Source organism: Enterovibrio litoreus, assembly GCF_045679545.1.
Lineage (GTDB): Bacteria > Pseudomonadota > Gammaproteobacteria > Enterobacterales > Vibrionaceae > Enterovibrio.
In genome coordinates, this window is record NZ_CP166194.1 from 2,018,502 (window position 1) to 2,076,172 (window position 57,671).

Here is a 57,671-nt window from a genome sequence, read left to right on the forward strand (position 1 = left end):
AGGGCACTTAGATCAAAACTCGCATTCTCAGCAATAAGCGAGGCATCCGCAGGGAGCCTTCCGCCCGGCGAAATTTCGATGATATCCCCCGGTTGAAGCGCGGAAACAGGGACCTCTTGTCGGCCACCCTCTTTTTCAATTCTGACCACATTTTCAGGGACTAATGCCATCAGTGATTTAATGCCAGCTCGGGCTTTCGCAGATGCGTAGCCTTCTAGTCGCTCACCAATTAAAAAGAGCACTAATACCATGGCGGCTTCAACGGTTTCACCGAGATATAGCGCCCCAATCGCGGCGATAGACATCAACATCTCTATCGAAAAGGGTGACCCGCTTCTCGCCAGCGCCACGGCTTTTTTAACAATGGGGATAAGGCCAATGACGGTAGCAAGGCTAAACAAGATGCGTGACAGATCTGGCAGCCAAAGTGACAGAATTCCGGCAATGGCCATGACGCCAATCAGAGAAAGCAGCACGCCTTCTTCTTTAATGCGTTGAAGTACATTCTTAGGTGATGATTTTGTAGAAGGAAGGGAGAGGTCTACAAGAGGAAATCCGGTTTTCTGAGCACGAAGGTTGATCTGCTCCAGTTGATTCTGAGTGGGTTCTCGCTCAAAACCAACCACCAGTTTTTCTGTCGCAAACCGAACATTCACTTGTGTCACCCCTTGAAGGCCCTTAATTGCCGTTTCGAGTTTTCCGGCGCAGCTTGGGCAATCCATGTTGGTCACACGCCATGCATAGCTGTTTGCAATAGGTGCTATTTCTTGCGGCTCTTCCAAATGCGAATGAGAGTGCCCTTCGTGAGCGTGCTCATGACGTGAGTGAGAATGATTTTCTTGATGGGCATCGAGGCTGCTGTGTTCATGTTCACAACAGCCTTGCACCGCCGGGTCGTCGGCATCCTCGGGTAAAGCATCACTGATGTCGTTCAACGATGCCGGAGCACTGACACTGCAGCAACTATTTGTAGGCACTGACACACCATGAGAATGGGCATGTTGGTGGCTTTTTTGTTTACAATGACCTGATTTACATGAATGGCACATAAGGCTATCTCCCTATTTGATGTTACCTTCAGTGTAAACCTTGGAGTTAACTCCAAGGTCAAGCAAACACGAACATGATTTTTAATTTCTCTGCCGCTATGCCTACTGGAGAAACGTTACTTCAGCCGATCCAAAATCACTTGTGTATCCAATACAGGCTGATAATCACGATAATCCAAGCCTGAATCAAACACGAAATGCGTGACCAGTTTCTTTGCTGCCTCTTGAAGGGCGCTTGCCTGCCAAGGCTTTTCAAAGTATCGCTCAATACGCGCACTATTGATCGCTTCTATCGTATCGGCATGCGTCGCCTGGCCTGTGAGCAATACTTTGCGTGTCGCACGAAAACGAGGATCCAAGGAGACTTCAGTTAGCAGTTCAACACCGGTTTTTTCTGGCATCACATGGTCAGAGATAATCAGCGCGACATGCTCTCCTTCTGCATCCAAATCATCCATTAGCGCTAGCGCTTCGTCTGCAGATTCACAATCTTCAATGTGAAACGCAACCGCAAGGGGAGCAAGATCTTTGAGCACGGCGTCTAACACTTCGCGCTGATCATCAACGCAAATAATGTTCACTTTTTCCATCTATTTCCCCTTTAAATGCCTACTGTATATGCGAATTTCTCATCGCGGATTGTTATACCAATCGCAATAAGTTTTCATTACTCGATGCTATAAGAAATTGACCAATCGAAGTACCCAAACCATCACAAAACTCAGCGTCACACCCACAATACCGAGTATCACACCAACCTTTGCCATTTGATTGCTGTTCACATGCCCAGTGGCATGCGCCAGTGCATTCGGTGGCGTACTGATCGGCAACGACATACCCAAGGATGCAGCAAAGGTCACAATCAGGATTAATGTGACTTCACCACCAAGCGATGACAGAGACGTCATGGACATACCCAGCGCGGCCATAATCGGCATCAACAAGTTAGCTGTTGCGGTGTGAGACATAAAGTTTGCCATCAGCAAACAAAGTGCTGCCGCGCCTAACAAAACAATCTCAGGTGCAAAGTTCTCAAATGGAATGCTGTGAACGATCAATCTCGCTAACCCAGTTTTATCCAACGCTAAGCCCAGTGCAAAACCGCCTGAGACCAACCAAAGCACATCCCAAGAGACCTTCTTTAAATCTTCTTTATTGATGATCCCTGTCATCGAAAACACGGCCACGGGGATAAGTGCAACGGTATATGAGTTCATACCATGGCTTGAACCCATCAACCAAAGCAAAACGGTTGCAGCAAACGTCACATACACTGTGATGGCTTTGGGCGTTTTAAGAAACTTGCCTTTAATGGTCAGAGAAATTGATTGTTCGTCTGACGGAAACAAATAGCTCAACAGTGCCCACGCCAATACCAACATGACCACCACAAACGGCACACCAAATGCCATCCATTCACCAAAGGTGATCAGATTCTCGCCCGTTAAATATTGCAGTGCGATCGCATTCGGTGGTGTACCAATTGGCGTGCCAATACCACCGATGTTAGCGGCGACAGGAATGGATAACGCAAAGGCAATCTTGCCAGGGTCGTTCGGTTTAAACACCATCAGAATGGGAGTAAGAATAGCCAGCATCATCGCGGTGGTAGCGGTGTTTGACATGAACATGGAGAACACAGCAGTAATCAACATTAACCCTGCCATCACCATCTGAGGTTTATGACCAAATGGCTTTAGCAATACACGGGCAAGGTTCACGTCTAAACGGTATTTCGTCGCTGCCATTGCGAGGAAAAATCCACCAAGAAATAGCATGATAATGGGGCTGGCAAACGTCGCCATGATGTCGCTGTAATGAAGTAACCCACCAAACTCTGGTGTTCCTGCATCGGCTCTAAACCAAATGAGCCCTTTGTCTGATAGAAAAAGCAGTTCAAGCACGATCACCACCACGGATGTGGCGTAGATTGGAATGGGTTCGAGCACCCAGCACAGTGCAGCGAGTAAAAACAATGCGATAGCACGCTGCTGCATCACTGTCAGGGTTTCAAATGGAAAAGCAGTCGCAGGCAGTAGCATAACCACCAGCGGAATAAGAATAGGAAGTATGTATTTCGCCTGAATGCGCATAATCGCTTGTAGTCCCTTAAAGCTAAATACCCACATTCCGTGGGCAACACACTTATTCTGCGCTACTTACCTTTAAGGAGTACTGAATTAGATCAATAAATTGGAGCCATTTCAGGGGGAAATTCTCGAGATCAAAAAGGGATTTCTCAGTAGAGAAACCCCAATATTGAAACCGTGAACGCTTAACGCCTCAGTGCTTGTTCTCGTTGCCGTCTTTTTTGTCTGTGTCTTTTGTGTCACTTTCAATCGCGCCTTCACTTTCTTCTGCCATGACAGTGCGATAGCTGCTAAACGCGGTAACAGGGACTGCAGGTTCAATTGCAACCACATCGTCTTCTTTCTGTTCGTGGTCACGGGCCAGTTGCACGATAAGCTTTTTAACCAAGATGTATCCTGCTATGCCAAAGAGCACAGAACCCACAGCTTGACCAATCAGCACCCCTTCCGCACCACCCAAATGGCCACCAACATACACAAAAGGCATCGTACCTAATGTCGCCTTTCCGACATTCAACAGGGTTGACCACGTTGGCCTATTCAGGTTGTTGAACGCTGCATTGGAGACAAACAAAGTGCCATTGAAAATGAACGTAATGGCAATGTAGGTGCAAAACAGTGTCACCATGGATGCGGCATCACCATCGAGGCTAAAGGCATCTATGATGAATCCTTGTGCGAGGAACAAAATCAGTGCCACAACCACACAATACGCTGTCACAAATTTCACCGAGTCACTCAAAGTCTGCTGAACCCTATCGAACTTTTGCGCCCCATAGTTCTGACCAAGAATCGGCCCTACTGCGCCTGACAGTGAAAAAATAAGAGCAAATGATACAGGTAACAGTCGCCCCATCACGGCATATCCTGCCACGTAGTCTGAGCCGAATTTTGCTATTTGAGCAGTCACGATAGCATTGCCTATCGGCGTAGCGGTATTGGTGACAATCGCAGGACCCGCGATATGGATGATGGCACTAAAATGATGAGAGAGGTCTGCGAAAGTTGGACGCGCCACCAAGTCATGCTTTCGATGCACAGCATGGAAAGCAACACCAAACAGCACAAAACGCGAGATCAAAGAAGCCGTCGCTGCCCCTTCTATCCCCATAGAAAGTCCAAAGATGAAAATAGGGTCAAGAATGGCATTCACTGCACCGCTAATCAGGGTTGCCGCCATTGATAGCTTGGCATCGCCCACGCCTCTTAGTGCCGCACCGGCTGACATGCCCATTGCCATTAAAGGCGCTCCGGGAAGGAGAATGACAAGGAAATCTTTTGCTTTTTGTGCTGCTTCACCTTGAGCGCCAATTGACGTTAGGATCGGATCGATAAAAAGCAAGATGACGCCCACGGTCAACACACTAACAATGGCGGCGAAAACCATAATGCTGCCTGTTAGCTTTCGGGCTTCTTCTCGCTTTCCAGAGCCCAAAGCACGACTGACTAAGGCCCCCATTGCGATTGACGTGCCGATAGACACGGATGTTGAGAAAAAAACGATGGTGCCAGCAAAGCCAATTGCTGCTGCTAATTCAACTTGACCAAGTAAGCTGATAAAAAACATATCGGCCAAGTCGACCAAAAACAAAGCCATCAGCCCTACCGCACCCGACGTCGACATGACGGTGATGTGACGCATGATAGAACCATTTACAAATTTGGCTTGTTGCTGATTGGGCATACTTATATCCGTATTGAAGAAGAGGTTGTCGGCCATCCTAGCGACATATCGAGAAAAAGAACTGAATCAAGATGGGCAGTGACGTTATTTAGCCGAGTAGTGGCATTATTTTGCTGGGTGGTATTGTGCCATTAAAAAAAGGTGCCTCAAGCACCTCTTTTGATACGACACATTCGAAAAAATTGAACAGCTATACGGGATGGTGGAAACAATCATCAATTTGCGTAGCAATGGCTTTCAAAATATCGCGTCTCGTGATGATGCCGACTAAGCGATCATCCTCGTCCACAACAGGGTAAAGCTTAGGTTTACCCGGCAGCATTTCTTCCGCCAACTTGATGATGCTTTCATCTGGCAACACAGAAGCGATCTCTTTATGCATACAATCATCGACTGTATTTGTGTCATGGCAGTAGTAGCCCATTTTCAGTAGCTTGTGGATCATGTCTTGCTCAGACAAAAAACCGACAACGCGATTATTGTCATCCAAAACTGGACCGCCAGACTGGTTAGCATTTAGCATTTTTTCTAGCGCGACAGACAGAGACATGGATGCCTTGAAGGTCACGGGTCGCTTGTTCATGTAATCTTTTACTTTAATCGATTCCATGCATCCCCCATTTATATTTAGCAAATATCAACACAGCGAAAACTCTCTGTTTATCTCACTATTAGTGTCGACCAAGCTGACAAAAATACTAGTCCTCTTCGCAGTATTTTTATGCTTTGTCACAAATGAAAGAGTGCTTTTTTATCAAAAATGCTGATTTACCCTTGTAAAAAGAAAAAACCAGCACTCATAAAGTGCTGGCATACTTGATTAAAACAATGCTTGGATACGGATGCATATCCCGCATGTATTGACGTTGTGGTTACATCAACATCATCATTAGCAAACCTAACGGTATTTTTTCGCCACTCGGGGAAACCGCTTGATCGCCTTCAATTTTCGCTGTCAGGGTTACGCCATTTTCAGCCTGAGAAATAAAGCCGTAAGGTTCTAGGTTCGACAATGAGGCCTCCACTTCAGGCACACCTTGCACGTATGCAGTAGGTACGTTGATGAAAAGGTTGCCCTTTAGCTTGGTCAGTAGTGCGCCAACGTTTTGCGTCACACTGCCAAGACCAGGCTCGACAGTTAAATCAAACTTCGCGTCGATGTGCCCTTCAGGGGTATCAAGTTCCAACGGAATGATTTCAAACGTCAGGCCTTTCTCGACCAAACCATCCAACGCCGTCACCATCTTCATCATTTCTTCATCAGTTGGCTCGGCACTCATCGAATCTGCCGTTGTCGCCAAAGCAATCATGGAGTTGTAATCCAACGCGTTGAAATTCACTCCCATCTTAAAGTTTTCTAACGCCAGCGTATCTGGCATATCAAACTTTTGGAATGAAATGACATTGGTGTTATCAAAACGCAAATCAGCGGGCGCAGCAGTTTTCACATCACCACCGATAGCAGTTAGTGCGTTCTTCACATCCACAGCAAGATTATCAATCGTCACCGTTGAACCTGAAACGTCGCTAAATGTACTGGTCGCAACATTCACTTTTTGCGAACCGACCCAGACCTCATCCACTAACTCGCCATTACCGCTGCCCGTGATATCTCTAAAGGCAAACTTCTCGCCATCTGGGCTTGATAACTCAATAAATGGCATTTCTAGCTGAAACACCATCACGCCACTCTTGTCAGCAGTTCCTGACACATTGGCCGGTGAACTTATGATTTTGACGTCTTCATTTCCGCCATTCATAGCACGAACGGTTACATCATACTGAGTGTCACCAAATAAAGAGGTCTCAGTGACGATCGTGACAGGCGATTCAACAGATTGCCAAAGTAGATCAGTGACCACTTTTATCTCAGGTGTCATCTCCAATGTAGATGTGGTGCTAACACCGAGGAATCCATGATTGACGTGACTCAATATTGAGTATGACGTTGGAAGCCCCTCATCTTCATACACTTCCTTCATCGACCCGATGACAGAAACTCGTGTGACAACCTCAGAGGAGAGATAACCTCGTTGGTAGGATGTATTTTCGACGGCGAGATAAGGCGACTGGATTTGCTTAATCTCATCATCATATAAAGACTGACCAATTTGACCTGTTGCAAATGGCCACAACACACCTACCGCGACGGCTCCAGCAATTGCCGTGTATTTTCCAAAAATCATTTTTGCTCCATTGGGTCCGGCATTAATTTTCAAAGAGTTTAAACCATCCCTATCTATAACCCCATGGTCACAAGAGGTTTTCTTTCAATATGTGCCAGTTTGCAGCGCTCTTCTCAGCTTAAAGACGTTGAAACCGATACACTCATAGAAAATAGTGACAATAGATAAATGTATGAATTCACAAGTCATCTTGTGTCTTGATGACGACCCCGGCATCTTGACAAAAATTGAATCCGAATTGTCAGCGTTTAGTGGGCTATTCGATATTATTTGTGCCGACAATGCGCACACTTTCGGACAAATCCTTGAGCAATTACAGGGTAATGAACAACGTGTCGCGTTATTCATTTGCGACCATACGCTGGGTGAAGATCAAGGCGTGAACCTTCTGATCAACATTGACAATCATCCGGCTTCTCATGGTGCGCGCACCATACTGCTAAACGATCAGCCAAATTTAGAAATCATCATGCAGGCAGTTAATGAAGGACGACTCAATTACTGTATGACAAAGCCTTGGGCGCCTCAGGTCATGGCTGACACGGTAAAGAGAGAGCTCACTCAGTACGTACTTCAGCACAACAGCGAGGAGCTGTTGAAGTATTGCAGTGTACTTGACCAAAAACGCCTGCTAGAAGCTCACATTGATAACAAACTCGCCTCCTACCGCAACGGGTTCATAGAATCGGCTCTGGGCATTAGTGACGAAGCATTGGCACAGGAGCTTATTCAAGGCTTACATGAGTACTTCGCTCAGAACAGCCAGCACAATGTCACTCGCTTCTATAGTGAAGATCATCTATTGACACACGAAGGCAAGCCCAACTCCTTTCTTTGGTTTGTTGAAGAAGGTGAAGTGGCCCTTTTAAAGCGTGACGAGACTGGTGCCTCTCATGAAGTGGCAAGGCTTGGGCAAGGCAGTTTGATTGGCGGGATGTCCTTTGTGACTGGCGATGTGTCATTTTCAACGGGCATTACCTTAGCGCCAACCAAAGTCATCAAGCTCAACCGCACGTTGTTCTCTCAAGTCATGCAAGCCAGGAACGAATTACTCCCTCTCTTTTCGAGCTACCTGCTTCGTCACTTCAATCGACGACTCAAACGCAGTATTTCTACCGAAGTAAAACTGCAGCAAACACTTCAATCTCTCGAATTGGCGCATAAGCAACTCATCGAAAAAGAGAAAATGGCCATGCTTGGGCAGCTCGTTGCAGGTGTAGCGCATGAATTGAATAATCCCGTATCAGCGATCCTCAGAAACAGTGACACGCTGAGAGACAATATTGGCCAACTAATCAATGTCAAACTGAGCGATGTTGCACGAGAAAAAGCAAACCAAATCATGGCAGATGCCTTGCTCTCCCGACCCATGTCGACAGCCGACGCGCGACAAAAAGCCAAAGCAATAGAATCTCTTGTGGGAAACCGTAATCTTGCGCGTAAGGCCGTTAACATGGGCCTAGATAAGCCTGAGCACATTCAAGATTGGCAGAAAAAGCTGGCAGCCGATTTCACGAATACGCTCTCGCAATGGGACATGTTCTATCAGGCAGGTAGTCTACTTCGCTCTACCAATGTCTGTGCCCAACGTATCGCTGACATGGTGAAGAGCTTGAAGACCTATGCGCGCCAAGATGACGAAACCATGCATGAAGTTGACATTCATGAAGGCATCGAAGACACATTGGTGATGTTTGAAAACCAACTAAAGCGTATCAAACTCGTGCGCGATTACGGCGAGCTGAGACCTATTCGCTGCATGCCCATTGCTCTGCAACAAGTATGGACCAACCTCATTTCCAATGCGCTTGATGCGGTAGGGAATGACGGTGAAATTCATGTCACAACACGAGAGACGGTATATCGAAGCCGCAAAGCCGTTAAAGTGACCATTCGTGACAATGGCATGGGTATTCCAGCGTCAATTAAGCATAAGATATTTGAGCTTAACTACACCACTAAGCGTGAAGGTCACTTCGGCTTAGGTATTGGTTTGTCGGTATGCCGTCAAATTGTTGAACACCATGGTGGGTTGATTGATGTTAGCTCGGCTGCTGGTGAGTTTACTGCCATGATCGTGACCCTGCCCTATTCACCTTTGCTCGCACCATCCAAGGAGGATTAAATGAGCCAATACCTTATATTGTGCGTTGATGATGAACGTGACGTACTCGACAGTGTGACCAATGACCTTGCTTCACTCGAAGAACACTTTGTTATCGAGGCGGCTGAATCGGTCGCTGAGGCCAAGGAAATTCTGGCTGATGCTGCGGCAGACAATCTTCAGCTAGCACTGATCCTCTGCGACCACATTATGCCAAAGGATCTTGGGGTCGACTTTCTCATCGAACTTAATCGTTTCGCATCCACCACAAAATCGAGAAAGCTACTGCTCACAGGGCAAGCTGGATTAGACGAGACCGTGCAAGCCGTCAATCATGGCAGTCTTGATTATTTCATTGCAAAGCCTTGGCAAGGTGAGACCCTTAAGCACATTGTCATCGATCAACTGACGACATTTATGATCGCTCATGACGAAAACCTCTTATCTTGGGTTAGGGTTTTGGATGCTGAAAGAATCATGGAAGCAATCTCTAACAATCGACTCAATTACTCTGACAACTAGCTAAGCGTCGTCAAAGATTTGTTTGAAACGAGGGACAATGCAGTGATGTCGTGCCTCTCTCGTTCCTTTTTTGCATTTTTTTGCTCAAAATTGACTCAGTAACGCTTTAAATACTCTCTATGCTGTTGTTTCGCAAAAGCGACTTCTATTAAACTACAACATAACTCCATTTTTCATCACGAGACCTTTCATGCGCAAAACCAAGATTGCTGCCATTTTAATCACTGCCGCTTCTTCTGCAGTATTTTCTTCCGCAAGTGCTGCAAACGATGGCACCATGAGCAACTTTAGCTACGACTACTTTGAAGCTCGTGTTGGTATTAGCCCAGTCACCTACGGCGTTGGTTTTAGCACATCCATTCACCCTAATGCCCACGTGCGCGCAGAAATTGATAGCGAGTTCGAATCTGATTTCGATGCGACTGCTGCCATTGGTTTCCATGCGCCAGTGAACAACTGGGCAGACGTTTACGGCGAATTGGGTCTTCGTTCTATGAAGCAACGTGGTCGCTTCAACCACGATACAGAGCTTGGCGTTGAAGTGAACTTAGGCGTTCGCCAATGGCTGGGTCCGCAATTGGAAGTGGGTGGTGAGATCGGCCACTTGTCTATTGACAGCGATGAAGATATTTTTGGTTCAGTATACGGCCGCTTCCATGCGACAGAGTTGTTTTCTCTTGGTGCTCAACTCCGCCTGAACGAAGCATATGGTGATCAGTTCATGTTCACCACTCGTTTCAAGTACTAAATCTTCACTATTGAAAAAGGCCTCTAAGAGGCCTTTTTTATTTGCATAGCATGTTTTTATCGGCATGGCATGATGGCAAATTTCGTTTCTTTTCTTCTATTGCTTGCCGGGATCTTCATTCCAGTCAACACTCACCTCGAGCAAATGCGCAATCGACATCCCAAGCAGCTCTATGACAATGGCCTGACCATATCTATCAAACAGCTTTTGCAATCCCGCAGCCGATTTTTCCCTTCCGCCAAAATCATCATTCACTGAGCTAAGTAGGTATTTCACACAGTGTACAAACGGAGAATGCTCTAGTGCTGCACGCCAACTTGTCTTAATCGTTTGGCGAGACGTCGCATCAATCAACCCAGTGATATATTGTAAAACTTGCCCTTGAAAAGCATCGGTCATGGACTCTTTGGTTGGCACGACACGTTGGATTCCACTACGGCTTAATCCGGTACGCTTAGCGATACTGCCATAAGTTACTGCATCCCAGCCTTGCGCCATGAAAATATCAATAATAGTTTGATATATCAGCGCCTCAGTTTGCTGGGCACCTTCCTTAGTGTTTTTTGCCATCAGTCTATCAAGTCCGCTTTAACATACTTCGTATCTTATATATTAATGAACAAAATATACAGAAAAGTCACAAAATCGCTAACTGTCAGGTTGAGACGCTTTCGATTTTCCGAGTTGATTCAGCAGCCACTGCTTAAACGCAATAATTTTTGCATTGTTTTGGTGCTCTTCACGATATACCAAATAAAAGCTATAGGGAGACATAACAGATTGAGTAATGGGCGTGACAAGACGGCCTGTGTTTAAATAGTCCTGAATGTACACCGTTCGGCCGATGGCAACGCCCATCCCATAGGTTGCTGCTTCTAATGCGAGATCAGCGCGGTCAAAACTGTGATTCGTCCCCGTCAGCTCAATACCATTGGTGTTGGCCCAGTAAAGCCATTCATCACTCAAACTGGCACTCGCCCAAGGAGCAGCATCATGAAGGAGCTGGCATTGTGCAAGTTTCTGAGGATTGTCAAAGAGGTTGTGAAGCTTTGCATAGTCCGGGCTGCATACAGGCACGATGAAGTCATCAAGCAAATGGTGACTCACTAACCCGCTATACCGCCCATGACCGAAATAAATCGCGCAATCAAAAGCTTCCGCTTTGAAATCCACCAAATCATTGCGCGTTCGTAGATGTAAAGTGACATCCGGAAACTCATCCGCGAATTGAGAAAGCCTAGGTACCAACCATTTTTGAGCAAACGTCGGCGGAGCAGAAATAATAAAGTCACCAAATGGTCTTGCTCGATTAAGCTCTAGCAGCTTCATACTAATTGCCGAAAATTGCTCAGTCACAACCAATTTCAACTGCTCCCCCTCATTGGTGAGCGAGAGCTGCCGAGGTCGTCGAAGGAAAAGTGAAACCTCCAAGCGCTGCTCGAGTTTTTTTATCCGGTGGCTAACCGCACTTTGCGTTAAATGGAGTTGCTCTGCCGCTCGAGTAAAACTCATTGTTTCGGCGACGATTGAAAAGCAATGGAGCCCGGCCAGCAATGAGGAAGATAGCTCAGGTAGTTTCATGACAAAGCCACTGTTTTTGATACTGATTGTGGTGACTGTAGCAACATTGTCTAAGTGCGTATAGAAGATGTCGTTCTGCGACGAAAAGACAAAAAGCTGCACAATGCAGCTTTTTTGGGGTGAGGATGGTGTGGGATCACACTGCGCGAAGAAGGTTTTGTTTTGTCTCTTCACTTAGCAAGGTGTAATGAACGCCCGTTTGAGCACCGGCAAACATCCACAGCAGCTTGATATCAACATCGTATCCGTGTGCTTCCTGCACTTTTCGGAACAATTCTTCAGGGCTCATTGAGAAGAAAGTATCAACATCTTCTATCCCTGCTTTTTTTAGCATTCTTTCAATGGTTAAACGCAGATTCGGTAAATCACGAAGTCGCTTGTTGAGCTTGGAATCGCGGTATTCTTTCTCTGCGACAGAGTTCACTACGGACTTTTTTACCATCTCGTCTAAACCTGTATCTTCCGCGTCATAGAGATCCGTGATGTCGTAGTAATTAACAATCGCGGTTGAGCTCTTTTTCACATGGACAAACTTTTTACACTCTTTCGCCAACAACGCATCTGTTAAATCTGCGCCGCCACGTAAGTAAATTCGCGCTTCCTTCACCAATGCAAACATTGCACCGCTCACAAAAAAACCGGTTCCGCCAAACATTGAACGTTTCTCTGTTTCGCCGAACTGAGATAAGTACTCTACAAAGCCACTTTTAACTTCAAGCACAGGTGCCTCCTTTCTCCCCAACAGCCAATTCCTCGGCCAACAATCTGTAATTTCTCAACGCGAAATAATGATGCCGCATAAAGGCATAGAAAACCATGCACCAGATCACTCACAAGCCCAAACTGTAGCAAAAATACAACACTGGTCACGGTTATGAGGTGTAATAATTATGTATACACAATGTTAAATGAGCCATAGAACTCGCAATTCAATGCAATTGATTGCATCCACCTTGGCTCACAAACGTTAATTCACTTCAAATTTTGTATTCGAGAAGTCCAGAAACTTGCGTTTTCGCCACTAATAATATTGTCAATTACCCCTTTGACAGTTTTTTTAGGCAGAGACCGCTCTTTTGGTGCCCTTGGTTCAATTTTGCGGACATATGTATTCCAATTAAAACATAAGGGAATTACTATTTACTTAGCGTTTTTTCGAGTCTAAAAAGATGGATCACCTATCGTTATTTTGGGTTACGCCCAACCGTGAAAAATACCTTAAAGCTATAGAAACTGATTTTTTCCAACGTGTTTACCGGTCATTAAAGGACGGAACACTTGAACTTCCTCCTATTCCCGATGTGGTTGTAAAGCTCCAACAGGTATGTAACTCATCCAATACCACAGTTAGAGATGTCTCTACCCTTCTCCTCGATGATGCCACGCTGACAGCCGCAGTGATCCGCTCAGCGAATTCAGCCGTGTTTAGCCCTAGAACCAATCGCCCTTGCCATGACATCAACATGGCAGTGTCTCGATTAGGCATTCAACGGGTTCTTGGTATCGCAACAGCACATGCCATTCAATCATTGAAAAATAACGCGCATTTCAGCGTTGAATGTAATGGACTGCTAAAGAAAAGTGCATTAGCGTCGCGAGAATTCGCCTCCACCATGGCGCTGCTATGCCAGAAAGTGAAAAGTTACGATGATGATGTCATTGCGCTTGAGGTTGAAAAGTCTCTGCTCATCGGGCTTCTCGCGGACATTGGCATCTATAGCGCCGTCAAGGCTTATGAGCAGTATTCCAATGAAGGCAATTACCTCGATTTTGATATTGCCAGCCATGTTTTCTATTCGGTGAGCAAAGAGGCAAGCCGCTTCATTCTTAAAAGCTGGGGCTTTGATTTAGATTTCATTGAAGTATCGCTAAATCGCAGAATTCGTCGTGCTAGTGACGACGTCACTTATTTGGATATCGCGAAAATGGCCAACCACTTACTTCTCTTCCGCGCGAACGATGAAGATATTGAAGATCATGATGTTGAAATAACCCTTTCTGGTGCTGAAGCCCTTTACGAACTATCCAACCTTAACGAAGCAGATTTTCGCAACCAACTGAACGGCATCATTAACAACTGCGGTTTTTAATCCACGCTTTGCCGGGACAAAGATTGACCTAATTAGAAAACCACTGATACTCTCATCGCGGTTTTCTTTTTTATCAATAAGGTCTTAACTCAATGCTGCCCGGCATGCTCTATATATTTCTTCCGCTCGTTGTTGGTTATTTAATCCCCATTAAAAGCGCCTCACTGCTTGATACCATCAATCGCTCAACGTCGCGATTGGTGTTTGTCATCCTCGGCCTGATGGGCCTTAGCCTTGCGGGTTTGGACAACCTCAGCAGCAATTTAAATCAAATCCTATTGCTGAGCGTCACCTTCTTTTTCTGTATTGGCATCGCTAATTTACTTGCCTTGCCCATTTTAGACCTCATCCTGAAAACAAAGACTGAGCAACACAAACAAACGATCCCGCTTTCACAAATGGTGATGGAATCTGTAAAGCTTGTGTTTGTTGTTGGCGGTGGATTAGTCCTTGGGCTCCTTCTCCCTATTCCCCTCGATTGGGTAGACCCTGCGAGTGAAGGAATCTTATTGATTCTGCTTTTCCTGATCGGTATTCAACTGCGTAATAGCGGTATGACACTCAAGCAAATCATTCTGAACAAAAAAGGGTTAAGTGTTGCTCTGGTTGTGATCGTCACTTCACTATTGGGTGGGCTTCTCGCCGCATGGCTGCTCGACCTTCCCTATAATCATGGGCTCGCGATGGCGTCAGGTTTTGGCTGGTATTCTTTAGCGGGTATTTTGATGGGGGATGCACTCGGCCCAGTTTACGGCGGAGCATCATTCTTACTTGAACTTACGCGGGAACTGGTTGCGATTATTCTTATTCCTATCTTTATTGGCCGATACCCATTAACTGCTATTGGCTATGGTGGCGCAACATCAATGGATTTTACACTTCCCATCATCCAAACCACGGGTGGCGTTCGCTGTGTTCCTATTGCCATCGTTAGCGGCTTTATTCTTAGCCTGCTTGTCCCAATACTCATGCTGTTCTTTGTTTCCTTGTAACAGGTATAGCGATAACGAAAGAAACAAAAAAAGAAGGAGAGCATATGCTCTCCTTCTTAACTATCAACCGTTGGGGGAGTAACGATTTGATATTAGTGGTTACGGATCCACTCATCCATGTCTGATTTCAAGTTGTCAGATTTTGTACCGAAGATAGCCTGAACACCACCACCAGCGATAACCACGCCTGCCGCACCCAATTTCTTCAATCGGTCTTGGTCAACAGCATCAACACTTGCTACAGCAACACGCAGGCGAGTAATACACGCATCTAGGTTGGTAATATTTTCTTTACCACCAAACGCCATCACCAATTCTTTTGCCATTTCAGATTCACCACCCTCAACCACTGCGGCTGCTGCTTCATCGTCTTCACGACCTGGAGTTTTCAAATCCAGCTTCACGATAGCAACACGGAATACCACGTAGTAGAACACGGCGTACATCATGCCCAGTAGCGGGAACAACCACATTTTCTGAGAGTTTGCAGATAGAACAACGAAGTCAATCAAACCGTGAGAGAAAGACGTACCGTGAACCATACCTAGCGTGTTGGTCAGTACATATGCTGTACCAGCAAGCACCGCGTGGATAACGTAAAGTACTGGTGCAACGAACAGGAATGCGAACTCGATTGGTTCAGTAATACCTGTTAGGAATGAGGTCAACGCAGCAGACACCATGATACCGCCCACTTTCGCACGATTTTCAGGCTTCGCTGTGTGCCACATTGCGATTGCAGCAGCAGGCAGACCGAACATTTTAAACATGAAGCCGCCAGCCAACTGACCAAAGCCGTTGCCTGCAGCACGTGTTGCTTCATCAGCAACCATGTAGCAAGTTAGGATACCGGTACGTGCTTCGCCTGCCGGTGTCACACATTGACCTGCTTCGTAGAAGAATGGAGCATTCCAGATGTGGTGCAAACCAAATGGGATTAGTGAACGCTCAACCAGACCGTAGATACCGAATGCCACTTGTGGATTCTGAACTGACGCCCAATCAGAGAAAGACGCAATCATCGCACCAATTGGTGGCCAGATGAAAGACAGGCCAATTGCCAAGAAGATGCTCAAAAAGCCAGTGATAATTGGCACAGAGCGCTTACCCGCAAAGAAGCCTAGGTAATCTGGAAGTTGAATACGGAAGAAGCGGTTGAAAGCCCAAGCGGCAACACCACCAGCAAGGATACCGCCCAGCACGCCAGTCTCAATCGCACCTACCCCGAACACTTCACCCATAACACCTAGCGTGTTAACCATGATGTAGTAACCAACGATAGCAGCAAGACCTGCCACACCATCGTTGTTAGTAAAACCCAGTGCAACACCTACTGCGAACAGAAGACCCATGTGACCGAAAACAGCGTCACCCGCACTCATCATGATGGTTGAAACGATACTTGGTAGCCAAGAGAAATCGGCAGCACCAACACCTAACAAAATACCGGCGACGGGCATAACTGATACTGGAAGCATCAGCGCCTTACCGACTTTTTGCATATTCGCAAAGAGGTTCTTAAACATATGTAGCTCCTGAAATATATAGGGTTGAGCTTGAACTCAGATCCGATTCTAGCTCTCGACAACCCGGAAACAATGTTATTCGCTGATTAATATAGGCCTGCTGTTACAGAGACTCTATGTAACATGACATGGGTATTCAGAAACCAAATATAGATCACATCAGACTCAGGGGTAATAGCACTTTTGATACTATTTAAACCATTGATAAATATTAAATTAAATGAGAATAGAGCACTTAACACTCAAATTATCTTATGCTGCGGAAACGAGGAAGGAACGTTATTTCATGTAACAAATTAACTGGTTATTTAGAAATGCCCGTTACAATAAGGACTTACATAAAATTCAACAGCTTACGCACTGCAACACCTTACGCCTAAACACGCCTAACCCCGCGAAAACAGCCCCATTTCATGCCCCATTTAGAAAAAGTGTCCCATTTCATGCCCCATTTATGCCCCAAAAAAAAGGCCCCAATCGGGACCTCATAGCTTACCTATCACACCTGTAAGCACTTGCGATATCCATACTCGCACATCTTCAGGAAGGTCCTCTTCCGCAGTCATTAAATCAATAACTACATCAAGTTCTAGAATTAGCGTTTCCATATCTCACCGAGACAAAAACAGATCGGGTATCTGATTGCATCAATTGCAGATTATCTTTGAAGGCGGACTATGATCTAGTTAAATCATCTGCACAATTCATAGTCAGAAAATGTGCCTATACTTAGAGAAAAGTAGCGAAAATAAGCCACTGGTGAAAAATGTATAGCGAACTAGTCATAGCACTCAAAGAACGCCGCATTCGCTCTGGGGTCACAATTAAAGCACTCTCTGCCAAGAGCGGCATTAATTACCGAGCATTACGCGATGTTGAGCAACTAAAACGGGATCTTAAGATGGGCGAGTATCGCGCCATTATTAGAGCGCTCGGAATCACTGATCTGGACGTGTCATTAGACATGATGGGTGTAAATGATATGGATGAAGGTGAAGTGGTGGCGATACTCAGGCTGCTGTCACCACAAGGTAGAAAGTTACTGATCGAGTTTATTGCCAGCGAATACAAAAAACCCGTCAACTGACGGGCTTTCTTTTTTGAAGCGCTTTTTGTGCATCCCTTGCGACTTTCGTTACCCAGACCTTCGTTCCGTCTGACAGTCTTTCGTTACTCATCAACACGCGTGCGACGGCAACCTTGTCTTTCAATTGCTGCAAGTGGAACTCCTCCGACCTCTATCCTACATGGAAATGAGCATTCAAATAACAGTCCTTATTGCCCAAGAACGAAAATAGACCACCATACGAACCAAAGTGACAAACTTGGTTCGATGAGTCCCTGCCATAACATGACAATGCCGTTTAGGATAATGGTTACCACATCAATAAATTAACGTCATGCATCCTACCGTTTCGCTGATCAGGAACACGCTGTCTTCTAGAAAGATAAGCTATAGCCAATTGGCTTGCAGTACAAACCTAGACCTGTCCATGCTTAAGCGCGTACTTTCTGGCCGTCAATCAATGACGCTCGAAGTGAGGGACACCATACTTTCCCACCTTGGCATTTCAGAACCCGAAAGAAACAGCACTGACCCGAGCGTAACGGAGATTGCTCACCTCCTAAAAGACGTACCGCGTCATATTCGGATAACAATTACCGCATTGATCTACGATATAAAAAACCACACCAAGTAGCTCAGCCCCTTCCTAACCACCACACCCTATACAACACTCACACTATCCACACCCTGCACACCATAAGGATAGTCATGAGTATCATCACCTTCTCCGGCACCAAAGGCGGAACAGGCAAAAGCAGTGGCGCGATCAATCTTGCTTACTATTGTCAGGTCATTCGTCAGTTAAAAACCGTGGTCGTCGATGCGGACGGACAAGGCAGCACAAGAAAGTTACTGCGTAACAAACGCGAAGGGCTCACCGACATTATTTGCTTTGCGGTCCAGGGCAATTGTCGATCGGATATAAAACGCCTCGCTGAAAGTCACGATGTTGTGATCGTCGATACAGGTGGCCACGCCAGTGACACACTTAACTTTGTGCTGTCCGTTGCCGATCTCTGCGCCATGCCATTCTCAATAGGCGCACTCGATACCGCAGAGGCAGAAACCATGAAAGGCGTGATTGATTTCGTCAGTGAATTTAATCCAGGCATAAAACCCATCAGCTATCTAAACCGCGTGCCGGTACTTCCTTCCATGGTGGGCTACGCCAACAACGCTGCAGATCGCTTGTCGTCTTCTTTCCCCGTCGCCCCTTGTCGTTTGGCCACAAGAGAAAAACCGTATTCTGAATTGGCAAACGGAAGAACGCTGTATGAACAAAGTGATCAGAGTGCGATAAAAGCACAAGAGGAATTCACGAATCTAGCGCAGCACTTACTTAACGAGGTAGGGTTATGAGTGAAGATAAAGACATAGCATCAGCACTGTCTCACTCCCCCATGAAAAGCAAGCGATTCAGTGACATACCTAAAGACGTCGTGAGTCGGTATCAGTTTTTGTTGTACCCCAAAGAGAACCAACTCATAGAAACCATTCGAGCCAGCGTGTCGCCTTCTGCGTCACGTTCTGAAGCAGTCAGAGCGGCAGTGAAAGCATTCAATAGGCTACCCAAAGAAGAACAACAGGCACTGATTAAACAGGAAATGAAACAGGAATAAGGGCGCAATGCGCCCTTATTCCCTAAGCCTTACCAACCAATTTGGTCATTCAGGTGTCGTAAATTCTTATTCACGTTTACCCCTTTTTGGTTCTGTTCGCTGTAGCGTCGGCGAGTCTTAATGGATTGGCGAATGTCTTTTGCATCAATCGCCACGCGAGGATTGGTGCGGTTAAATTTCCCAATTTGCTTTTGGGTTTCCAATAGTAACGCCGTGTCGCCTTGCTTCACCGCCAACCAATACGCGGTCATCAAGTCACGACGGCGATCAGTAATATGCTTTTCATACCCCTTAATGCCATTGTTGATTTCATACTGCTTCATCAACTCATGATCAGACAGGCCCATGCCCTGCGCCAGAAGTTGGTACCAAGCAAACTCATCCGCTTCCTTGTAGGCATCACCGCGATAATTTAATGCACCTTCATCGCCATAGCGCATAGCCTTGAGCGGGTCACGCGCAAACTTCGGCAAGATTTTCTCAATGCCACGTTGGTATTCACCCTGCGCAATATCTTGCGTGCCACGGATAGCGCCAACAACAACCCCGCCTAGCACTGGCCCCGCCACTTGTTGTGCGTAGTGGGTCCACAAATCTTGCCCTTCTAAGTCGCGGTTTGCGTCTCGGATCCAAAGCCCATCGAGTGAGATACGCGGCGACAGGCCAGCACCACCCGCGCCATAAAGCACCAGACTTGCCATGTCATCACCCATCGCATCTGCTAGGTAGCTCTTAAACTCCACCTCCGCATCATACGGCTCATCCTCATCACCAAAGGCAGATTGCAAGGCATTCGCGATAGCGTAAAGCGTACCAAGAGGAAGCGCACTTGCCCCGCCGAGCAACGCCGTCACGCCCATGGTACCCACGAGCTGCTTACGCGCTTCGGCTTTTTCTTCTTTCGACGCACCTTTAAACCCGATATAGAGGTTGCGCAACAAGTAATACGACATGTTCTGGGAATACTGCTTAAACTGCGTGATCACCTTCATGGTCGGGGATTGCATGTAACGAGCACGGTTCACGTTGGTGTAATCAAAGTGCGCGTCCCACGTAATATCCGCCGCCGCTTTTACTGCCGCCTCATGGCTCATGCCCTTTTCACGCGCAAGGCGATACCCCGCGATCACCGTGGTTTCACGGTTGAATACTTCGGCCTTATGGAACAAGGCGCTAACCATGTTCATGCCTTTTTCATAGGTTTCGTTGTACTGCCAGTTCTCCGCTTCTGCCATGCCCGCTAAGTCGTGCGCATTGGTAGAGTCCAACAAGCCCATATCATGCCACTGCTGATATGCATCCTTCTCGTCATAGTTGCGCAACTTAGATTGAATGCTGCCCTTACCCGCAATGAACTCCTTCATGGTACCGGTCAAGGCACTGGCCGCTTTCGTGGTACCGAACTTACTCGCCAGAATAGGCAAGGCAACCACAAAGTTTTGGGTGGTGTTGATCGCCGCCGCCGCAGGTGAAACGCCCAGCATCCACAAGAAACCAATAGAGGTAATGGTCTGTGCCGCCTTAGAGTGCGTTGGGTTCATTACCCACTCATGGCGCTTCATCAGTTCTTCCGCATAGCGGCCCGCCTGGTTATTGCCCGACACTTCCGCCGCTTTTTTCGCTTCGCTTGCCTGCTTGGTCAACTCGTCCGCATATTCCATACGCGCCAACTGATACGCGCCTTTCATCATGTTAGAGGCCATCGCTCGCAGCGCGTCATTACTCCAGCCTTTCACCTTCTTGCGGTGAATGAATTGCTTTCGCATCGAGCGAGAAGGCAGTGCTTGCAAGTACATCTGATAAATCGAGTCCTTGATCTCCTCTTTTTTCAAATCATTCAGCGTGGTGTCATCAATCTTGTGCATCAAGTCAGTGACAAAAGAAAGGCTGGCACCATTAATTGCAGGGTTACCCTCCATCTTATAACCCGTTGATACAGAAAAGCCCTGCTTACGCAAATGCTCGGCTGTCGCCTGCTGCTCTTTTTCCTTTTCGAACATCATGTATCGCTGCTCGCCGTTTTCGTCCACCGCAGACAGCCAGTAGTCACCGAAACGCGTCAACGGGAAGTAAGGCGCATTCACTTCTTGAAGTTCAAACAGGGTGCGTAATTCTGCAATACGCTTTTTCTTCACACGCCCGTCAATGTCAGCACTTTGGATCTGCTGCTCGAGTAACTGGCGATAGTCATCGTGACGACGCTTATAGTTGTCACGCATCGAACGGTAATAGACCTTCGCCTGCTCTGGCAACTTGTCATATTCCGCTTTCAGTTCAGCGTGTTTCGCTTTTCGTTGAGGCTCATTGATCAAGTCTTTGCGCAATTGGCGCATTTCATCCATCTGTGCCTTGGTTTTATGGCTCCCTTCGTTCACGTTCTCCAAGTATTCAATGCGGCGAGTAATCGCATCTTCCGCCGAGACGAACGCCTTATCAGGGTCCACGCCTTCTACCGTGGCATCGTGCGCCATCTCAAACACTTTATCGGCTGCGTCCTGATTTTTACCCGCCCACTTGCGCAGGTCTTGCGCAATCTCGGCAGACTCAAACGCCATCTGATTACGTCGCGTCAACATACGGTGCACCGTATCAACGTAGGTTTTCACCATTGGCAGAGTATCTTTCGATAAATCAGAAAGCTGGCGCAGCGATACCGCGCCCAAGCCCAACTTGCCACCTAACACCCCTTTCACCGCTAGGCTGGCCGCACTGAGCGCGGATTTAAACCGCGTTTGCGCCGTGTCTCCTTTGCCGACTTGTTGAATCGCCTGATCAAAGGTCATGTTTTGGGTTTTAGAAAACTTCGCCTTAGACAGCTTAGAGCGAGACAATTTAGAACCACCGCCAGGCGGCGTCGTTTCAGGGTCCCAATGGTTCACCGATTTCATGCGATCAACCAAGGTCTGAACAATGTTGTTCATTTCCGCACGTGTCATGTCGCTCGGTTTCATCAAGCCCACTCTACGCAGAGCATGGGCGATAGCCTCAACCACACGATCCCACCATTGTTGAATGGCATTACGCTCCATTTCCGCCGCGTGCGCCAAGACTTCTTCTACTTGCGTGACCGCATCTTGATCCGCGTAGCTCGACAACACCTGATCCCAAAGTGGTTTAAGGCTTTTCGATTGGCGCCCACTGAACACACGCTCAAGAATTTTTTGATACTCACTATCACCCACAACAGACTTCAAGCCGTGGTGAACAACCACTTCATGGCGCAGCTTCTGACGTAGCGCCTTCATGTCAGGAATATTGTCAGCCACCACAACCACTGACGCACTGCGCTCATGGTAGAACGCATGGATCGTCGCATCAGGGAAAGACTCACCCAGCATCTGCTCCGCTTCCGCTTGCGTCTTCACCACACGCACTTTCACGCCGCCGCCGCCCCGGTACTCTTTCAGCCACTGCTTAACACCAAGCTCGGCTTGTTTAAGCGGCATACCCTTCACGTTGTTTGCGCCTTGGGTGATCGCTTCGCGTGAGAACTTAATGCCCTCTTTGCTAAACCCTGCCACCGCCTTCCCCGACGAACGGGCAAAATCCTTCACCTGTTCATTGTTGCGTAGCCCGAGCGGGTTAATCGCGTCCATTGCCTTAATAAGCGTCAGGAGTTTGGATTGTGGTACCGACACATGCAAAAGTCCGCCGCCTTTCACCGCCTGCTCGCCAATCACCTTCTCTATTGCAGGGTTGCCCCAGTAGCGCTTACCTTTGGCAACAGACTTCGGCATCGAGATTTTGTAATCACCGTCGTATGAACGATAAACCTTCACGTCACCATCCGCAGTGGAAAGGCCCATGCTCGCATACGGACCATCTGTTTGTTGCAGCCAATCAACCATTTGCTTAGGCGTTGCGTCGGCTTTCTCCTTGATGTTTTCGTCCGCTTTAAAGTTCTGCGGCAACAACATGCCCTGAATCACGCGACCATCGCTGGTCGTAAACGGGACAATGCGCCCCTTCTTATCGGTACGCGTTTGCGCTTCAACCAAGTTACCCGTCATGATGTATCGCGTTTCTCGTCCTGGCTCTTTCGCCTTGCGGTCAAACAGCATCTTCATGCTGTGCGCGTTAGTCATGCTTCGCGTGAGTGCCCCTTCTTCTGCCTGCTTCAAGTTAAGAGGAATGGAGCGTGCGCGGTTAGCCACCACCACCTTGATCTTGAACTTGGAAGGGGAAAGCGGGTTGCCGTTGGAATGAGTGTGAGACACATCAGAGATCACACCACTTACCGTAGTGTCCGCATCAAGCTTCACATTTACAAACGCCCCATGCGCATACATGCCTCCGGGCTGGAATAAGGCCTTAACTTCATTCAATCGAGATTGATAACCACGAATGGCTTGATCGAGATTTCCAACCTCCTCAACCAATGCATCAACCTTCTTGCCGTCCTTGCGCTTACTTTCCAGATCGGCTTTCGTGCTGTCACGTCTCTTGGTCAGACCTTCGACATAACGCGTATCACGGCTAATTGCTGACGCCATCGCATCAAAACTCGCTTGGCTAGACGCACCAACAAGCTCTTGCGCCTCCGCCCAATCTGGCGCTTTGCCGTTCGCCTTCGCATCCACCTTGGTCAAATACACAGGCTCGCTAAACACACCGCGCTTTGGTTGCTTCTTAGAAAGCATTTTTTGCGCCAGTGGCTTCGCGTCCAGATCCAACTCCGTCATATTGAGTTCGTTTTGTCCGGTCGCATCTAGGTACTCAATCAAGTCGCGGTAGGCCGCTTCAAGGTCCTCAAGCACCGACTGCTGAATATCAACAGGCAATACCGCCAACTTGCCTAAGAAGTACGAGGCGCGATCATCAAAAGGGAGATCCGTGAGTTTCTTGCTGTAGCGGTTTAACATCTCAAAGTTAGCCGCCACATACTCGCCCACCACCTCATCACCGTACATGTTCAGCAAATCAATCGACTCAACGCTAGTTGCCGATTCCGTATTGCCTGACGTGTTTGCATTTAAGCCCGTCATCTTACGGGCCAGCACCGCCGCTGGGCGCTTTTCGCTTGGCAAGTCCAGCCACGCAATGTCATACGTCGGTTTATGAATTTGCCCGGTACGGTTAACGCGCCCCAGCATTTGCATGAAGGTGTCAATGTTTAGCGAAGGCTGCGCCACAATCATATGGCGAGGGTCCGTATTACCATAGTCAGCACGAGCGTGAAGCGACAAGCCCGTCGAACCAGCTTGGTTCAAGATCAACACATCCAACTCGCCATTGTTGAACTTGTCCACCGTGCCGCGTCGGTCGCTCACTTCTGCCGCGCTTCGGCTCACAATTCGCATTCCATCACCTTCATCAACCATCAGGCTACGTCCGGTAATTTCCGCCACGGTTTTACCCGCCTTTTCAATTTCATGGCGAATCGCATCTATTGGTGAAGCGGGAATGCCGTCTGCACCCAGCGAGTCGATAGCCTCTATCGCACGGTTGTAGTGATACTGCACCAAGGGATCAGTGATCTCATCAATCGACAAATACACTTTTTCAGATTTCTTTTCGCCAGGTTCTTTAATGCCGTAATACAACACACCATCAAGCACGTTCTTCAACAGCTCGCCATACGTTAGGCCATTCGCCTGATCGCCAACATGGAAACCGTTTCTATCCATAAAGCGTTCTAATGCCGCTTGCATGGTGTTTTCCAGCGCAATGACAGGGCGCTTACCTTCACCAATGGCTTTCAGTGCCAACGACGCGATCTCTTTCGCTTTTAAGCCCAGCGTCATCTGCGAAATATAGTTGTGCACCACAGAGCTAAACTCTGTCACTTTAGGTTTGCCGTCTGCTTTGTTACCGCGCACCACCACATCAAGGCCACGTTCTTCTTGAATTTCTTGCGCCATATCTTTTTCAATATAACGACGGAAGGCAGAAGACATATCTTGAATGGCGCGAAGCGCCTCGGCAGAGCGGTCGTAGGTTTCTTTGGTCCCGCCCGTCTTATCCGTAATGACATGGTTGTTGATCTTAATGCCATCAAAGGAGCGTTCACGGCGTAGCATCTGCCCCGCTTCCGCCAGCTTGCCCGCAATGTAAGTCTGCATCCCCAAGCCACCCTGCTCGACGGCAGAAATCAATTGGCTGCGGTTATCCGTTGCAAGGCCCAAGTCGGTACGCATATACAACGACATGTTTTCAGGGCGCTTCGCATACGTTGCAGACAAATACGCCACACCGTGTGCCACTTCTGAAATGTGTTGGAATGCTTTGCCTAACTTAGAATCAGAACCCGCCGCAGAGTGGGATTCATCCAGCACGAACACCGCATTTTTCGCCAGGTCGTCAAGCAAGCGTCGTTTATTGCCTGTGTTATCACTTGAGATTTGCGAGTAGGTCAGAAATAGTGCCGAGTGGCCATCAGGCAGTTCACCGCTGCTGAGCTCGTTAATTAAGCGACTTCGTTCTTTGTCGGAGTAGTTAAATAACTTCGCATTGCCTTTTTTCACAAACCCCTTGTCTTGGTTCATGATCAACGGCGTAAAGTCCTCAACACCAATGTCAGCCAAGTCGTCGTACATATCCGTGAACAGGTTAGGCTTTTGCGTCACAAAGACCGGGATCTTTCCTTTTTGCATGGCATAGCGGATCACGCCTGCCGCCTGACGGCCTTTACCCACACCCGTCTGATCACCAATCACAATCGCACGGCCATTTTCAATGGCATCAACAGCCAATGCTACCGCATCGGTTTGCAGGCCCATGAATGCACGGTGAAGGGATTCCGCATCCGAGTAACCTAATCGGTCCATCACGAAACTATCAACGCTACCATGGCGGCGTTGAATGTCAGCGAGTGCCGATTGGGTGTAAGACGCCATATTGGTCGGCGTGAGTACGCCTTCATTAAAGCCGTTTGAAGCGGTCTTGTAGTAAGACTGAAATTCATTTGCCCGTTCAACTTTTGCATCAATCTGAACGGGGCCAGCCTTGGTGGTGCGGGTCGGTTCGGCGCTTAACTCTCGAACAGGTTCAACGTCAGGGCGTCGGTTGCCTTTAGATTGGTCATCAGATCGTGAATTTTCAGATCCGGGTGCGTCACGGTTTCCTGTTTCGGCCAATCCAGCGTCTCTAACATCAGGCTGAGACCTGAAACCTGCGCCAGCGTCGTCGCCATTTCGTAGCTGTCTAACGTTGTCCCCAGCTGATCCGCCATCGCTGTCATTTCCTCGCCCGGCAGTTCGCTGATCTCGTCTTCCAGAAAGCTCACTAGGCTTTCCTTGGCGTGATACATCGTCGGCTTTTGGCTCTCTCTGAGCTTTAACATCAGAAACGCTTTGGCTGTATCGCTGATATTCTCGCCCTGTGGTATCCACCAAACCTTTTTCATTGAAGTCGTCATAGAGCTCATCCCAAGTTGATACACGCTTAACTTTACCTTTTACCGGGGCATGTTTGCCAGTCCCTGACGTTGCGCGACCATGCACAACAATCATTTGAATTGGCCATGCCGCACCCTGACCTTTGTATAGCTTACCGTCAATCTCAACGTGGTGAACAACATTGTGATTGCGATAGAGCCAGTTCAGGAACACTTTGTTATTGCCAGTGTAATCCCCCGCCTCTTTTGGCGCACCAAGAATCAAGGTTGCTTTACCGTCAACCTTCATCGCATCCAGCGCTTGCTTGGCGATCAGGTGATCAATTTCCCCAAACTTATAATCGTTACCGAGCGCATCCGTAAACACATGCTTAATAGGCTTGCGGTTCGCATCGCGTAACGTCCCAAAAGGCGGGTTGGTGATCACCGCGTCAACCGGCTCAGACACAATGCCTTCAAAGGCGTTGCGTGTAGCATCTTGTACCGTGGTTTCAAATCCGGTCCATGCCAATGCCTCAGCGCGTACAGGGTCCAGTTCATTTGCAAAGGTATTCGCTGGGTTGGCCAGCATCAACAATAAGCCGTTACCTGCAGTCGGCTCGTACACTATCGTGTTCTTGTCCACACCTGCCGCAAGGTTGGCAAGGTAAGACATAGGTGCAGGTGTGCTGTATGCCTGAAAGTCGCTCGATTTCGCAGTACGAACATCAAGGTTAGGCTGACGCTCGTAGTCATCCTTTAGTTGGCGGAACACCTCTTTCACCATCAACGGATTGTTTTGTTCAGCCAGTATCTTCGTAGCTTTGCTGCGTCGCTTCACCACCGCCACGGTCTCATACGCTTCTTGGACCTTCTTCAATAACAACGGGTCCACATCTTTGGCACTAGGCAGACCAAACAGGGTTTTCGCCAGATCTTTAAGCGAATTATTATTGCTAGGGTTATAGCCTGCTTTTACCCGTTTCTTGATCGCATTCAATAAACCGATTTGCGTTGTCACATCGCCGTCAGTGTCAGGCGTCGATTCATACGCCGTGGGTGCAGGCTCATTTGTTTCTACTGGTTCTGCGTTCGGCTTTTCCTCTTGCTGACCTTCCGCCTTCACCTCACGCTCAAAATCAGCAATGCCTTTATGCCCTTGCGCTTTCAGCGTCTCGTCCAGCTCCTTCGCAGTAAAGCCGCCTTGGGTTTTATAGGCAGCGCGTACCCCCGTCAGCTTTTTACCGCCGTTGGCTTTCAGTACATCGCGGATCACCGCCTTGGCCTTGTCCACCATATCTGCATCTTGTGTAGGTGCGGCATCATCCACACCCTGTGTAAGTTGTGCAGGTTCAGCATCAGCAACAGGCTCAACACCCTGCGCACCTTCCGCTTGTTGTGTGTTATCCGCTTGCTGCGCATCATCCACACCTTGCGTATCTTGCACATCTGGTGTCTTTGGCTGGAAACGTGGCGTGAAGTCTTTCAGCTTCTTGGTGCGGTTAGCCTTGGCTTCGTCCATCATCAAGCGAAGACGAGACTGTACAAAGTCTTGCGCCTTATTCAGATCAGCCCTTGCCGCCGCTTGCTCTTGCTTCGGCAAGCCAGAAATAATTTGCTCACCTCGCGCTCGCATGTCATCAACCACTTGCATGATCGCATTGCGCTCAAAGTCAGGGGCAATCGCCGCCTCATCAGTCTGCGGGGTAAACAGCGATTCCGCCTTAGCACGTCGCGCTTTGTTTTCAGGCAACGCGTCTTCATAGGCTTGGCGTCGCTGTGCTTCCGCTTCGAATGCCGCCAAACGCTCAGGGGCCGATCGCAGAGAATCAAGCAAGGCATCGGCCAATTGCGGGTTCGCTTTCACCATGCGTTGCTTCAAGCGCTTGCGCATGGTTTTGGTTTTCTTCACTGTGTCAGTAAAATCGCTGATTGGCTTGCGGCCTTGCTCGCGCATACGCATAGAGTTAGGACGGTCCGCAAACCCACCGCGAGATTGCTGGCTTTGCTCAACGTTACCTGTCACGTAATCACGCTGCGCTTCTTGCTCGGCTTTCTGCGTATCCGCCGCACGTCGTTCTTGCTCGCGCTGGTAGGTTCGGGTCACGCCGCCCGATTCGACATCAGCTTGCTTAGGCATCCCAGCTCGTTCAGAAGCTGCTTGTTGTTGCAAAGCGACTTCACGTGGGTCGGCCTCAATGCTTGTCGCTTTCTGTTCACGTGCCGCTCGCTCTGCATCAGACTCACGCTTGAGAATTTCAGCACGTGCCATGGCAGGGTCAAAAGATGGGCGAGATGGTTTCGCCGCTTCTTCCGCCTCCCACTGTGCAAGGCGTGGGTCTTTAGGCGATTGGTACGGCTTCTGCGTTAATGGTCCATTCTTCGCTTGATCAACGTTCTGGCGCCCTTGTTCCAATGCCTGAATGTAACGCTCAGTGTTTGACGCAATTTTATTCTGCTGCGCTTGTGCCCCTGCGTTACGTTTCGCAACAGCGTCATCAAAAAACTGCTGAACACCGGTATCGTCTAGCTCCATCTGGCTGGCTTGCTCGGCCAGTGCAAATACACCTTGCTCGGCACTTTCATCACCCTGCGCCATGCGATCAAGTAACGCATCCGTTTTCTCAGGGTCTAACGCATAGGCAAGTTTCAGCGTTTTAAGGTGGTGATCTTGCGGGTCACTCAGGGCCGACTTATCACGCAGTGTCTGACGTGACGCAGCAAGGCGTTGCTTGAGATCATCTTGAGGCGTAGTAGCTTGTTGAGGTGTAGTACCTTGTGATGCTTCTTCGGTCATGTCTGACACGACAGGTTCCACCGTCAAGTCTTCTGCCATGACTGCAGGTTCCGCCGTATTCGTGAGGGGGGCATCTTCTGCCGATACTGCGACGTCACCTTGCACGTCAGCTTGTGGCTCCGACTGCACACCTTCAACCGGGTCTGCTTGCGTTGCGTCATTGCTGCCACCACGTGCCCCGCCAACAGCACCCATGCCACTACCAATGGCACTGCCAAGCAAACCCTCATTCACCGCACCAAGTGCAACGCCGTCCATCGCATCCAGATCCGTGCCTGCATACTCGTTCGACACTTGGTTAGACACGTACTGCTGTGCTGCACCTTGTGCCGCTTCCGTTGGGCCTTCACGCACCGCACCAACAGCCGCACCCTTAACAATGCCCTTTCCGCTGCCTTTCACCAAGGCATTCGCCAAAGGAAGATCGCCCAACAAAGTCGCAGCAACACTTGAACCCAGCGTTAACGGGTCGGTCATCGTGGCACGTGACGCCGCATTTGCGGTACGGTTACGCGCTTCTTCAAGTTTTTCTATGTCACTTAAGTACGCGAATTCAGGGTCATCATCGAGGGCCAAGAATTCAGAACGGAACGTTTCACTGTTCATTAACTGGGCGAAGTCAGCACCCTGCACAGACTCTTTCGCTTGTTGGCCTTGCGAACCCACATCAGAACCCATCGCCACCGCTGCTGTCGGTGATTTGGCTAACGTGTTATAAGCAAGATTGCCCGCTTTCGCTGCGAAATCAGGTTTTGCGCCAGCACGCATCGCCATGTTAGTGAGTGATTGTATAGCCGACGTAGACGACATGCCGCCTGTCGCAATGGCAGAGGCAACTGTCGGGGCCATATAGCCCACACCTTGCGCTAGCTGCATACCCCACACCGCAGGATCAGTTGAAAACTTCCAATCCCCTTCTGGCGATTCAGACACTGGCATAGTGTTCATTGCCTGCTTGCCGTCATCAGTCAGCGTGTCGGTTAGCCAGTCTTTTACTTTACCGACTTGCTCACCTGCAAATGAAATATAGTTTGCCGCCAAACCTTGAGGCGTATAGTTCGCGGCTTCAATCAACGCATCAGGCACACCAAGATCACGTGCCTTATCACCAAGATAACTCTGTCCCTGTCTGATTGGTTCAGCGCCGCCCTCTACCGCGCCCATTGCGCCAATGGCAACAGACTTACCCACATCGCCTGCGGTCACCTCAAGGTCACGCGTCGGTGCATACGCATTCAGATCAAAGTCATCACCGAGTTCAAAACTCATGTCAGTTCGCGCATTTACCGTCGCGTCAGGGTTGTTACCAAGCAGTTTGTCTTGCATGTCGGCTCCGTAAAACAGGCATAAAAAAACCGCCACCCTTTCGGGTAGCGGCTTCTGGATAAGATTTTGGCACTATGGGGATAATTTACCCCGTTTCTCGGCAATTTACCAATTAACGACTCGCGTACTGCTTCGCCGCATCAACACGGATTTGCCCTGCCACTTGTTCAGCCTTGGCCGACTTCGCCTTGTTCACCTGGTCGGTATACGCACGCGCAACAGTTTGCTCATCAAACTGACTCAGATCCCCGTACTTACCTTCCAGCGCCGTAATAAATGCACGCTTATTCGCATCGTTACCCGCCCACTGGTTAAACGGTGTCGGCTTGGGTGCTGGCTCGCCGCCTTCTTGCGGGAAGTAAAGCGATTTCATCTTCGCTTGCTGCTCGTCAAACAGTGAATTGATCTCCGCTTGGCTTTCAGGTGTTGGGTTCATGAGGTTGGACAGCGCATCACTGCGTTTCTTCTCAATCTCCAGATACGCACCGCGATACTCTTTCTCTATCGCCTTGTTGTCCTTCTCACCATCTTTGGTTTGGAATACCGCTTTATAAGCAGGAGAAACCATGGCTTGTCGGCGTAACTTCAACTGACCGGTAATGTCCTGCATCGCTTGCTCAAGAGGAATGACCTTTACAGTATCATCCGCGTCCGCACTTCTGCGCGACGTAACAGGGCGAGGCACCCACTTATCGTCACCGTAATTCACCTCCGTGGTGATCACAATGCCCGGTTGGTCTCCGTCCATTTCGGGGTTAATGTCCTTGGCAAAGGTCATGCCGCCCCAGCGTGCATCTTTAATCACCTGACCTGTCTTTGGGTCCTTCTGACCAACAGAGGCATTCAGGTTGCTTTTGTAGAACGTGGTTAACGCGGTTTTCAATTCAGGGTCGTTAAAGTCCGCCTGCCCTTTAATCACCATCGGCATTTTGGCTTCAAGCACGTCTGCCGCTTTATTGAGTTCAGGGTCAAGGTAACGGCGAGGATCATACGCACTGCCCTTGATAAGCTCATTATCAAAGATCTCATCCGTCTCACCACCGTCAATAAAACGCTGCCACCCCGTTTGCAAAATGGGCGAATTCTCCGTGATAAACGCCGTCTTCTTTTGTTGCGTTAACTGGTACTCGTTTTGCTGGCGTGCCGATTCTGCTTGCGCAATTTGCGCATCACGCAACTTGCCTGAGTGTGCATACTCTTTTTCTTTCAGCGCTTGCGCCTGGCGTAATGCACCGCCCTGACCATCCTCACCATAATTAAAGGCGTGCGCATCAGTGCGTCGCTGTTCTTCCGCCATACGTAGCGACATTTCTTGTTCAGCACGCTGTTCAGACTTTGCCATTTGTTCAGCACGCAAAGCGCGATCTTCTTTGCGCTCGAAGTGACGGTCCGCAATGTCATAGGCACGCAAAGCGCCATCCATAAAGCCGCGTGTGTCTAATCCGCTCATTCTTGCTCCTTAAAACAATTCGCCCAACGCGAAGCCAGCCACCGCGCCAATTGCCGCGCCCCAAGGCCCACCCACAGAACCGTATTGAGCACCGACCATCGCACCCGTTGTTGCGCCCGCCATCGTGTTGTTCATCTTCTGCTGCTGCTCGGCTTGCTTCAATCGCTCGTTCGCCTGTTCACGTTCTTTCTCTCTTGCCGCCGCCTCGCGAAGACCATCTGTCGCCATGTCCTTTGTTTGCTGACTGGCGCTAACTAAACTGTACCCCATAACCAAGCCCTCCCTTATCGCGGCTGCGCGTAATCTTTAATGCCAAGTCCCGCACCTGACAGCACTTTCATAGAACGGTCACGCTCATGATCACGCAAGCCGTTTTTCGCCGCTGCCGTAGACAGTGCCAACTTCGCGTTCTGGTTTTCATCCGTACCAGAATCTACGCCATAACGTGCCATTTTATTCGCTTCTCCAAGGCTGGCCGCCTTCATAGAACTGGCCGCGTTTTCATCCACGCGTCCGAGCTGTTCATTCAACAACTCGCCAGATTGGGATTTTTCCATCAATTCTTTTTGCTTGGGATAAAAGCGGTTTTGCCAATCATCAAACATTTCTCGTGAGATCTGCGCGTAAGTATCTGCTGCAATGCCCATGATAATTCCTTAGCTCAAGGCGTAGCCATTCGGGTTAAAGTTCGGGTCGTAATACTTACTGCCAGACGTACTGGTACCATCGACCATTTTGGGCATTGACTGCTTGCTTGCCATTTCTGTATAGCTACGAAGGCCAACACCCGCCGCCGCGCCTGCAAACTGCATATTGCTAGAGCGTTTATTAAAATCCGTGTACGCATCTTGTTTGGCTTCATTCAGGCTCATATTTGCCACGTCACCCACTGCGCGTAACGAATCGGCTTGCTCACCCATGCCCATTGCCACCACATCAGATAAACCCGCAATGTACTTATCCTGCTCAGACGCCTGCGCTCGGTTAATGGTGTCTGATTGCGCCACACCTTGCTCGGTGGATAACTCCGACATCGCCGTTTTGAACTTCCCGCTTGTCGGGTCCACACCCGCAGAAGAAAGTCCTTGCGCTGTCGCCTCACGGCTTTCGCTAAATGCTTTGTTGTACCCCATATCTACAGACGCTTTCGCATCGTTCATGTTGGAATCAGAGTTAAAGTTATCCACGCGCTGAATAAAGGTGTCTTCAAATTGTTTGAGTTCGTCGTTGTACACGCCCCAATATTTGCCTGCCACCTCTGCCGCTGCACGTTCGTATTCCGTTTCTTGTACTTCGTTGCTGCCACCGCCGCCCATAAAGCCTCACAATACCTTTTGCCAATGTTGAATGCCGTCTTGTTCACCCGCCTTACTGTACCCCTGATCCAGCAAGATAGGGGAAAGTGCCGCCACCGCCGTAAACAACTCCACCCCACGCCCGCCAATTTGCCGCGTCATGGTTTCGATGTGCGACTGGTAACGACTAATCGCATCGCCACCCCAATTAAACGCAAACATCACCGTTACCCAGATCACCCCGTTGCGCGTCGTGGGCTTTAACACCATAAAGCCATCATCTGCGATGAACAGAAAGGCACTGCCGTTAGTCAGTGCGTCATCAACTTGCTGCGTGAAATCATGACTATTTCGTGTTGCGGTTTTCGCCATGATAGGTAATAGCTTGGATCGGCATTCACCCCACTCGACCTTCGATATTCCTTGCTTATTTGAAGTCACCCGTCACGCCTCCCAATATAAACAATACTGATGTATTTACTTCAGTCGCAGCAATGCCTGAGTTCACAGAATAGCCCGCTGCTAAAATTTGGACATGCCCACTTCCGGTTCCTACATCAACGCTTATTCCGCCAGCAGTCTGACCTTTTTCATGTCCACCCGTTACCGCTTGAACAACCCCTCCGTTCACCTTAATCTGAACCGAACCATTAACCGGAAAGTTGGGAATATTAATGCTTCTCCTCATACCTACAGCATTGGCGTTCCAATAAGTGGTGTGATAAACGCGGTAGGTGTAATCATTGGGGGTTTTTATATTCAAAGTCACTCCCTTCGCGCTAACCAGGTTCCCAATGATTTTGTTTGCTTTAACTGTCCCAGAAAAGTCACCATCAGCCCCAGAAAGCGTACCCTTAACAACGCAGTTTTTTTCAATCGTAACGTTATTAAATGAACCACCTGACGCAACAATATGGTCGGTATATATCACGCCTTTGTCAGTGATTCGCGTGTGATAGCTACTATAGGGCCCACCCGCACCAATGTTGATCTCCGCACCATTGATCACTGCCGAGGTCAGTGTCGGCGTACTGATCGAGATCCCCGCCTTCACCTCATCCGCCACAATGGTTTGTGCGTTTAAAATTTGGATAGTCGCGCTTTCAATCAGCGCTTTCGGGATGATCACATTGCCTTTATCAATCGCGAACAAAGGCTGAATGTCAGGGCTTTCCGTGTTCGGATCAAACACAAAGAATTGAGACGCAGAAACAGCCACTTGGCTTGTGCCGTCAGATTTGGCGAGAATACCAATACCCGCTTTAATGTCACCTGCTTGGGCTTTCTGGTTCCACATGGCTTGGTGCGCCACCGATCCATCTTCTTGAATTTCAGCAATGGTCTGGCTGTGACCTTGCACGGTAGAGCTCACGCCGTTCAGTGTTGACTGCGTGGTGTCGATGCGGTCAGACAGGGCTTGATTTGCGCTACTGGTCGATTGTTGTAACGATGACACACGACCTGACAACGCGTTGTCAGCGCTATTCATTGTTGACTCTACAGAAGTGATTTTTTGTGCCAGCGCCTTGTCTGCATCAACCAGCACGTTATTCGATTCCGAAATCTGCGTGGCCAGCACCCGGTCGCCTTCGGCTATGTCATCCTTTAGCCCTTGGATGAGCACCGACGATTCCATTTGATCGCCAATATCGTCAATAATATCGCTAATGTTCGGGCTCGTTACCACCTTCACGCCTGCCGCATCGTGGTATGGCCCCGCAATGTTATTCACGTTAACGTGACGCGCCCAGTAATAGAAAGCCGAACCGGGATTCACCACATCACCAAACACCGTCGCGGGCGTAGTCGCAATCATCACTGCCTTTGACAGCACATCCGTTGTACTTCTCCACACTTCGGTATAGGCGTGACCAGCGTATGTCGGGTTTTTCCATTCCAGAAGAATCGAACCAAACCCACCAAACCCTGAAAAGCCTTCCGGTGCGTGAGGCCGCTCTACTGGCTTATCATCTGGCAGCAATGGCGGAACAGGGCGAGGCACATACTGCCCATTCTGAGCGCGATGAACATTCACCATCCCCAAACTTTGCAGGTCACGAAGCGTTAGCGCTTTGTCTAGCCCGTTACCACGCTGCCCCGTTAGCTTTTCTACGTTCTCTTGAAGCGAGTCCTTACCGCGACCGCCAAACCCTGCACTCATTACGCCAGCTCCTGCATTGAACTCGCTACCATAATACGTTCAATCTCAGCGCTCCCTGCTACCTCCACCTGCCACTTGCTCGCACGCACAGGCGGCAACCGAAATGCGCGATCAGTCATCTCGCCTTCATTCAATGCCAGTACCGTTTCGCCATCCGCGATCACTTTCATCGACACTAATTCAGGGTGCGGTGATTGCAATCGAGCACAACTGAGCAAGCACCCTATCGGCATGGTGAACACCTTAGATCGCCAAACAAACGGCTTACTTTGCGCTGCTTGCTGCCATTCACTTGACTGCCTGCCTGATACTGTCACCATCACATCACGCTCAAGGTCCACATACGCCGTGTCCCATCTATCCGTAATGCGTGTAAACGCCTGCGAAAGCGGATCGTAAATAAAGCCACCCGCCTCACCTTGCGCCACGTACTGACCTTCTACGGCTACCGCATTTAGGGTGTACGGCTTAAATGCCTGCCAGTTATCACGGTCAATGATTGGGTCCGTGACCACATTCGCCCCATCAGCACTTACCACCACCAAGCCATCAGGCGAGGCATACATCGCCATGCCATTAAGCACCACCAGTGACGCACCACTCACACATGATTGCTCAACGCTTAACTTATGGCCCGTCATCGCATCCGGTGTAATGCCGCTAAACACATACGGATACCCCTTCGTTGCCACCACAAGCGAGGTACCAATCGGCACAATGCCAACAATCTCATGCTCCGTGGTACCGCGGTGGCCTTTTGGCCACGCATACGGCAAATAGGATTCAGAGAACATCACTTCATTCCCCGCGTACCCCGCACAAATGCCGTTCGCCATTTGGCAAATACCCTGCATGTTCTCGGGCGGCACCTCAAAGTCCCACGTTTCCAATATCGGGCCGTTCACGTCACGCACCGCATCCACATAATCAACCTGCGCGATCGGGATTTCCGCAACTAGCATGAATTCACCCACACCGGCACTCGTGGCTGAACGGTATAAGCGCGTGTGCGTGATATTGTGCGTATTCACGCCAGGCTGTGTTAAACGGACCGTCACTGTTGAGCCCGGCTTAGGAATGAGCGCAGATTTAGACGCATCACCTGGCGCACCTTCCTCACCAAAGCGCGTCACATAGGTTTGAATGTAAAGTCGGTCCTCATCATCAAAAATAGCCGCCTCACCTTCTGGCGGGTTTTCGCCTGTACTCTCATCCACTTTCGTTACCAATGGCGGCGACGCGGGACGCGGCACACCCAAGTCATACGACGCAGCAGGGCCGAAACCATTACCGCCAATCGCCATGTCTTGTGCCGTCAGCTTGGGCTTGCCGTCACCCGTAAAGTAAACACGCTGATATTCATCTTGTGCCATGGGGCTATCCGTGGCACACACCGCCGCATTAGACCAAAGCAGCCACTTATCACCGTACTTGTGCAACGCTCCAGGCGAAATGGGGAACACGCCACCCACCTTGCTTGCTTTCATTGGCGCAACAATGCCTCGCTCAAAGCGACAATCAACGGAACGTGTCGCGGCTTCATTAGGCAAAAGATGGTCTTTGAGGCGCGGCACTTCGCCGCGCATCATGGTGATGTCTATTAGCATTGTGGACTCTCAAGAAGTTACATAAGGGAAGGGCGACTAAAGCGGCAACACCATTGCCGCTTTCGGGTATTGTGCTTTCACCGCACTTTGCGCGTCTAACCACGTGCTTGTCCCGTTTTTCACGTCGTCGTGCATCATTTCAAATTGCTGATCGTTGGACTCATACCCCACCCGCCGCAACGCCGCATAGTTCGCAAACCGCCATGCGTCCCACGTCATCGCCTCATAGGGCACGGGTTCGGCCATCTCCCACGCGGCCACATCCAGCGCGTGTTGCTCGGGGGTCACCCCGCCCATCCACTGCTCATGGTCGGGGGTCTCGGGGTCATCGGGCTGGCCACTGGCCTCCGGGGCGACTGGGCGGGCCCCGAGCCACGCAACATAGGCATCATGAAAACGCCAGCGCTCGGCGTTTTGGTGCATGGCGAGAAACTGCCGCACAATGTCATCACGGTGACCGCGGTGGATTCTGACCACCACCCACAGCGCCGCCTCACTCTTTTGGTGGCCGCGAGGGGCTTCGACCACATACTCGACATCAACGAAAACAGGCACCGAGCGGGTGCCTGTTTGTTCGTCGCCGTTCTCGTCGGTGTACGTGAATGGCTCGGGCACGGTCACCGGGGTGCCGTCGTCGTTAAATTGCTGCTCTCGGCGTACGTCGAGCACGTAAAACGGCCGGATTTTCTCCGGCACGTCGTTCAATGTTAAAACCATAAAAACCTCTTTAAACAAAACCGACAGGAAACGCACTCACGTGACAGCCCACTTTAACGAGTGCGTTGTTTAAGTCGCGGTCGTACTGGTTGCCATCGACTAACGGGATCACACCATGGGGGTGGGAAAAATCCGTGCCCGGCACACTGTCACCCCATGGGTTGGCAGTGCCTTGCGTGTACGTCAATTCTGAAAAATGAAGCTGAAGGAAATACACGCCATTTGACGGGGTGAGCGTGTACAACGCTTTCACGGCGGCGGCATTTTCTTTTCCTCCATTTACGCCCAGCGGGGCATGGGTTGGGCTGTCTGATTCCGTGCTAGACCATGACAAACGGCCATTGATCACGCCGCGGTCATCGAGCACGGCCACACTACCAATCGGCACATTGTTCGCACTGGCCAGTGTCCCGACTTTCTGCGTCAAACTGGCGATCACTCGGTTGCCGAAATTCGGCAAGAATGACGCGCTATAAAACACTTTGCGGGCCGTCGATGAAACAAGCCCATTACTCGACGGCACAGTAAAAGGCGCAAGGGCGCTATAAAACAACAAGCTCACGACATGCTCCCCCACTGACGGGTGGGCGTGACGGATCGTGTTGTCAATATTTTCAGACGCGTTATCCCACGTTAACGTCGTCCATTGACCGCCGCCGTCTTGCGTTCTCAATCGGCCATGCCCTTTATCCCACTTACTCATGGCGGGCCAATCATTCGGAAAATCACCGCGTAAACTGGCGGGATTCCAGTGCCCGGCCACCCCGTTTCTAAATGTTGACGCCAGCGCCGTGATCGAACTAATGATGTCTACATAGGGCATGTCGTCGTGTTCTTCGGGCAAACAAAACGCGTCCAATACTTCACGGGCGCAAAAGCTTTGGACGGCGTCGGACACCGAGCCCACATACCCCATATCGCTTACGCTGTCGGAAAAATCGGCGGTGATCGGGACAAACAACACCGGATCGCCACTGATTGCGCTATTATCAACGGTGCTCTCCCATGCGCGGGCCGTAGGGTTCCACTTCACCACGGTGTGGTTGGCCGTGTTACGCACGATCACGCGGTAAAAATCGCCCGTGGACAAGTGAATAAACCCCCAACTCACGTTGGGCTGACTGCCAAAGCCTCTATCTGCGCACGTGCGCACCGTCGCTACGACGGGCCATGTCACATTCACTTCCCCATACGGTAAATAATTCGCCGTCAATTGTGGCAAAGTGCCACGGGCAATACAGGGTAATTTTCCCTTGCCACGCATCAGCGCGTTGGATGCCAGCACCATGCTATTTTCTGCCAGTCCATCGGCATCGATGCGCTGAATCGGCAAACGTAAATCTTGAAACGCCCCCGCCCGGATCGCGTCATAATACCCGTATTGATTTCGTGTCCCTGTGACGCCTGACACAATCGACCCCGTGTTACCCCCATGTCGTTGCTTGCGGGGGTCAAAACAGGCCGCTAGCGAAAACTGTTTCCACTTCGGTAACGCATCCCACAAGCCAGCGACCGCGCCATCATAGGGCTGTTTCGTGCCGAATGGGTTTGCGTCTTGAAAATGACTGCCCTGATTTGCACGCTGAATCAGCGCCACAGGCAAGGCAAAACAGCGGCCTTTGTACGCCGCGCTGTGCCCATCGCGAGCGGCAAAATACCCCGCGCCCAAGGGGGCGTTTTTATGGCTGTCCACACTGGCCGTGCGAACACTATCAAACACCCCGCCATCCGGTGACCCTAAGCCCGAGGACACATCAGACATGCCTTGCGGATTCACGATACTGTTATAGCGAAACCCACTGCGGTAACAGAGATAGCCGTCGCCCACATACTGCCATTGCGTCACGGAATCCCATTGATTACCAAAGCCTGCGAGCGTTTTGGCACGGCCCACTACTTGGACGGGCTGATCCTCATCAGACAAATACATGTTCATGTCGGGGTGACTGCATACCGCCCGCTTTTGCGCCAACGTTAACGTGGCCCACGGGATCACCATGCCCACGGTCTCCGTGTCCCAAGGGCCAAACGCGGAAAACCCTTGTTTCACATAATCGGTGACAGGCACCAAGGGCAAGCCGCCCCACGACGTGCCGCCATATTGCACCGAGGCATCGGGACACACAAAATCGACGACGGGCATATGCACGGCCTCAAAATAGGCGAAGTCTTTGCGGTTCACGAGCACCGACTCGGCCACGGGCATCACACTCACATTGTGCAACACCATGACCTGTTCAGGAGATGACGAGCTGGCCACAAATTCTACGGTGATATAAGGGCTGGCATTGTAATGAAGGTTAACCGTCACGCGCTCGGTGTCGCCTGCTTTTAATGTTACATAATGCGCGGTTTCCCCCGGCAAACTCCCGGTGGCGTGTCCCATTCGCATACGCACTTTCACATCTGTCACCGCCGTGAACGTGGCCTCGCAGCGGTATTTTTCACCCTCTGTAAGTGCCACGTTTTGAGATAGCCATGACACCAATGAGTTTGACTCTCCCGCGGGTTGACGCATTTCCACGCCATCCGCGTGAACAGTGGCTTTTTCACCTGCGTTCCAACCCGTTAACCCGTTGCGAAAATCGCCATTGGTGAGCAATCCCTCGAACGCGTCAGGGGCGCTATCATACTCGACCACTTCGCCTGTGACGTTGTTATATACCCGCGTACCCGCTTCGGCGGGGGGCAACAACCACGCGGCAGAATACAGGCGATTAAAGTTTTTATTCGTGATGTGACGAAGATGGAACACCACGCCGTTCAGCATAAACGCGGGATCGGCACTGTTTGCGCTCCCTGTTGCGTTGCTATCCGTGCGCCCCATCAAAAACAAGTTGGCGCTGTCTGCATCCGTAAAGCGGCACGTGATCCCCTGATTCACAATCTCAACATTTGAGGCATTGCTGTGCTTGCCCATGCTAATGACACCTCCGGGGGCTGTCATCATGCGCGCTCGATCTTGGGTGGCGGTGAGAAACGCAGCCTCTGAGGGTAAATAGCCGCGCAACCCGACAGAATCCGCCGACGCTTGGGCTTTTGTGGCTTCGGCTTCTGCGCGGTTGGCTTGGGTGGTGCTCTGTGACAGCTTATCCGCCGCCCCTTGCTCGTGCCCTTCTGCCTTGCCTGCCGCAGCAGTGGCTTGCTCGGCTTTCAGTGCGGCGGTGTCTTTGTGCTGCCCGGCCAATGCCGCATCGTCCGCAACGCCTTGTTCTGAATTCGCTGCATTGCTGGCCGATTGCGCAGCCTGCGTCGCCTTTTGGGAGGTTTGCTGCAATAGCGAGGCCGCATTGCTTTCATGCTGCTCTGCTTTCGAAGCCGCAGCCTCTGCGCCACCCCTTGCGGTGACAGCAAGTGCCTTTTCATTCGCAGCAGTTTGCGCGCTCGCGCTCGCGGCATTGGCTTTCAGTGTTGCCTTGCTTGCCTGTTCAGTCGCAATAACGGCTTGCCTACCTGACTCTTGGCGCTCTGAAGCAGACAACGCCGCTTGCTGCCCTGACAGCACGGCAGATTGCGAGGCGCTATCTCGGTGCGACATGGCTTGCTGTTCAAGCTGCGTAACGTCTACCTTGCTTCGCTCAACGTCAATATGCCATTGCTGTACATCAGCGTGTTTTAAGCGCACTTCGCCCAGGCTCTCGCGCACTTCAATCACCGACTCAGGAAGAAGCGGCGACGTTAGCGCCATCAGTTCTTCTAGTGTCATTTCGCCGGTTACGTCGTCATTGACCACACATGAGCCAATGTGTTCAACATCAGAACGACGGCTAACCTGAGCGAACACCTCATACTCGCCGCGTTTCAGGCTAAAGTCGTATTGTCCCGCGTCATCCGTTTTTACAGAAACCGTGGAATTGAAAAACGTTTCACCTGCGCTTCTTGATACGCGAAGCTCTAGCAATGCACACGAAAGCGGCGTTCCGCCTGCATCCGTCAACTGACCTATGATTTTAATCATGCGTTATCGCCTCCGCTCTGAACTTGCAATGCGCTGGCGCTCTGCGTTGTCCGTGCTGGTTTTTCCCGTTAGCGCCAGTTGGAATAACTGGAGGTGCTGATTAGATTTACCTAGCTCGCTGTCGTTCTGCCCGTCTTTTGAGTAGGCACGAAACATCATGAAATCAAACACCATGGATTCATAAATCGACGGCAACGGGAACTGCTCGCTTTCGCCGTTAACACGTATTTGGCGGGCGTAATCAAATTCAACGTTGACGGCATTCGTCGGTGCAGGGAACACGTAGAAACTGAGGTCATCATTCTCTTGACGCGTCCAGTTAGTCGGCTGCGGGTCCTTCATCATTCGCCATTGCGGATAATTTTGATTTAAGCGAAAAATATCAACAAACTGCAATGCGTAGCCGTTGACATGGTTGACACCAATCAGCTTGTAAGCATCAGGGGGAAGCTGCGCACGCATACTGTTAGCCGCTAACTCCACCTCTGCCGTCACTCGGCCAAGGTCGGGGCGTACCACCAAAATGGATGAAATAGCATCGTTCAAATTACGAAGATGGGTTTCCTTGGTCCATCGAACAAAGTTGGGATCAATTAATTCGTCACCTAGACGCTCAAATAACTCAAGCACTGCTGCCACTAGAAGAACTCCCGCTTACGGACTGGCGCTGACGGTGACATGGAAGGGCTGGTTTCCAGCCTCCATCGCATCGCCTGGCGCATGGTTTCAACAAATTCACGCTCATAATGTGCGTGCAGGTTTGGGTCTAGCGAATCTGGCATGGCGTAAAGCCTCGCTGCGGCCCCTGCGCAAATCCCAGACAACCAATCGTCATAGAGTTTTGCGGGCAATTCCTTCGCGCCGAGTACGGGCTCAACCGTGCAAGTGATGGTCACGTCTTGAGCGTCACGCAAAAAGAACACGTCATCGAGACTCAACGCGTGATAATCTCGATCGGGCTGTAACGCAACGCCATCCGAGGTGATCAGCGCAGAATCTGACGCCTTTAAAATGCCGTCAGCGCGTCGGTTAACCGCACTGTCCCTGACAATGTTAATCGTCTGCCCTTCATACACTTGGCAAAAGGTACGTGACGCCATGACCACGCCACTGCCACGACAAAAGCGAACCGCACTCGCCACAATCGCTTGCTCCAATTGCATCGGAAGCACCACGGACACTAACTGCCTTAGCGTTGGCATGAACTCACTAACAGGGACAGTGCGCATGATTAACCTTCCCCTTGGCCTTCGCTTTCCGCTTTAGCACGAAACGCGTCACGCACGCGTAGGCGGAAATCTTGCACCGACTCTTGTGCGCCTTTCGGATCAATGTTCAAGTCATGCGCTTCAACCAACGTGGCCAACTGCGGGCCGGTTAGTTTTGACACGTCAGTATCAACGCCGCCAATCACCACCAGAGTATCGGCTGCTTTGCGTAGCAGTTCCGCTTCGGCTTCCGCTTTTGCTTTTGCTTCAGCTTTCGCCTTTTCCGCATCTTCTGCCGATTTCTGTGCGTCTTTCAGCTTATCCGCTTCCACGAATACCTGACCGAATCGGAGCAAGACCGCCGCCACTTCGTCAGACACTTCAATCGGTTTCATGCGCGGGAACACCTGACGCGAACCGGTAATGGTGTCGCGCTTAATTTCCTTCGGGCCGATATAAGCGATTTTTTGCTTACCCATGTTCAATGCACCTTCACTCTGAGAAATAAAAAAAGGGCGCACGCGGCACCCTTCATTCAACTGGGCTTGAATTAGTAGCCAGTCGCCACGTATTCAGGGTTGATTTCCAACTTACCTGTTGCCGCTGCACCTTTGATGGTGGCCGTCAGTACCGCCTTTTCTTCGGTGTACGTGGTAGGAAGCGCAATAGACAGGCTTGCTGCCGCTGACACATCAACATTCGCTTCAAGCAAGGTTTCACCCAGCTTAATGTCCACTTTTGCGCCAGCGCCCAGACCGCTAGTGTTCACGCGAACACCGGTCACTGAAATACCAATCGGCACGTCCAGCATTTCGACGACAGTTGCTACGGCTGCGGCTTTCAGCGTCACTGCGGCAAAGGCCATAGACAGGTTGCCTTGCGCACCGACATACATACGGTTGTGCATAGAGGGGGCTTTAATCGTTGCCATGTTTTGTTTACTCCGTTCGGAATTAGTAAGGGAAAGAAAAGGGCCAGCGTCAGCCAGCCCGTTTTCTTAAATGCCCAGGGTGATAGCAGTATCGACCGCGATAACACCGTGGTCATTCACACGGCCCGACTTGTCCGCAAAGCGGATTTTCTTCAAGCCATTCATCCAGCCAATGGTCACTTCTTCACGGTTACCCGCGTCCACTTTCTCAGTGTGTAAACTGAACTGGCTACCGTTTTGGGTTTTACCCCACGCATCCGCTAGTGCCTGCGCACCAATCAGCATGGCGCGGTCAATGTTAGTTGCCGCCTCCACTTGCTTAACGGTTGCCGCCTTGTCGTTGTTAGACACATCAACCGTTGAGCCTGTGTTAAAGCGAATTGGCATACCCAGGTACTTACGGATCAAAATGTTTTCGTGCATCACGCAATCACCACGGAACACGTCATGACTAAAATCAGACTTGCGCTTCATGGCGTTCGCCGCCAGTTGCTGCCAATCTTTGTAGCCTGCCGTGCGCTTGAAGTCAGCCCACTGGCGCGGCGTCACGTTCAAGATGTAGAACGGCTCGCTGCCTGCTTTGTTTTCTTCCGCAAAACGGATCGGCTGAATCGGGTGTGCCATTTCTTCAATGAACAAAGACAGGTTATCCACCACTTCCATGCCAAACACGTCCGCTTGGTCCAATCCTTCAAACGTGGTTGCATCACCGCCGAAGAAATGACGGTCATACGTTGGCGGCATAATGTCATTCACCAACATTTCGGCAAACTCAGGGTCGTTCATCAACGGCACGATAATGTCATCCGCGAAGTGATCACCACGTGCACCCGCCATGTGAACGGTCGCCAGTTGGTCTTTCAAATCGTTGAAGTAAGTGCCCAGTAGCGTACGCGCCGTGGTCATCAGGTTGTGACCGGTACGCTGCTGGCTCATCTTGCCGCCTGCATCCACTTGGTGACGACCTTGGTTGATTGACAGCTCGAAGCTGGTGAAGTCCAGACCCTCACCACGACCTGCGATTTTACGATCGCCCATCGTTGGCTTTTTAGATAGCTTGTGCACGATCTGCATGTCTACCGTGTCTCCTGACGCTTTCTGCAAATCGGTCACACGCACAATCGGTGCGCCTGGGCCTGTTTGCTTGTTGCCCTTCTTGTCACTGATCGCCGCTTTCGGTGCGTTGTCAGTGAGCATGTTGGTCATGGAGCGGTTACGGTTCGCTGCGGTAAACAGCGCCGCTTCTTGCAGTTTGACTGCCTGTGCTTTTGAAATGGTTGTCATTTTCTCAATCCTTTAAACAAAAAAACCCGCCACAGTGGGCGGGTTCTCGATGCCGTCTACACGGCGTTAACTTGCGTTGGAAAGAAAGGCGTTGATTTCATCGTCACTCATGCCAGACATAAGCGCTTGCAGTTCCTCAGAACTCGCGTTCGCTGCTTTGTCCATGAGCGATGAATGGCGATTAGTCGAACCTAACTCGCTAGGAGAATTCGGCAGTGCATTTTGTTTCGCTGCGTCTTCTGCGGCTGCGGCCTTGTCTTTCACCTGCTGGTCAAAGTGGGCTTTCGTGCGTCGAGCGGCTTCATCAAAACGTTCTGCCATTGGCTTGTTAGCCCATTGCGGATCTGCGCGTAGTTGGTCATCGAGCTCAATGGCTTTATTCCACTGTTCGCCGCCGCTTTTACGCCATGCCGCCAAATCTTGGTTTGCGTTGATCGCATCCAAAACCGGATCAGCACTGGTATGGTTCGCTGTCGGTTGTTCAGTGTGAGTGTTGGCCGTAGAGGAACTGTCGTTAGTACCGCCTGCGCCTTTCGCGCTTTGAAACGCATTCACTTGCGCGGCTAATGCACGAATTGCACCACCAATCTCGGGGTAGTCTTCATCGAGCGCATCTAACTGTTCTTCTGTGAGCTTGACGTTTTCAGGCAGGTCTTGTGGCGCCACACCCAGCTTTTCGAGTTGCTTGTCGCGAATGCTCAGTAAACGTTGAGTTTGTTCGTACTCGTCGTTTTTCGCCTGCATCGCGTCAATTTGCTCTTTGAGCTGTCGGTTGGCTTCGCGCTCGCGTTCAAGTACGTCATAAGGAATAACGTGCTCGCCGTCTTTCGCTGCGATCCCTTTTGGTGTATCACCTTGCGTCTGATCATCAACGTTATCGCCCGCGACTGCCGAAGTCGCGCCAGTATCGGCACCATGCGCTTCTGTCTTTGTATCAGTGTTCTGAATGGATTCTACTGCTGGCAGTTCTCCGTCATCCGTCTGTTCGTCAACGACTTCAGCACTTTCAAACTTTGCCAATAGCGCTTCCATTTCTTCAACGCTTTCTTCACCTGTAAACTCGATTTCCACTTTTCGCATCTCCTGTGTAGACGTATCGCTGTCTTTGCGGCTAAGGGCTCTCAGTGAAAGCCCTTAACGACAGAGACAAAAAAACCGCCAATTGGCGGCTGTTATTTCTGAACAATGGCTAGCGGCTATTCCTCAGTCACTCTCATCATGTTGATGTAAATGAATCTAGCGTCAACGCCTTTCGAAATGACTAACCCCGACATAACATCAAACGCAGACAAGCCCTCAAAAACGACTGAGCCAGCAGGCGTTAAGCAAGCATCAAGCGACTTGACCTGCCCCCCTATCGCGTAATGTGCAACTCGTGAGTCATTGGCAGCCCTAGATGAAACGACTTCTACCCTGTAAGTTTTTAGCGGGTTTAGCGCCAACGCTGACATATCAACATTTATGTCATTCGCATCGCCGTAGATGAACGATAACAAGCCATCATGATTGCTTAAGCTAACACTATTATCGGTGTCGTCATTGACGTTCCCGCGCCCCGTATTCACAGAGCCTGCGTCACCAGAAACAGAAATCGCAGAGCCTGCAAGCGTCACGCCTTTTACACTTCGAATTCCTGTCGTGCGTCGCTGCGACGAAGACAGCTTGTTGTAACCGTCAGCGTAAATATCTAGCACACCGAAGTTAATCACTACATCATCGACCGTTAAGCCAAACTCAGCTTTCTTGCACTCTTTGGCAATAGCGGAAGCGATGTAGTTAATGTTAAGCAGCACACCCGTAGCTGACGGGTTAACTCCGTCAACCTCGTGCCACTCCTCCCACTGCGACGCAGTCATTGCATGAAGATCTAGCTCAATGTCTGCAAATTCCTTGATAATCGGCCTAATGACGGCCTGATTGTAAGGGGCTGACGGATTAGACGCAGGGGGAACGCGATAAGTGATTGACGACATGGCGAGAATGTAGCCTGCTTTCTTTATCTTTGAGGCAATCTCTCGCATGTTGCTTTGCATATCGGTTGCGCCACCGGGGTATGGCCCGAACTGCGACACGTCACTACTTGGCCCATGCAGGACAATAACCGTTTTTGATGCATCACTTTTGAATTCATCGATAACATGCTGAATTCCGTTTAGCATCATAGAAGACGTGTCACCGCTCGTTGCCCTTTCAAATGCCTTTACAGGGACACCATAGCTAGCAAACAAATCCTCCATCAGTCGCACTTCACTAATGTCGTCCAGTGTCTGCTCCATGATTGCGCCGCCAAACAGAACAACTTGTGTGATCTCGTGAGTAGGCGATTCCAATAACATGCCTACTTCATTGATTGGCAGAGGTCTCATCAGAACCTCTCAATAATGAGCTTCAACTCATCAAACCCTTCCAGCACTGCACCTTCGCTTGCTTTCGCATAAAGGGAGTCCGCTGATCCGCCCCATCGTGGCTTTTCATACGTTGGCGGGTTGAGTTTGGCTAGGTTAACTGTGCCAAACTGAATAGCTTCTTTCACGCCACCGAGCTCAACCAGCAATTCAATCGTCCCCGTCGCTTCCGTTGTTGGTTTTCCATCTTTCATGGGGATAAGAAACACACGACCATCAAACGCGAAGTCGCACCCAATGCTCTTGCCGCTTGTCAGTGCCGCAACACTAAGTTTCGCTACAAACTTCTTTCTGCCAGGTTCATAGAATCTGTTCATTTCACATCCTTGTTCTTTAAGCATGATAGTTCGCCAAGCGACTGGATCACATACCAATCATCAGCATCAATGTCACCAATGGACGGTACCCATACAGACACACACTCTTGCGCAGTTTTCAGCGCGTAGTAAGGCTTGTAAGGCACCATGTCATTCGGGAATTCGCCTTTGATAGCCTCCACCTGTGCAGGGTAAACGCCACCAGGTACGTAGTAGGCAAACATCCCTTTGCCATTCCAGCCACGACGTGCAACGCGACGGCCATCGCGCATCGCCGCTTGTGCTTGGTCAAACTTCATCGTCATCCCTTACAGGTAGTTACGCTGTTCCATGACTCCGTCGGCTCAAAGCCGTCACTGGTACTGCCCGTCACTTTCAGCAAGTAACCTTCCAGCTCCCACAGTTTGTTAACCGCTGCGGCCTTGCATCGTTCTTTCGCCCAATGCTCGCCCGTTTCTTGTTTGTACTCGTTTGGGTCCACACACGCTGATTCGCCGTATGCCACTTGGAAACCATTAGGCAAGAACGCCCAACAACCTGTTACGGTCGTGTCATCCACACGCGCAAACTTGAACGTTAGCGATTCCACTAACGCCGTAATGTGTGCGAATGCCACTTTGTTTTGTTTGGCCATATCCATTCCCTAAATAGCGCCCAATAAAAAAGCCCCACCCAAAAGGGCGAGGCTTCACACGATGGGGATAATTTACCTTAGATTTCGGCACGCTACAACTGCAACGCGTCAATCTGGCTCGTTAATAGCGCGTCGTAGTCGGCACGCACTCGATTCAGTTCTTCTGTCACTTGCTGCATCTCTGCGAGAATCTTGCCTGTCTCGGCTTGTTTCTTCGCATTGTCATAGCGTTTAGACTGCGCTTCTGCTTCATCACGCATCGCTGCGGATTGGAGTTTCGTTACCTTGGCTTCGAGTTCGCCCACCTTGGCGTTCATTTCACGCATGGCCAGTTCTTCTTGCGCCGCGGCTTTCTGCTGCTGCTGCGCGAATGCTTGTTGTTCTTCTGGCGTCATGTCTTCGGGGTCTTTCGGCAAGTTCAGCGCACCGCGTACACGCTCCATGAACTCTTGCTTATTCGGCACATCAGACAATTCACACACCAAGTCAAACACGGCCATCTGCACTTGTGGTGGCATGTTGGCAGTGATCAGCATCATGCGATCCGCCAACTGTGCTTTGTATGCCGTGGTTTGTTGAATAGGCGCAAGGGCAATGTGTGCACGCAAGCGGGTAATGTCGTTATTCAATCCCTGCTCGGTTTCTTCGTTCAAGATAACGGGCTTACGCTTTTGCTTATCATCACGGTTGATCACAATGCGCTTGTTCTTCTGCTTCGCCATGTCTTCAAGAATGTAGCCGAGCATTAACTCACCGAGCAACTGACAGCTAAGACGATAGTTATCATTCACCTCAGCAAGCGTGGTCGCGCCCTGTTCAACAAGGTTTGCAATCGCTACGCCAGAATCCGCGCCGCCTTCTTGGCCCAAGAAAGCCGAGTAAATACCCATAGTGTCTTGGATCAGCTTCATTGAGTCTTGCATCACCTGAAACTGCTGTGCGGCGATATTGAAATCGCTTTGCACCTGAAACGCTTCGCTAATGGTTTTCTTGTTGCGGCGATCAGGGTTAAGCGGAATGTAACCATCCGGCCTTTCGACTTGCTCCATGACCTGATCACGGCTCAGGTTCGTGGCGTCGTCATCGGCGATCACGCGCTTAGCCTGCAATAGCCAAGTCAGTTTAAGACGACGGAAGTTCACTTCGTCTTGCGCAGGGATAGCACGAGAAATCAGGCCATAGGGTTCACCACTCTTGTCTTTGCGATAACCAAAGAACGGCACAATAGGGAACATGCCATATGGTGCCTGGCACTTTCTTGCTCCTAGCTTATGAGGACCAGCAAACCACGTTTCGATAATGGTACTGGTTTGGCCTATTGTGACCTCAGCTCGCCCCATCGCAACGGCAGTGGCATGAGCAAGATTGTTCTTATCAAACTCAATCACGCGCCCGTCACTCAAATGGATCACAGGCTTACGCTCAATCACGCGACGATAAACAATCTGCAAACGAATGCGCTTGCGGTTTTGGCTTAGGTACTCAGATTCGGAACGGCTCCAGCCTTGGTATTCTTCCCATGCACTCACGAGATTAGCGTCAATGCCTTCAATGTGGCTAACATCCGCAAACCCGTCCCAATCTTTCACCGCATAATCCAGCACCTCGGCTTTGTGTGGCAGCATGGCTTTCAGCGTGTCCACTTCTTCCCAGCGCTGTCGCATCACCCATTGGCAATCCGACCAATCAGGTTCAACCGATAACCAATCCCAAAACACCTCATCGCGGGGGATGTTCTTTGCCTTGTACTTAGGTCCAAACGGATCAGGGTTTCGATACACTTCCACGAAACCAACGCCACACTTCACTTGCCCTGCATAGGCTTCCGAGCGTGCGCGGTCTAATCGGCTTAATCGACACGCATCAGAGAATTCAGCATTGACCGCCTCGGCCAACTTCTCCATTTCCTCATCAGGATCATCAGCAATCACCATCAAATCAGTTCGAGTCTTTGCTTCCATACCCAATACACCATCAATCGCAGGGGCGATAAGGTTGTGCATCGTCTCAGGTTGGCCGCGTTCTCTCAGTACCGCCACCACCTTTGGGTCCAGTTGATCGCCGTCGTAATACGCACAAGCTCGGTTCGCATTACTTCGCCAGCCCGGTTGACCGTCAATGTCGGACATAATGACCGTGAGTGCTTGCGTATCAATGCCAGTGTCTTTCAGTGCTGCTGTCATTATTTCGTCATCCAGTGAGTAGGTTTACGTGGGGTCTCAACTTTCTTCATGCGTTTAGGCATACGTGCACGCATTTCTTGGGCAATCATGTAACTCACAAGCTGATCATCAAAACAGCCGTCTTGTGCATTCATGCTGCCGCGTTTGTCATAGACGTAGGTGTGCATCTCAGACACGGTGCCGATCCAACGCGCCCCTGATATGTTGTTCTTGAGTAGGGTTTTCATGCCCTCAGTGAGAATGGGCTTGCTTTGTTTGGTCGTCAGCCAGCCGAGTTTTACGGTTTCGTCCTCGTCTTCGCGATCGATGTACTGCTCAGAGTAAATACGCGATGAAGGGTAAAGGTCCTTGAATGCCAAGATAAAGGCGTGACCATGGTTATTACGTTCTGGCCCCACATAGGCTTTGCAGTACCACTTACCCACATGAGCCACAAGCTGCGCGAACAACTCCACGTCCAAATGACCAAACCAATGCGCCACTTGTTCACCAGTGCTTTTCTTCACCACGTCGAAACTAGAACGGTCGCCATGCTCCAAGCCTTCCGCAATATCGACGCCAATGGCGTAGTCTTCGTCCTCGTCGGGCAACTCCCACACAAGAAGCATGTTCATCAAGCTGCGTTGGCCTTGTTCATCCATCTTCTCAGGCTTCTGCGCCTTGTGCTTACTGCCCGTTGTTGGGTCCATGTCATACACAATGAGCGGAGCCACGCATTCAGCCTCAGCATTCATCGTATGAATCGCATTGAAAACACGACGGCCAGAAACTAAAAACGCCTCGATAGGCGTTGAAGGGAATTCCTGTTTCATTTCGTCGCCCTGCTCGGACTCTTTGAGCACGTACCATTGCCGCTGTTCATCAGAAAGCGTGCAGTTCATGGCATTTTCCACGGCATCAAAGTATTCACGCTGAACCTTGCTCATCACAACACCGTTCTTCGGTACCGCGGCGCGATACTTCGGATCTTGCCACCAAGCAAAGAAGTGAAACTTCCAATCCAGCGACGTTAACTCGGCATTGGCTTTCGTGAGATCCATAGACTTCATCGTCATGCTATGAAAATCGCCGCCTACACCTTCTGCCGTGCTCTCAATGAATGCTACGCAACCAGGGTGAATGGCATTCAACGTACCGGTTCTCACCTCTTTGGCTTTTTGTGGGTACTTCGCACATATCTTGCCGTGCTCAGAAACATGTAATCGCTGCACGGTACCTGAGCGAAAAGAAGTCGCCACCTGAATACTTGAACCATGCTCGAAAAGAAGTCGCCCACCAGTTGCACCCGACGTGCGAGATTTGATTTTGAAACGTGTCTTTAGCCAGGCAGGAAGATTATCGAAGGGGATTTCAATCTTGGTACGGAAGATTTCGCCTGCTGCTGATTGGTCCTGCGCGATGATCCCGCACTTGAGGTTCTTATTGAATAGCGCCTCATCGAGCAGATAAATGTCAATCGCTGTAGAGAATCCAAGCTGTCGCGCTTTCAGAATGATGTTGAGCCAGTGCATCAACTCAAACAGCAATCGTTGAGCAGGACGCAAACGAAACGTAACTAACTCACCCTGCTCATTCTCAATCTTGTACAAGTTATCGAGACGCCACCACTTGTCGGACAGTCGCTTCTCAATCTCAGCAATCTCTTGCTCGTCGGTGATCTCATGAATGTCTGTCATTGCGGCTTACTCATCAAGCCGCCTGTCCCCATCGATTGCAAGTCTTCAAGCATTTGGCTAATTGGTGTGTCATCGCCTTTGCCTTCTTTCGATAACTTGTCCGCTTCCAGCGTCAGTTTTCGCGTAGCGCTGCGTATGCGCTTCGTATCTTCAACCACTTTCGCGCAATTCACGAGATCTAGACCGAGACTGCTCATTGTTCGAGTTATCGACTCAATACGCGCAGTGAGATTATCGAGCTGTCCATTCACACGAGTGAACGACTCATACAGAGAAATACGGTCCTCCACTGTCGTCGCACTTGCCATGTCTTCATGAATCTTGCCGAGGTATTCAATACCGCTTTGCAATCTCGCACGCGTCAGCATCAATTCATCATCTAACGTTGCCGTGTCCGCCGCATCAAACATATGCTGCTTTGCTTCTGGAAAGTAACGCGCATACAAACCGCCTTTCCTTGCCGCCTGATTGCCTTCAACAAAGGAATTGCTCGGCACATTCGTATTGCCCTGATTACCCACCGAAACAGAGTGCCCTGACTGGAAACGCCCTTTGCTATCCCTCTCGCCTTTGCCCTCTGAATCATCCAAGTGCCGTTTTTCGCGACCATCAGACTCAGAAGGGGGGACACAATTTGTTTCTTGCGATCTTTTTTTCGCGTCTTTCTTCTGCGCCTTTGGCTTTTGCGCAGTTTGCGCAGTTTTGGTCTGCGCATTACCTGACTGCGCAATTGTGCGCACTTTAATGTATCGACGTGCACTCGCGTAGTTCAGCCCTTTAGCGTCACACCACTCTTTCGCGCCAGTGCCATATTTGTCATGGTCATGTTCGAACTGCGCCTGTAACTTCTTCCAGTCCTGTTTAGCCATTACTTACTTACTTGCTCTCTACTGAACTCACCTTCAACCACCCAATCACCAATGCGAGGCTGGTATGAAACCTTTACTGTGACTCTTGAGCCATCGGAAAGCTGAACACGAGCGCTGACTCCATTCCAACGGATAACATTGGAAACACGCCCAGTCTTAGCTCTCTCTCCACTCATAGGGAAGTCAGGCTCTTTTGCGGCCACACACGGAGAATCGCAATCCCACCGACAAGCACCGCATTCAATAGCGCAAAGGCGAACGATGGCAATACAGGCTCAAAGTACACAAGCACCGCAACCGCAATATTCAGCAACGCAATGATCACCGCCGCTTTAAAACTCCATCGTTTCCACGCTTCCTTGAAACTCATCATGTCTTTTGCTCCCCTATGAACATAATCGGGCGCTCTCCATCAGAAGAACGCCCTGTTATGCGCATCAATTTGTCAGCCCTTCGGCTTTACCTTCACCTAACCGCCATCCTCAACCACCTTCCGCCATTTCAGGTACGCATCGACTTGCCCTGCGCATAGAGACAATGCCGATTTCAATTGAGGTATATCGGTTTCAACGACAGCCGGCCACGTTCCATTCACTTGCGGCTTTTTACACGGGACCACCGCAACAGGCGGTAACATGTATTCAACCTCATGCTGAATGATGTATTCAGTAGGGCTCGCGCAACCGCTCAGTGACAGTGACAGGCACATGACAGCTATCGCCGCTCCCTGCATCCGCCAGCTGCCTTTTAATCCATGCCATTTCTTCATTCAGTCGCACTCCTTCTTCCCGCTCACGCTGCAGTAACGCTCGATGCGCTTCCCCTGCTTCCCTTGCATTCGTTCTTACCGCCATTAGCGCCGCTTCATTCGCACTCGCCGCTTCACTCGCACTCGATAGCTGAACACTCAACGCGTCTACTCGCAGCGACAATGCCTCATTCTCTGCCTGCGCAAACTGAATTCTTGCGTACTGCACGCCTATCACACCCACAACAGCAACAACCGCCCATGCCTTCGGACTACGGAGCAATGCCAGCATTCATCGCCTCCAACACTTCCTTGTCTAGCGGCAACTGGCCTAATCGCGCCAGCGCGTCATTGATAGGTATTTGGCCCAGGCACAACTGCGACACAATCTCTCGTCGTGTCACGATGCCCGTGCAGTTCCACTGTGAGTCACGGCAATTGCGCAACTCCCCACCAATTCTCACGAACGTCCAGCGCGGCATTTCCATGCACGCTTGCGGATATTGCGCAGTGAGCAAATGTTGATACAGTGTCGAACGGCTAAACGCCCCGGTACCGATGTTGTACGCCATGTCCAGTGAGGCCAAGTGAACTTCTGGCGGCAATTGTTGAGGAATATCTTCAAGTGGCGTGTTGTGCTTTTGCAGCGATTTACCAAACATCGCGTCGCACTGCGCACGTGTGAACGTATCACCCTGCTCAATACCCAGCGTTTCGCCGTAACATGCCGTCCATACGCCGCCACTGTCTTGATAGGCGACGTGTCGAATCCCTTCGAACCCACCCGTTAACGCAATAGCGCCAGCAAGTAGTGACGCATGAAGTTTATTGAACCGCATGACTTCCCCCCCCTTACGCAGATATAACGCCTTTCGGGAACAGCCATCGCAGCAACGACACCACAATACCCGCCAATGTCAGCGCAGAGCCGACAAAAAAAGCCAGATCAGAGCCGTACAGCGTAAATGCGCCGTCGATAATCTGATCCCAACTCGAATTCAACATCGACTGAGTGTTTTGCACCGACTTAGCCGCCGTCACACTCATTGTCGTCCCGCTGCCTGCCGCAATAGCAATTGTCGGTTTATCAATCACGCCCCACTCCCCAAAATTCAGGCACAAAAAAACCCCGACCCTGTGAAGGGACGAGGTTTCGCACTATGTGTCTAATTTACCTTGGATCTCGGCAGGGTTCAACTAAAGCGAGACGCTGGCCCGCTTAGTAGAAACCAATTCCCCTTTAATTGTTGAAATTGAAATCGCCCTTGATGGTACCGATATTCACTTGCTTTACAGGCTGGGCCGCTTCATCACCAATGCGGCATAACTCGGCAATGTCTTCGCCCCACGTTTCTTTCAATGACGGAACGCTGCGGTCGTAGTTGTCTTTGACGTGGTTAACGGCGCACTGGTACACATCAGCCAAATTGCTTTCATGATCTTCAATGAAACCCGACTCAAACGCGCCGACCATGTTGTTTACGAATGTCATCACCGCCATGCCTTGCGCCGCTTTGATGATGTGGGCCACGTCGCTGACTTCTAAGCCAGCGTTTTCAACCATTTCAACTAACTTCTGATCCATTGAAAATTCCCCTTTAATTCAGATCAGGCCAAACAGTTGGCAATTCCAGTTCTGCGCCAGTGCATGCAGCCTCAAACGCTTGGCGTAATGACATACCGCTGCTGTCATCAATCCAGCCATCACAAACCGTCTCGCCTTCTTCGTTTCGCACATTCATGTACCAGTTTCCGAAACTGAAACCATCATCAGGATCACGTTCAAGGTTGAATTCGTGGTCAAGATAAAAACAACCAAGCTCGCGATCAGGCTCGTGGCCTAACACTTGAATTTCCATGATTAAAAAATTCCCCTTAGATTTAAAGGCCGCTAGCCTGCTGTTCAAATTCCAGCGGCATAAAGATTTCATGCACCCGCGGGTGCTCTAAAAAAGTATCTTTAACCACGATGCGAACACCTTTACCGAGCGTTCCAAACAGGCCATACGACTTCCAATCACAGTCTTTCGAGGCATCACACTCATAAGGGTCTGACGACACACCACCACATGAAGGGCAGCGAAATTGCTTGCTTGGTGCCGCTTCCGCAAACGCCTGCTTGGTGTCAAAAATCTTTACCCCATCCAATGACGGGAAATTTGATTGCTGATAGTAATTCACTGCGCTGTAAGTTCGCTTCGCCTCAATGGCATCTAGAACCTGCTGTTGGCTAATACCCAGCAATCCCGCATAGCTTGGTAAGAAACCGAGAATAAACGCCTCAGCATCTACAGCACGCTGCTCGCCTGTTTCACCAGACCAAGATTCACGACACAGTTGTTTGATTTTTTCTAGCGTTTCCATGGTCAAAATTCCCCTTAGATGTCCGAGTGCAAAAAGCCGTAAATGTCACGATTATTATCGGCGTCATACCACGCCACCAACTGCCCCCAGTTATCCGCGATGCGCTGCCAATTGTCGCCATACTCACGCATTTTACTGACATCGCTTTCAAACCCACACACGCGAACCATGCGGAGGCAGCGACCAAAATCCGCCGCATCACGCGGTGTCGGGCCGTCCTCAGCAGGACACCCGAGTTCCGCCAACACTGAAAGCATGTACTTAGAACTTTGGCCAGTGTCATCAGAGGCCAGCCACTCTTTCGGTGTCATTGGCTTATCAGCATAAACGCGCTCACGGGCGCATTCTTCACAAACCAAGTTTGCCGCCTCAATGACCTTGTTCATCAAGGCTACATCTACGCCACCGCTTGGTTTTTCGTCACCAAGAAATGACATGATTGCCGCCACTAGGCTTGGCTGGCTTGGTCTAAATGTTTGGTACATGGTCGTTACCTTAATTAATTGTTTACACGGTAAACATATTAACCTTGATTGTTTACCGTGTAAACGATTTAACCTATAATTTTGATTACACGGTAAACTGAATTACACTCGCGGAATGGTCAGCAATGGAAGTAAGCCCAGTGGCACAAGACAAAGAACAACGAAAGGCCAGCATTGCAGCGGCAAGAAAGGCTCACCACGCCTCACAGACAGCGAGTAAAAAGCGCGTTGATGCTTACGTGACAGAAGAAACCAAAGAAGGTTTGAAAGAAATCAAAGCGCTATCGCCAGACGTTCGCAACGAAGGACAAGCGATAGACCTTGCCGTTAAACTCGCCCTTGCTCAACTCAAAAAGCCATCTCAGCAATAGCGCCCATATCAACTGGGTCGCTATCCAAAAGCCTGTAAGTCGTCGATAAATCCTTATTCCCCAACATCAAATGAATTGTCGGCACGTCAACACCGTGCCGTTTCAATCTCACCGCAAACGTTCTACGCCCTGACAAGATTGACGGCCTTTCGATGCCACCATCGCTTAACAGCCTCTTAATGTGATTATTTAGCGCGTTACAGTGATAACTGTCGTTTCCCCTTGCCGTCGTTCGTCTTTTCACATTAAACGCGTCTCCGTTGCTCCTAGTGAAGAATTGCGCACACGGATCATGGCCTTGATAGTAGTCGGG

Annotated in this window: 51 protein-coding genes (2 of these 51 cut by a window edge); 9 read left to right on the top strand and 42 right to left on the bottom strand. The window is 50.0% G+C overall.

From position 1 onward, the window contains the following. The 6 genes from AB8599_RS08740 to AB8599_RS08765 form a co-directional block, all read right to left on the bottom strand. Positions 1 to 1,049: the 5' end (the start) of a zinc/cadmium/mercury/lead-transporting ATPase gene (locus AB8599_RS08740; RefSeq protein WP_407330523.1), read on the bottom strand. 1,402 nt of this gene lie to the left of the window's left edge; 1,049 of the gene's 2,451 nt are visible here — the first part of the coding sequence; the start codon lies at positions 1,047 to 1,049; its stop codon lies beyond the left edge, outside the window. Positions 1,050 to 1,165: 116 nt separating this feature from the next. Then, on the bottom strand, positions 1,166 to 1,639 hold the full coding sequence (locus tag AB8599_RS08745; protein ID WP_407330524.1) for a response regulator: 474 nt from the start codon (positions 1,637 to 1,639) through the stop codon (positions 1,166 to 1,168). Between the two features lie 87 nt (positions 1,640 to 1,726). Beyond that, positions 1,727 to 3,142: an SLC13 family permease gene (locus AB8599_RS08750; RefSeq protein WP_407330525.1), complete on the bottom strand. Its 1,416-nt coding sequence runs from the start codon at positions 3,140 to 3,142 to the stop codon at positions 1,727 to 1,729. 190 nt (positions 3,143 to 3,332) lie between these two features. Continuing rightward, positions 3,333 to 4,823, bottom strand: a complete 1,491-nt coding sequence (locus tag AB8599_RS08755; RefSeq protein WP_407330526.1) for an MATE family efflux transporter — start codon at positions 4,821 to 4,823, stop codon at positions 3,333 to 3,335. Positions 4,824 to 5,013: 190 nt separating this feature from the next. Beyond that, positions 5,014 to 5,433, bottom strand: coding sequence for a CBS domain-containing protein (locus tag AB8599_RS08760; RefSeq protein WP_407330527.1), 420 nt, complete (start codon positions 5,431 to 5,433; stop codon positions 5,014 to 5,016). Between the two features lie 262 nt (positions 5,434 to 5,695). Beyond that, entirely contained in the window at positions 5,696 to 7,009 is a 1,314-nt protein-coding gene (locus AB8599_RS08765) for a DUF945 family protein (protein ID WP_407330528.1), read from the bottom strand. A 172-nt stretch (positions 7,010 to 7,181) separates the two neighbouring features. Between AB8599_RS08765 and AB8599_RS08770 the strand changes: the two genes are divergently transcribed. From AB8599_RS08770 to AB8599_RS08780, 3 genes are all read left to right on the top strand, one after another. After that, positions 7,182 to 9,134: an ATP-binding protein gene (locus AB8599_RS08770; RefSeq protein WP_407330529.1), complete on the top strand. Its 1,953-nt coding sequence runs from the start codon at positions 7,182 to 7,184 to the stop codon at positions 9,132 to 9,134. After that, the gene (locus AB8599_RS08775) at positions 9,135 to 9,635 is read left to right on the top strand and encodes a response regulator (RefSeq protein WP_407330531.1); all 501 of its coding nucleotides are present in this window, start codon (positions 9,135 to 9,137) and stop codon (positions 9,633 to 9,635) included. 190 nt (positions 9,636 to 9,825) lie between these two features. After that, positions 9,826 to 10,383 (top strand): outer membrane beta-barrel protein, encoded by a 558-nt coding sequence (locus AB8599_RS08780; RefSeq protein WP_407330532.1) that lies wholly within the window; start codon positions 9,826 to 9,828, stop codon positions 10,381 to 10,383. Positions 10,384 to 10,479: 96 nt separating this feature from the next. Here the strand turns inward: AB8599_RS08780 and AB8599_RS08785 are convergent, their stop codons facing one another. From AB8599_RS08785 to AB8599_RS08795, 3 genes are all read right to left on the bottom strand, one after another. Further along, a complete protein-coding gene (locus AB8599_RS08785; RefSeq protein ID WP_407330533.1) occupies positions 10,480 to 10,953 on the bottom strand; it encodes a TetR/AcrR family transcriptional regulator in 474 nt (157 codons plus the stop codon). Between the two features lie 78 nt (positions 10,954 to 11,031). After that, a complete protein-coding gene (dsdC, locus tag AB8599_RS08790) occupies positions 11,032 to 11,964 on the bottom strand; it encodes a DNA-binding transcriptional regulator DsdC (RefSeq protein ID WP_407333201.1) in 933 nt (310 codons plus the stop codon). Between the two features lie 136 nt (positions 11,965 to 12,100). After that, positions 12,101 to 12,685, bottom strand: coding sequence for a TfoX/Sxy family DNA transformation protein (locus tag AB8599_RS08795; protein ID WP_407330534.1), 585 nt, complete (start codon positions 12,683 to 12,685; stop codon positions 12,101 to 12,103). A gap of 448 nt (positions 12,686 to 13,133) precedes the next feature. On the opposite strand from AB8599_RS08795, the gene AB8599_RS08800 reads away from it, so the two are divergent. Continuing rightward, positions 13,134 to 14,054, top strand: coding sequence for an HDOD domain-containing protein (locus AB8599_RS08800; protein WP_407330535.1), 921 nt, complete (start codon positions 13,134 to 13,136; stop codon positions 14,052 to 14,054). Between the two features lie 92 nt (positions 14,055 to 14,146). Then, positions 14,147 to 15,046: a lysine exporter LysO family protein gene (locus AB8599_RS08805; protein WP_407330536.1), complete on the top strand. Its 900-nt coding sequence runs from the start codon at positions 14,147 to 14,149 to the stop codon at positions 15,044 to 15,046. Between the two features lie 92 nt (positions 15,047 to 15,138). Here the strand turns inward: AB8599_RS08805 and ptsG are convergent, their stop codons facing one another. Continuing rightward, positions 15,139 to 16,572 carry a PTS glucose transporter subunit IIBC gene (gene ptsG, locus AB8599_RS08810; protein ID WP_407330537.1) on the bottom strand — a complete coding sequence of 478 codons (1,434 nt, stop codon included), beginning with the start codon at positions 16,570 to 16,572 and terminating at the stop codon, positions 15,139 to 15,141. Between the two features lie 766 nt (positions 16,573 to 17,338). Between ptsG and AB8599_RS08815 the strand changes: the two genes are divergently transcribed. The 3 genes from AB8599_RS08815 to AB8599_RS08825 all read left to right on the top strand — a co-directional run bounded on the left by AB8599_RS08815 (position 17,339) and on the right by AB8599_RS08825 (position 19,257). Next, positions 17,339 to 17,659 carry a helix-turn-helix domain-containing protein gene (locus AB8599_RS08815; protein WP_407330538.1) on the top strand — a complete coding sequence of 107 codons (321 nt, stop codon included), beginning with the start codon at positions 17,339 to 17,341 and terminating at the stop codon, positions 17,657 to 17,659. Between the two features lie 687 nt (positions 17,660 to 18,346). Further along, on the top strand, positions 18,347 to 18,997 hold the full coding sequence (locus AB8599_RS08820; RefSeq protein WP_407330539.1) for a hypothetical protein: 651 nt from the start codon (positions 18,347 to 18,349) through the stop codon (positions 18,995 to 18,997). After that, on the top strand, positions 18,994 to 19,257 hold the full coding sequence (locus AB8599_RS08825; RefSeq protein ID WP_407330540.1) for a hypothetical protein: 264 nt from the start codon (positions 18,994 to 18,996) through the stop codon (positions 19,255 to 19,257). The genes AB8599_RS08820 and AB8599_RS08825 overlap by 4 nt, the downstream gene beginning before the upstream one ends. A 29-nt stretch (positions 19,258 to 19,286) precedes the next feature. Here the strand turns inward: AB8599_RS08825 and AB8599_RS08830 are convergent, their stop codons facing one another. The 31 genes from AB8599_RS08830 to AB8599_RS08980 all read right to left on the bottom strand — a co-directional run bounded on the left by AB8599_RS08830 (position 19,287) and on the right by AB8599_RS08980 (position 56,987). After that, complete coding sequence (locus AB8599_RS08830) at positions 19,287 to 30,695, bottom strand: PLxRFG domain-containing protein (RefSeq protein WP_407330542.1); 11,409 nt, start codon at positions 30,693 to 30,695, stop codon at positions 19,287 to 19,289. 112 nt (positions 30,696 to 30,807) lie between these two features. Further along, positions 30,808 to 32,145, bottom strand: a complete 1,338-nt coding sequence (locus tag AB8599_RS08835; RefSeq protein WP_407330543.1) for a hypothetical protein — start codon at positions 32,143 to 32,145, stop codon at positions 30,808 to 30,810. A gap of 9 nt (positions 32,146 to 32,154) precedes the next feature. Continuing rightward, positions 32,155 to 32,415 carry a YMGG-like glycine zipper-containing protein gene (locus AB8599_RS08840; protein WP_407330544.1) on the bottom strand — a complete coding sequence of 87 codons (261 nt, stop codon included), beginning with the start codon at positions 32,413 to 32,415 and terminating at the stop codon, positions 32,155 to 32,157. Between the two features lie 14 nt (positions 32,416 to 32,429). Then, positions 32,430 to 32,792 (bottom strand): hypothetical protein, encoded by a 363-nt coding sequence (locus tag AB8599_RS08845; protein ID WP_407330545.1) that lies wholly within the window; start codon positions 32,790 to 32,792, stop codon positions 32,430 to 32,432. A 9-nt stretch (positions 32,793 to 32,801) separates the two neighbouring features. Beyond that, positions 32,802 to 33,461 carry a hypothetical protein gene (locus AB8599_RS08850; RefSeq protein WP_407330546.1) on the bottom strand — a complete coding sequence of 220 codons (660 nt, stop codon included), beginning with the start codon at positions 33,459 to 33,461 and terminating at the stop codon, positions 32,802 to 32,804. Positions 33,462 to 33,467: 6 nt separating this feature from the next. Next, positions 33,468 to 33,881: a hypothetical protein gene (locus tag AB8599_RS08855; protein WP_407330547.1), complete on the bottom strand. Its 414-nt coding sequence runs from the start codon at positions 33,879 to 33,881 to the stop codon at positions 33,468 to 33,470. After that, positions 33,868 to 35,601, bottom strand: a complete 1,734-nt coding sequence (locus AB8599_RS08860; protein ID WP_407330548.1) for a hypothetical protein — start codon at positions 35,599 to 35,601, stop codon at positions 33,868 to 33,870. Before AB8599_RS08860 ends, AB8599_RS08855 begins: the two co-directional genes overlap by 14 nt. Beyond that, a complete protein-coding gene (locus AB8599_RS08865) occupies positions 35,601 to 37,208 on the bottom strand; it encodes a hypothetical protein (RefSeq protein WP_407330549.1) in 1,608 nt (535 codons plus the stop codon). The genes AB8599_RS08860 and AB8599_RS08865 overlap by 1 nt, the downstream gene beginning before the upstream one ends. A gap of 36 nt (positions 37,209 to 37,244) precedes the next feature. Beyond that, positions 37,245 to 37,925: a hypothetical protein gene (locus tag AB8599_RS08870; RefSeq protein WP_407330550.1), complete on the bottom strand. Its 681-nt coding sequence runs from the start codon at positions 37,923 to 37,925 to the stop codon at positions 37,245 to 37,247. 10 nt (positions 37,926 to 37,935) lie between these two features. After that, positions 37,936 to 41,883: a prophage tail fiber N-terminal domain-containing protein gene (locus AB8599_RS08875; RefSeq protein ID WP_407330551.1), complete on the bottom strand. Its 3,948-nt coding sequence runs from the start codon at positions 41,881 to 41,883 to the stop codon at positions 37,936 to 37,938. 3 nt (positions 41,884 to 41,886) lie between these two features. Next, positions 41,887 to 42,522, bottom strand: a complete 636-nt coding sequence (locus AB8599_RS08880) for a DUF6682 family protein (RefSeq protein ID WP_407330552.1) — start codon at positions 42,520 to 42,522, stop codon at positions 41,887 to 41,889. Continuing rightward, a complete protein-coding gene (locus tag AB8599_RS08885) occupies positions 42,522 to 43,112 on the bottom strand; it encodes a hypothetical protein (protein ID WP_407330553.1) in 591 nt (196 codons plus the stop codon). Before AB8599_RS08885 ends, AB8599_RS08880 begins: the two co-directional genes overlap by 1 nt. Before the next feature lie 2 nt (positions 43,113 to 43,114). After that, a complete protein-coding gene (locus AB8599_RS08890) occupies positions 43,115 to 43,570 on the bottom strand; it encodes a hypothetical protein (protein ID WP_407330554.1) in 456 nt (151 codons plus the stop codon). Positions 43,571 to 43,641: 71 nt separating this feature from the next. Continuing rightward, positions 43,642 to 44,022, bottom strand: coding sequence for a hypothetical protein (locus tag AB8599_RS08895; protein ID WP_407330555.1), 381 nt, complete (start codon positions 44,020 to 44,022; stop codon positions 43,642 to 43,644). 66 nt (positions 44,023 to 44,088) lie between these two features. Next, a complete protein-coding gene (locus AB8599_RS08900; protein ID WP_407330556.1) occupies positions 44,089 to 45,306 on the bottom strand; it encodes a N4-gp56 family major capsid protein in 1,218 nt (405 codons plus the stop codon). Between the two features lie 66 nt (positions 45,307 to 45,372). Next, the gene (locus AB8599_RS08905; protein ID WP_407330557.1) at positions 45,373 to 46,386 is read right to left on the bottom strand and encodes a hypothetical protein; all 1,014 of its coding nucleotides are present in this window, start codon (positions 46,384 to 46,386) and stop codon (positions 45,373 to 45,375) included. A gap of 116 nt (positions 46,387 to 46,502) precedes the next feature. Continuing rightward, on the bottom strand, positions 46,503 to 47,642 hold the full coding sequence (locus AB8599_RS08910; protein ID WP_407330558.1) for an SGNH/GDSL hydrolase family protein: 1,140 nt from the start codon (positions 47,640 to 47,642) through the stop codon (positions 46,503 to 46,505). A 29-nt stretch (positions 47,643 to 47,671) separates the two neighbouring features. Continuing rightward, positions 47,672 to 48,028: a hypothetical protein gene (locus tag AB8599_RS08915; RefSeq protein ID WP_407330559.1), complete on the bottom strand. Its 357-nt coding sequence runs from the start codon at positions 48,026 to 48,028 to the stop codon at positions 47,672 to 47,674. Further along, positions 48,025 to 48,327, bottom strand: a complete 303-nt coding sequence (locus AB8599_RS08920) for a DUF2829 domain-containing protein (RefSeq protein WP_407330560.1) — start codon at positions 48,325 to 48,327, stop codon at positions 48,025 to 48,027. The genes AB8599_RS08915 and AB8599_RS08920 overlap by 4 nt, the downstream gene beginning before the upstream one ends. A gap of 2 nt (positions 48,328 to 48,329) precedes the next feature. Beyond that, the gene (locus tag AB8599_RS08925; RefSeq protein WP_407330561.1) at positions 48,330 to 48,662 is read right to left on the bottom strand and encodes a Gp49 family protein; all 333 of its coding nucleotides are present in this window, start codon (positions 48,660 to 48,662) and stop codon (positions 48,330 to 48,332) included. A 92-nt stretch (positions 48,663 to 48,754) separates the two neighbouring features. Then, positions 48,755 to 50,845 (bottom strand): portal protein, encoded by a 2,091-nt coding sequence (locus AB8599_RS08930; protein WP_407330562.1) that lies wholly within the window; start codon positions 50,843 to 50,845, stop codon positions 48,755 to 48,757. Beyond that, complete coding sequence (locus tag AB8599_RS08935) at positions 50,845 to 52,521, bottom strand: terminase (protein WP_407330563.1); 1,677 nt, start codon at positions 52,519 to 52,521, stop codon at positions 50,845 to 50,847. The genes AB8599_RS08930 and AB8599_RS08935 overlap by 1 nt, the downstream gene beginning before the upstream one ends. Continuing rightward, a complete protein-coding gene (locus AB8599_RS08940) occupies positions 52,518 to 53,390 on the bottom strand; it encodes a hypothetical protein (protein ID WP_407330564.1) in 873 nt (290 codons plus the stop codon). Before AB8599_RS08940 ends, AB8599_RS08935 begins: the two co-directional genes overlap by 4 nt. A gap of 172 nt (positions 53,391 to 53,562) precedes the next feature. Next, positions 53,563 to 53,763, bottom strand: a complete 201-nt coding sequence (locus AB8599_RS08945) for a hypothetical protein (RefSeq protein WP_407330565.1) — start codon at positions 53,761 to 53,763, stop codon at positions 53,563 to 53,565. A 292-nt stretch (positions 53,764 to 54,055) separates the two neighbouring features. Continuing rightward, positions 54,056 to 54,430: a hypothetical protein gene (locus AB8599_RS08950; RefSeq protein WP_407330566.1), complete on the bottom strand. Its 375-nt coding sequence runs from the start codon at positions 54,428 to 54,430 to the stop codon at positions 54,056 to 54,058. Beyond that, positions 54,411 to 54,977, bottom strand: a complete 567-nt coding sequence (locus AB8599_RS08955; protein ID WP_407330567.1) for a lysozyme — start codon at positions 54,975 to 54,977, stop codon at positions 54,411 to 54,413. The genes AB8599_RS08950 and AB8599_RS08955 overlap by 20 nt, the downstream gene beginning before the upstream one ends. Before the next feature lie 13 nt (positions 54,978 to 54,990). Next, a complete protein-coding gene (locus AB8599_RS08960) occupies positions 54,991 to 55,233 on the bottom strand; it encodes a hypothetical protein (protein ID WP_407330568.1) in 243 nt (80 codons plus the stop codon). 145 nt (positions 55,234 to 55,378) lie between these two features. Continuing rightward, entirely contained in the window at positions 55,379 to 55,723 is a 345-nt protein-coding gene (locus AB8599_RS08965) for a hypothetical protein (RefSeq protein ID WP_407330569.1), read from the bottom strand. Between the two features lie 13 nt (positions 55,724 to 55,736). Continuing rightward, a complete protein-coding gene (locus AB8599_RS08970; RefSeq protein ID WP_407330570.1) occupies positions 55,737 to 55,997 on the bottom strand; it encodes a hypothetical protein in 261 nt (86 codons plus the stop codon). A gap of 22 nt (positions 55,998 to 56,019) precedes the next feature. Continuing rightward, positions 56,020 to 56,502 carry a hypothetical protein gene (locus AB8599_RS08975; protein ID WP_407330571.1) on the bottom strand — a complete coding sequence of 161 codons (483 nt, stop codon included), beginning with the start codon at positions 56,500 to 56,502 and terminating at the stop codon, positions 56,020 to 56,022. A 14-nt stretch (positions 56,503 to 56,516) separates the two neighbouring features. Beyond that, positions 56,517 to 56,987 carry a hypothetical protein gene (locus AB8599_RS08980; protein ID WP_407330572.1) on the bottom strand — a complete coding sequence of 157 codons (471 nt, stop codon included), beginning with the start codon at positions 56,985 to 56,987 and terminating at the stop codon, positions 56,517 to 56,519. Between the two features lie 125 nt (positions 56,988 to 57,112). Here AB8599_RS08980 and AB8599_RS08985 point away from each other — a divergent pair, with 125 nt between their 5' ends. Beyond that, on the top strand, positions 57,113 to 57,358 hold the full coding sequence (locus AB8599_RS08985) for a hypothetical protein (RefSeq protein WP_407330573.1): 246 nt from the start codon (positions 57,113 to 57,115) through the stop codon (positions 57,356 to 57,358). Here the strand turns inward: AB8599_RS08985 and AB8599_RS08990 are convergent. Continuing rightward, positions 57,336 to 57,671, bottom strand: partial view of a tyrosine-type recombinase/integrase gene (locus tag AB8599_RS08990; protein WP_407330574.1) — the 3' portion only. The gene runs 294 nt beyond the window's last position; the window shows 336 of its 630 coding nt (coding positions 295-630); its start codon lies beyond the right edge, outside the window; the stop codon is at positions 57,336 to 57,338. The two genes, AB8599_RS08985 and AB8599_RS08990, sit on opposite strands and share 23 nt — an antisense overlap.

What these genes read in the sequence shown, in the direction of transcription:
- AB8599_RS08745 (WP_407330524.1), bottom strand. Translation starts at nt 1,639, where the DNA reads ATGGAAAAAGTGAACATTATTTGCGTTGATGATCAGCGCGAAGTGTTA.
- AB8599_RS08750 (WP_407330525.1), bottom strand. Translation starts at nt 3,142, where the DNA reads ATGCGCATTCAGGCGAAATACATACTTCCTATTCTTATTCCGCTGGTG.
- AB8599_RS08755 (WP_407330526.1), bottom strand. Translation starts at nt 4,823, where the DNA reads ATGCCCAATCAGCAACAAGCCAAATTTGTAAATGGTTCTATCATGCGT.
- AB8599_RS08760 (WP_407330527.1), bottom strand. Translation starts at nt 5,433, where the DNA reads ATGGAATCGATTAAAGTAAAAGATTACATGAACAAGCGACCCGTGACC.
- AB8599_RS08765 (WP_407330528.1), bottom strand. Translation starts at nt 7,009, where the DNA reads ATGATTTTTGGAAAATACACGGCAATTGCTGGAGCCGTCGCGGTAGGT.
- AB8599_RS08770 (WP_407330529.1), top strand. Translation starts at nt 7,182, where the DNA reads ATGAATTCACAAGTCATCTTGTGTCTTGATGACGACCCCGGCATCTTG.
- AB8599_RS08775 (WP_407330531.1), top strand. Translation starts at nt 9,135, where the DNA reads ATGAGCCAATACCTTATATTGTGCGTTGATGATGAACGTGACGTACTC.
- AB8599_RS08780 (WP_407330532.1), top strand. Translation starts at nt 9,826, where the DNA reads ATGCGCAAAACCAAGATTGCTGCCATTTTAATCACTGCCGCTTCTTCT.
- AB8599_RS08785 (WP_407330533.1), bottom strand. Translation starts at nt 10,953, where the DNA reads ATGGCAAAAAACACTAAGGAAGGTGCCCAGCAAACTGAGGCGCTGATA.
- dsdC (WP_407333201.1), bottom strand. Translation starts at nt 11,964, where the DNA reads ATGAAACTACCTGAGCTATCTTCCTCATTGCTGGCCGGGCTCCATTGC.
- AB8599_RS08800 (WP_407330535.1), top strand. Translation starts at nt 13,134, where the DNA reads ATGGATCACCTATCGTTATTTTGGGTTACGCCCAACCGTGAAAAATAC.
- AB8599_RS08805 (WP_407330536.1), top strand. Translation starts at nt 14,147, where the DNA reads ATGCTGCCCGGCATGCTCTATATATTTCTTCCGCTCGTTGTTGGTTAT.
- ptsG (WP_407330537.1), bottom strand. Translation starts at nt 16,572, where the DNA reads ATGTTTAAGAACCTCTTTGCGAATATGCAAAAAGTCGGTAAGGCGCTG.
- AB8599_RS08815 (WP_407330538.1), top strand. Translation starts at nt 17,339, where the DNA reads ATGTATAGCGAACTAGTCATAGCACTCAAAGAACGCCGCATTCGCTCT.
- AB8599_RS08820 (WP_407330539.1), top strand. Translation starts at nt 18,347, where the DNA reads ATGAGTATCATCACCTTCTCCGGCACCAAAGGCGGAACAGGCAAAAGC.
- AB8599_RS08825 (WP_407330540.1), top strand. Translation starts at nt 18,994, where the DNA reads ATGAGTGAAGATAAAGACATAGCATCAGCACTGTCTCACTCCCCCATG.
- AB8599_RS08830 (WP_407330542.1), bottom strand. Translation starts at nt 30,695, where the DNA reads ATGCAAGACAAACTGCTTGGTAACAACCCTGACGCGACGGTAAATGCG.
- AB8599_RS08835 (WP_407330543.1), bottom strand. Translation starts at nt 32,145, where the DNA reads ATGAGCGGATTAGACACACGCGGCTTTATGGATGGCGCTTTGCGTGCC.
- AB8599_RS08840 (WP_407330544.1), bottom strand. Translation starts at nt 32,415, where the DNA reads ATGGGGTACAGTTTAGTTAGCGCCAGTCAGCAAACAAAGGACATGGCG.
- AB8599_RS08845 (WP_407330545.1), bottom strand. Translation starts at nt 32,792, where the DNA reads ATGGGCATTGCAGCAGATACTTACGCGCAGATCTCACGAGAAATGTTT.
- AB8599_RS08850 (WP_407330546.1), bottom strand. Translation starts at nt 33,461, where the DNA reads ATGGGCGGCGGTGGCAGCAACGAAGTACAAGAAACGGAATACGAACGT.
- AB8599_RS08860 (WP_407330548.1), bottom strand. Translation starts at nt 35,601, where the DNA reads ATGAGTGCAGGGTTTGGCGGTCGCGGTAAGGACTCGCTTCAAGAGAAC.
- AB8599_RS08865 (WP_407330549.1), bottom strand. Translation starts at nt 37,208, where the DNA reads ATGCTAATAGACATCACCATGATGCGCGGCGAAGTGCCGCGCCTCAAA.
- AB8599_RS08870 (WP_407330550.1), bottom strand. Translation starts at nt 37,925, where the DNA reads ATGGTTTTAACATTGAACGACGTGCCGGAGAAAATCCGGCCGTTTTAC.
- AB8599_RS08875 (WP_407330551.1), bottom strand. Translation starts at nt 41,883, where the DNA reads ATGATTAAAATCATAGGTCAGTTGACGGATGCAGGCGGAACGCCGCTT.
- AB8599_RS08885 (WP_407330553.1), bottom strand. Translation starts at nt 43,112, where the DNA reads ATGCGCACTGTCCCTGTTAGTGAGTTCATGCCAACGCTAAGGCAGTTA.
- AB8599_RS08890 (WP_407330554.1), bottom strand. Translation starts at nt 43,570, where the DNA reads ATGGGTAAGCAAAAAATCGCTTATATCGGCCCGAAGGAAATTAAGCGC.
- AB8599_RS08895 (WP_407330555.1), bottom strand. Translation starts at nt 44,022, where the DNA reads ATGGCAACGATTAAAGCCCCCTCTATGCACAACCGTATGTATGTCGGT.
- AB8599_RS08900 (WP_407330556.1), bottom strand. Translation starts at nt 45,306, where the DNA reads ATGACAACCATTTCAAAAGCACAGGCAGTCAAACTGCAAGAAGCGGCG.
- AB8599_RS08905 (WP_407330557.1), bottom strand. Translation starts at nt 46,386, where the DNA reads ATGCGAAAAGTGGAAATCGAGTTTACAGGTGAAGAAAGCGTTGAAGAA.
- AB8599_RS08910 (WP_407330558.1), bottom strand. Translation starts at nt 47,642, where the DNA reads ATGTTATTGGAATCGCCTACTCACGAGATCACACAAGTTGTTCTGTTT.
- AB8599_RS08915 (WP_407330559.1), bottom strand. Translation starts at nt 48,028, where the DNA reads ATGAACAGATTCTATGAACCTGGCAGAAAGAAGTTTGTAGCGAAACTT.
- AB8599_RS08920 (WP_407330560.1), bottom strand. Translation starts at nt 48,327, where the DNA reads ATGAAGTTTGACCAAGCACAAGCGGCGATGCGCGATGGCCGTCGCGTT.
- AB8599_RS08925 (WP_407330561.1), bottom strand. Translation starts at nt 48,662, where the DNA reads ATGGCCAAACAAAACAAAGTGGCATTCGCACACATTACGGCGTTAGTG.
- AB8599_RS08930 (WP_407330562.1), bottom strand. Translation starts at nt 50,845, where the DNA reads ATGACAGCAGCACTGAAAGACACTGGCATTGATACGCAAGCACTCACG.
- AB8599_RS08935 (WP_407330563.1), bottom strand. Translation starts at nt 52,521, where the DNA reads ATGACAGACATTCATGAGATCACCGACGAGCAAGAGATTGCTGAGATT.
- AB8599_RS08940 (WP_407330564.1), bottom strand. Translation starts at nt 53,390, where the DNA reads ATGGCTAAACAGGACTGGAAGAAGTTACAGGCGCAGTTCGAACATGAC.
- AB8599_RS08945 (WP_407330565.1), bottom strand. Translation starts at nt 53,763, where the DNA reads ATGATGAGTTTCAAGGAAGCGTGGAAACGATGGAGTTTTAAAGCGGCG.
- AB8599_RS08950 (WP_407330566.1), bottom strand. Translation starts at nt 54,430, where the DNA reads ATGCTGGCATTGCTCCGTAGTCCGAAGGCATGGGCGGTTGTTGCTGTT.
- AB8599_RS08955 (WP_407330567.1), bottom strand. Translation starts at nt 54,977, where the DNA reads ATGCGGTTCAATAAACTTCATGCGTCACTACTTGCTGGCGCTATTGCG.
- AB8599_RS08965 (WP_407330569.1), bottom strand. Translation starts at nt 55,723, where the DNA reads ATGGATCAGAAGTTAGTTGAAATGGTTGAAAACGCTGGCTTAGAAGTC.
- AB8599_RS08970 (WP_407330570.1), bottom strand. Translation starts at nt 55,997, where the DNA reads ATGGAAATTCAAGTGTTAGGCCACGAGCCTGATCGCGAGCTTGGTTGT.
- AB8599_RS08975 (WP_407330571.1), bottom strand. Translation starts at nt 56,502, where the DNA reads ATGGAAACGCTAGAAAAAATCAAACAACTGTGTCGTGAATCTTGGTCT.
- AB8599_RS08980 (WP_407330572.1), bottom strand. Translation starts at nt 56,987, where the DNA reads ATGTACCAAACATTTAGACCAAGCCAGCCAAGCCTAGTGGCGGCAATC.
- AB8599_RS08985 (WP_407330573.1), top strand. Translation starts at nt 57,113, where the DNA reads ATGGAAGTAAGCCCAGTGGCACAAGACAAAGAACAACGAAAGGCCAGC.